Raw genomic sequence first — 55402 nt, forward strand, 5'->3', positions numbered from 1 at the left:
CGGCCACATAGTTGGCGACGTCGTAACCGCCGTCCTGCAAGGGCGATTTGAAGAAGGGCGGGAGCCAGAGGCAGTCGACCCCCAGCCACTGGAGGTAGTCCAGCTTCGCCGTGATGCCCTTGAGGTCGCCGACGCCGTCGCCGTTGCTGTCGTAGAACGAGCGGACGAGCACTTCGTAGAAGACGGCGCGCTTGAACCAGTCCGGGTCCCGCCGGATGGCGGGAGCGGACGGGGTCGGCGCCGGATCATGGACGGTCATGGGAATCTCCCTCCGTTGCCGCGTCCTGGCAGGTCTCGGCAGGTCTCGGCAGGTCTCAGCAGGTTCTGGCAGGAGCCTCGCGAGTTTCGAGAGTGAAGATGTGTGCCGGTGACTCGCCCGGCACCAGGCGGACGTAGTTGGTGGCGCCCCAGGTGTAGGTCGCGCCGGTCAGTTCGTCGCGCACAAGGAACGGGGCATCGGGCTCCGCGCCCAGGTGCGCGCAGTCGAGCCGTACCGTCGCCTCCTGGGCGTGGTGCGGATCGAGGTTCACCACCACCAGGACCGTGTTCGCCCCGGCGCGCTTCGAGTACACGATCACCTCGTCCTTGTCGGCGTGGTGGAAGTGCACGTCGCGCAGCCGGCGCAGGGCCGGGTTGCGCCGCCGGACGTCGTTGAGCGTCGACAGCAGGGGCGCGATGCTGCGCCCCTCGTGCTCGGCCGACTCCCAGTCGCGTGGCCGCAGTTCGTACTTCTCGGAGTGCAGATACTCTTCGCTGCCGGGGCGCAGGGGCGTGTTCTCGCAGAGCTCGTAGCCGCTGTAGACGCCCCAGGCCGGTGACAGCGTCGCCGCGAGCACCGCCCGCAGCTCGAAAGCCGCACGGCCACCGTCCTGGAGGAACCCGGGGAGGATGTCCGGGGTGTTCACGAAGAAGTTCGGCCGCAGCACCGCCGCCGTCTCCCGCGCCAACTCCTCGACATAGTCGGTGAGTTCCTGCTTCGTGTTCCGCCAGGTGAAGTACGTGTACGACTGCTGGAAGCCCACCCCGGCCAGGGTCCGCATCATCGCGGGGCGGGTGAACGCCTCGGCGAGGAAGACGACGTCGGGGTCGGTGCCGTTGATGTCGGTGATGACCCGCTCCCAGAACACGACCGGCTTCGTGTGCGGGTTGTCGACGCGGAAGATCCGCACGCCGTGCGCCATCCAGTGCCGCAGGATCCGGCACGTCTCCGCGATCAGGCCCGGCAGGTCCTGGTCGAAGGCGATCGGATAGATGTCCTGGTACTTCTTCGGCGGGTTCTCCGCGTACGCGATGGTGCCGTCCGGCCGGTGCCGGAACCACTCCGGATGTTTGTCCACCCAGGGGTGGTCGGGCGAGCACTGGAGCGCGAAGTCGAGCGCCACCTCAAGGTTCAACTCCCGTGCCCGCGCGACGAACTGATCGAAGTCGTCGAGCGTGCCGAGGTCAGGATGGATCGCGTCGTGCCCGCCGTCGCGGGAGCCGATCGCCCACGGCACGCCCACGTCGTGCGGGCCCGCCGAGAGCGCGTTGTCGGGACCCTTGCGGTGCGTCGTGCCGATCGGATGGATCGGCGGCAGGTAGACGACGTCGAAACCCATGGCGGCGATCGCCGGAAGCCGCTCGGCCGCCGTCGCGAACGTCCCGCTCACCGGCGGCTCGCCCGGCTCCACCACGGCTCCCTCGGAGCGCGGGAAGAACTCGTACCAGGACCCGTACAGCGCCCGCTCCCGCTCCACCAGCAGCGGCAGCGGTTCGCTCTCGGTCAGCCGCTCCCGCAAGGGATGGTCGTCGAGGACGGCGCGGACCTCCGGCGCGGTCGCAGCCGCCAGCCGGTCGCGGGCGGCGCGGCGGCCGTCGCAGAGCCCGGCGACGGCGGTGCGCAGCACGGCTCCGGCCGGCGAGTCGGCGGGCAGCTCCGCGAGAACCCGCTCAAGGAGCAGAGCGCCCTCTTCGAGGGTGAGATCGGTGTCCACACCGGCCTCCACCTTGAGGGCGGCGTCGCGCTGCCAGGTGGCCACCGGGTCGCACCAGGCGCGGACGCGGCAGGTCCACGTGCCGGTCGACGTCGGGGTGACCTCCGCGCTCCAGCGGTCGGTGCCCGGCGCCGACTCGTGCATCGCGCGGGACTCGGCCGCCACCCCGTCGGGACCGCTCAGCACGGCCAGGGCCCGGACGACGGCGGTCCCCTCGACGAACACGGTGGCCGTCACCGGGACGGACTCGCCGACCACGGCTTTCGCCGTGCCCAGGCCCTCCGTGACCCGAGGTCCGGTCCGTTCGATCGAGACGGGCACATGCTGCGACACCGTCGTCATCGGTCTCATCTCCTGTGCTGAGCAGGGAAGTTGAGGTCAAGCTGCCGTCGTCGTCGCCGTCAGGTCGCGCGGACGTCCGGCCGTCAGTCGTCGTTCCGCCGTCGCCGCCGCCTCCCGGCCGCACCGCTCACCGGTCGCCGTGCACAGCGCCCTGACGGCCCGCTCGAACCCGGCGCGGACCCGCGGGTCGGCGGGAGCGGCGAGAAAGCGCCGCTGCCACCTGCGATAGCCCCGCAGGCGCCGGTCGATCTCCTCGGTGGTGCGTGATGCGGCCATGGCATCCGTCGACCTCCTGGGCCCCGTACCGCCGGGCCCGGGCGGGCCCATCGTCCGTGTACGGAGGGGGAGCGGCCGGTCACACGCGGCAGCTCCCCCACCATCGTGCGCGGCGATCCCGCATCCGTCCTGTTGAGCCGAGCGTCACGGGCCGATCACTCTCGTGTTGCACGAATGGAGTAGCGGGGTCAGGCTGACTGTTGACTCTCGAGCAAGCAGTGCTCACGCTCCGTGCGCACGGCCCCCGTCGTGTCGACGGGCGCGAGCTCCGCGGTGAGGAGCAGAAATCATGAACCGGACAGTGCCCCGCTACTACCACGTCGAGGTGGACCCCGAGCCGGAACGCGTCGGCCAGGTCCAGCGCATCGTCGCCGCGCACCTGCGGTACTGGGGTCTTGAGAAGCTGGCGACGCCCGCGACCCGGGGAGTCGGGCTGCTGATGGAGGCCGCCGCGGGCGGCGGCCCCGTGACGATCGAGACGTGGTGGACCGGTCAGCACCTGATCACCGCCGTCTCGCACCAGGACGCGACCGAGGCGGGGCAGGGGTCCGCGCCGCTGGCCTGTCTGCGGCGCATCGCGGCGCTGAGCGACGGCTGGGGCAGCTGCACCGCGCACGCCCGGCACATCGTCTGGTTCTCGCTGCGCAGCCGGAACAACGTCCGCGAGCCGCTCGCCCCGAAGCGCCCCGTGCCGTCCACGGGCGCCGCACGGCAGATCCCGCGGACCGTGCCCGCGCCGTCCGACAGGGACGTGCCGCTGATGGCCGGGGCGGTTTCGTGACCGCAGCGACCGCCGTCGTACGCACAGGCCGCCCCTACCCGCTGGGGGCGGCCTACGACGGTCACGGCACGAACTTCGCCCTGTTCAGCGCGGTCGCCGAGCAGGTCGACCTGATCCTCGTGGCGGCCGACGGCTCCGAACGGTCGGCGACCCTTCCCGAGGTCGACGGCTTCGTCTGGCACGGCTACCTGCCGGACGTCGGCCCGGGACAGCGCTACGGCTACCGGGTGCACGGCCCCTGGGAGCCGGCCTCCGGACACCGCTGCGACGCCACGGCCTTCCTCCTGGACCCCTACGCGCGGGCGGTCCACCAACAGGCCCCGCCCGGCGGGGGATTCGCCCAGGGCCTGTGCGGCGTCGTCGTCGACCCGGCCTTCGACTGGGCGCAGGACGAGTCCCCCCGGCACCCCTACACCGACTCCGTGATCTACGAAGCCCACGTGCGAGGACTGACCCGCACGCACCCGGGAGTGCCCGAGAACCTGCGCGGCACGTACGCGGGCCTGGCCAGCGAGGCCGTGCTCGACCACCTGACGTCCCTGAAGGTGACGGCCGTCGAGCTGATGCCGATCCACCAGTTCGTCCAGGACGGCTTCCTGCGGGACCGGGGCCTGTCCAACTACTGGGGCTACAACACCATCGGCTTCTTCGCGCCCCACCACTCCTACGCCGCCACCGGCACCCTCGGCCAGCAGGTCGACGAGTTCAAGACCATGGTCAAGGCCTTCCACGCGGCGGGCCTCGAAGTGATCCTCGACGTCGTCTACAACCACACGGCCGAAGGCAACGAGAAGGGGCCCACGCTCTCCTTCCGCGGCATCGACAACGCCTCGTACTACCGGCTGTCCGACGAGGACTTCAGCCGCTACTACGACACCACGGGCACCGGCAACAGCCTGCTGATGCGGCACCCGAACGTCCTGCAGCTGATCATGGACTCGCTGCGCTACTGGGTCACCGAGTGCCACGTCGACGGGTTCCGCTTCGACCTCGCCGCCACCCTGGCGCGGCAGTTCCACGAGGTCGACCGGCTCTCCGCCTTCTTCGACCTCATCCAGCAGGATCCCGTCATCAACCGCGTGAAGCTGATCGCCGAGCCCTGGGACCTGGGCGCAGGCGGCTACCAGGTGGGGAACTTCCCGCCGCTGTGGTCCGAGTGGAACGGCAAGTACCGCGACAGCGTCCGCGACCTGTGGTGCGCCCGCGAGCACGCGCTCCCGGAGTTCGCCTCGCGTCTCACCGGCTCCGCCGACCTGTACCAGCGCGACCGCCGCAGACCCCGCGCGAGCGTCAACTTCATCACCGCGCACGACGGATTCACGCTGCGCGACCTGGTCTCGTACGACGACAAGCACAACGAGGCGAACGGCGAGGGCAACCGGGACGGCGAGAGCCACAACCGGTCCTGGAACTGTGGCGTCGAGGGGCCGAGCGACGACCCCGGCGTGCGTGCCCTGCGCGCCCGGCAGCAGCGGAACTTCCTGGCGACCCTGATGCTGTCGCAGGGCATCCCGATGCTCAGCCACGGCGACGAACTGGGCCGCACCCAGCACGGCAACAACAACGCCTACTGCCAGGACAACGAACTGAGCTGGGTCGACTGGGACCTGGACGACGAGGAGTCCGCCCTGCTGGACTTCACCCGTCGGCTCGGCGAGCTCCGCACGGCGCATCCGGTGCTGCGCCGGCGCCGCTTCTTCCGGGGCGAGAGCGCCCCGCGCGCGGGACAGCGGCTGCCCGACCTGGTGTGGCTGCGCCCCGACGGAGCCGTGATGACCCCCAGGGACTGGCGGTGGCCGGACGCCCACGCGCTGACCGTCTTCCTGAACGGCGACGCGATCACCGAGCACGACCTCCTCGGGAACCCGGTCGTGGACGACTCCTTCCTGATGTTCTTCAACGGCTACTGGGAACCGATGGAGTTCCGGCTGCCCGACGCGGCGTACGGGGAGTCCTGGACGACGCTGATCGACACGGCGGAGCCGGGCGGCGAGTCCGACGAGCCCGACGAGAAGGAGCACAAGGCCGAGGCGCCGCTCCGGGTCGAGTCCCGGAGCCTGGTCGTGCTCACCCGGCCGCCGGCGCCCTGAACTCCTTTGACGCTCATGACAGTTCTGTGACACGGGCGAGGGCAACGGCAGGCGGGCGTCACGGGTCGTACCGGGCGAGGGGGACAGGGAGCAGGAGTGCGTTGACCGCGCGGCTCTGTCGTACCCGCCGATCTATCGACTTACCGACATGGGGGAACACCGAGATGATGAATGCACGCGTGGGCCGAGGAACGACGGCCGGGGCCTTCGTGGCCGCCCTGGCGGCGGTCGCCGCCGTGTCCGGGCCGGCGTCGGCCGCCGACGGGCCCCGCTTCCTCGCGCCGTCCGAGCTCCCGCCCCACCCCTCCTCCGACTGGTACGCGGGACCGGTCACGGCCGGGCAGCCCGACCCGCTGCCGCTGTGCGTGGGTGACGCGCTGCCGTCCACCTCGGTGCACCGCGCCTACCGCACCGACCTCGACACCGGCGCCCTCCAGGTGACCGTCGTCGAGCGCGACGCCCAGCACGCCAAGACCCTCGCCGCACTGTTCCGCAAGCACCTGGACAGCTGCGCCCGGGACGTGACGGCGGCGGACCCGGAGGTCAGTGCGGAGCAGAAGTACTACGGCAAGCTGAACGTCGAGGAGGGTGCCCATGTGTACGGGGTGCACACCGAGGCGACGTGGGGCGCCAACGACATCAACCTGTTCTCGGTCGGCCGGGACGGCAACGTCGTCACCGTCGTGCAGTGGGGGCAGATGGGCGGCTTCGCCGATGCGCCCGTGGCCGGCTTCAAGAAGACGACGGTGACCGCCGTCAACAAGCTGGGCTGACCTGTCGCTCGTGCGAGTGCAGTGACCCAGCCCACACCATAGATGCGTGTGTGGCTGGGTAGGCGGCAGCGTGCTCGCCTGGACCTGTCCAGGGAGAAACACAAGAAACACCGACCCTGGGAGGTAGCTTCATGTCCTCGAAGCGACGTCGCAAGAAGAAGGCACGCCGCAAGAACGGTGCCAACCACGGCAGCCGTCCCCAGTCCTGAGGACCGACGGCGCGACGACGGGGCGGCACCTTCGGGTGCCGCCCCGTCGGCCGGTCAGGCGGGCTGCCACAGTTCGATCCGGTTGCCTTCCGGATCGTGGACCCAGCCGAACCGGCCGACCCCCTTCATGTCCTGCGTCTCCGGCACCACGTCGGCTCCCGCCGCACGCAGTTGCGCGAGCATCGCGTCCAGGTCGCCGACCCGGAAGTTCAGCATGGACTGCTGCGTAGCCGACCCGAAGTAGTCGGTCCCGGACTCGAAGGCCGCGAACACCGTCGGCCCGTCGCCCTGCCGCCACAGGCCGTTCTCGTCGGCGTCCAGGCCCAGCCGGTCGCGGTACCAGGCGCCCAGGGCCACCGGGTCCGCGGCCCGCAGGAAGTACCCGCCGATTCCCAGCACACGTTCCATGCCGTCATCCTGCCAGGGCGACGAACGGGTGGCTGCTCACCCGACCTCGTGCCATGGCGCGGCGTTCCCGGCGCGTGCGTGACAGGCTGGCTGGATGCCGTGCCTGCGGCATGTCATGGAGGAGGGTCGCATGGACCGGATGGACTGGCGCGAGTTCGCCGTGCAGTTGGCATCCACCGCGCGGGAGCTGCTCGCGCAGGATTCGGTGGACGGCACCCTGCGCAAGGTGACGGAGTCCGCGACGCGTCTGATCGACGGCTGCGAGGCGGCCGGCATCCTCCTGCTGAGCAAGGGCCGGGCCGAGACCCTGGCGCCCACGGAGGAGCTCGTCAACCTCAGCGACCAGTTGCAGGCCCGGGTCGGCGAGGGGCCGTGCTACGACGCGGCGCGCACGGGACACCCGGTGTTCCGCATCCGGGACATGACCGACGAAGGCGCCCGCTGGCCCGCGTACGCGCCCGGGGCGCACGCCCTCGGCATCGGCAGCATGATGGGCTTCCTGCTGTACACCGAGGACGAGGACCTGGGCGCCCTCAACCTCTACTCCCGCGAGGCAGGCACCTTCACCGAGGCCAGCGAGACGGCGGGCTGGACCCTCGCGTCGCACGCCGCCGTCGCGTTCTCCAGCGCCCGTGAGCACGCGCAGATGGAACGCGCGGTGGCCACCCGGCACGTCATCGGCGAGGCCATGGGCATCCTCATGGCCAACCACGACCTGTCGGAGAAGGAGGCCTTCGACGTGCTGCGCCGCTATTCGCAGGAGGAGAACGTCAAACTCCGCGACGTCGCGCGGCGCGTCTGCGAGCAGGGCGGCCTGCCGGCGCAGTGACGGCTCTCCTGGCTGGTTGCACAACCAGGAGAGCCTCGACATGTCAGTTCCCCGGGGACGACGGACACGTCGTGCGCGCCGGGTCCCCGCCTTTGCGTGTGGTATTCAGGCAATGTTCGTCAGGCGTGCGGTCCCACCGAGACCGGCCCCACGGTCAGCTCCGTCCGGCCCTCCGCGATGTCGCCCAGGCGCTCCGTCTCCCGCTCCAGCTCCTTGACCTGTGCTGCCGTGAGCGCCTCCAGCGGTTCGACGGTGACCGTGATCCGCTTTCCGGAGCGGCGCTGGTGCCAGACGCCGGCCACGGTCCCGGCCACGAGCAGCAGCGGATAGTTCCCGGCCTGGCCGCCCGCCAGCGCCCGCTCGGCGGCCCGTCCCGGAAAGAGCCGTTCGCGTGGCTGCGAGGCGATGCCGAAGGCGTCGAAGTAGGGGAGCAGCCGCACCCCGCCGGCCGCCTCCGCGGGCTGCGGGAATTCGGCGTCGCCGGCCGCCACCCAGGCCGCCCCGACGCCCTCGAGGTCGACCTCCTCGATCACCGCGCTGCGGGCGAGGCCGGCGAAGTGGTCAGTGGCCCAGCGCACCGGGGCGGCCAGCCACTTGGCGAAGTGCTGCGGAGTGGCCGGACCGTAGGCGGACAGATAGCGGCGGACGAGCTCGGCGACGGCCGCGTCCTGGGGCATCGGTGTCACGCCGGGATTCGTGTACGTCACCTGGCGGCCGCGGTTCGGTCCGAACGCGAGCACCCCGCGGTGCGCGGCGGTGTGCATCGCCTGCCGCCAGCGGGGCCACATGCCCTGGAACGCGGGCATGACCAGGTCACCGGCCCAGCTGCCGGTCCCCGCCACGACGGCCTCCGTCAGCTCGTCGGCGGTCAGCTCCCGGCCCGACAGCGCGTCGGCGACGGCCGCGACGACGGCATCGGTCTGGGCCTCGGTCATTCGGACGTCCTTGGCCTGCTGTCCGCCGCCGCCCGGGACGGCGGACAGCGCCCCGGTCCACAGGGACGCGTCGGCGGTGGCCAGCAGGTGCACGGTGCCGCGCGGCCCGAACGTCTTGACCAGCGACCGGTCCTGCCACAGCGCGGCCCGCACGTCGGCGCGCGTCGCGCCGTCGAGGCGCAGCCCCAGCGACAGCTCGGCCGCCGACAGGACCTGGGCGTGTGCGCCCAGCATGATTCCGGCGAGTGCGGGCACGGCGGTGGGCGACGCGGGGAGCGGCTCGGTCAGTCCCTGGCGCTGCATGCGGCGGGCGTTCGCCGCGAGCCAGCTCACCTTGCGTGTCGTCGTAGGCATGTTCCGACGTTAACGGCGAACTAGGTCAGGGACTGTCCTCGATCGCGTCCGCGGGGTGCGCTCGGCCTCGACCCAGCAGCGCGTGCAGGAGCGCGCGGTGGTCCGCGGCCGCGGGCAGATCGCTGACCTGGCCGTCGCCGACCTCCACGACCCGCCACGTGCCGTCGGAGCGCAGCGCCAGATCGGTGGTGACGAAACGGCAGCCGAGGGCGCGCACCAGGGGTGCGAGCCGGTCGAGCTCGGGGCGGGGGAGCGACGGCTCGGCCGTGGGGGGCGCGTCGGGATGGGCGGTGGTGAGGAATGGGTCGCCGTCGGTCCACCACACGCGGACCTCGTCGCCGGTGAAGTCCTCGAAGGCGCGCAGGACGATGCCGCCGCAGAAGGAGTCCTCCTGGAGCTCCATGAAGCGCCCGACGACGGCGGCCAGCCGTTCCGTGTCGGACGCGTCGGGCACGAAGCACGCCTCGTGCCACTCGTGTTTGCGGGACTTGACGTAGTCCTTGACGACGAGCGGGCCCGGGCCGAATGGTGCGGCCAGCGCGGCGAGCCGTGTCGGTGGGGGAGTGCGGCCCGGCTCGGCGGGAAGCCAGACGCTCGCCGGCGTCACGGCCGCGAACTGTTCGTACCAGCCCGGCAGTTCGTGCGCGCGGCCGTACTGGCGGGCGTCGGTCAGCAGGGTGGCGCCACGCTCGGCGAGTGCGGCGGCCAGTGCGGCGTAGCGGTCACTGGTCAGCATCCAGCCGCGGTACCAGAGCGGGCCGAGTCCGATGGGGACGGCGGCGACCGACTCCGCGGGGCGTCCGCGCTCCAGGGCCTCGTGGTCGAGGAGCGCGACGGCGGCGTCCATCTCCCGTGCGGCCGTGGCCGCGGCGGCGAAGTGGGGATCGGGACGGCGGGGCCGCAGCGGGTCGAGGCACGTCAGCAGGGCAGCCGTCATGTGCGCAGCATAGGTCGCACGGTGGTTTCACGCCCTACAGTTTTGAATGTAACGCCTGCTACATTCGCCGGTGTGTCGAACAAGGAGTCCGGGAGCCGCTGGCTCGTCCTGGTCATCAAGCTGCCCGCCGCACCGTCCAGGCACCGCGTCGCGGTCTGGCGGGAGTTGCGGAAGATCGGTGCGCTGTCGCTGGGTCAGGGCGTGTGGGCCGTGCCGGACGTGCCGGTCTTCGCCGACGGCGTCGCCCGCGCCGTCACGCTGGCCGAACAGGCCGAGGGGCAGGCCGTCACGCTGACGGCCGCCGGACGCTCCGCCGAGGACGCCGCCCGCTTCCAGGCACTGTTCACCGCCGCCCGTTCCGCGGACTGGACCGAATTCCTCGCCGACTGCGACAAGTTCGACGAGGAGATCGCCAAGGAGATCCGCATCGCCAAGTTCACCCTGGCCGAACTCGAGGAGGAGGAGCAGTCGTTGGAGCGGCTGCGCCGGTGGCACCGGGACCTGACCGCCCGCGACGTCTTCGGCGCCCCGGAGGCGCCCGCCGCCGCACGACGGCTCAAGGAGTGCACCGCCGTGTGCGAGGACTACGCCGAGCGCGTCTTCGCCGCTCTGCACGACGTGACGGAGGACCCGACGGAGGACCCGACACCATGACGCGGACGCAGCAGCACGAAGCGCCTCCTGCGCGGCAGATGTGGCCGCTGTACGCGGCCGGATTCACCACCGCCTTCGGCGCGCACGGCATCGCCGCCACCCTCGGCGGCGGCGCCGACGACGCCGTCACCTCCCTGCTCGTCCTCGGGGGGCTGCTCGCCCTCTACGACGGCGCCGAGGTCCTGCTCAAACCGCTCTTCGGCACCCTGGCCGACCGGGTCGGCGCGCGCCCGGTGCTGCTCGGCGGGCTGGTCGCGTTCGCCGTCGCCTCCGCCGTGTACGCGCTGGCGGACAGTCCCGGCTGGCTGTGGGCGGCCCGGCTCGGCCAGGGCGCCGCCGCCTCCGCGTTCTCGCCCTCCGCCTCGGCACTGGTGGCCCGCCTCAATCCGGCCGCGAAGCACGGTCGCGCCTTCGGCTCCTACGGCTTCTACAAGTCCATCGGGTACACGCTGGGCCCGCTGCTCGGCGGCGTCCTCGTCTGGGCCGGGGGCCTGCGGCTGCTGTTCACCGTCCTCGCGGTGCTCGGCGCCGCCGTCGCCCTGTGGGCCGCGCTCACCGTGCCCGTCGTGCCGCCGCTGCCCAAGGCCCGGCAGACGGTGGTGGACCTGGCCCGGCGCCTGGCCGACCCGGTGTTCCTCACCCCGACCGCCGCGCTCGCCGCCGCGACCGCCGCCCTGTCCGTCGGCGTCGGGTTCCTGCCGGTCGCGGGCCGCGTCGCCGGTCTCGGCACGGTCGCCACCGGCGCCGCGGTGTCGCTGCTCGCGGCCTGCGCCGCGCTCGTCCAGCCACGGGCGGGCCGGGCCCTGGACGAGGGGCGCCTCGACACCCGTACGGGCCTTGCCGCAGGGTTGGCGGCCACCGCCGCGGGCCTGGCCTGCGCGATGCTGCCCGGCCTGACCGGCATCCTCCTCGCCGCCGCCCTCATCGGCGTCGGCACCGGTCTGATCACCCCGCTCGGCTTCGCCGCGCTGGCCTCGCAGACCCCGCGGGAGCGCCTGGGGCAGACCATGGGCGCCGCCGAGCTCGGCCGTGAACTCGGGGACGCCGGCGGCCCGTTGCTCGTCGCCGGGGTCGCGTCGCTCGCCACGCTCACCTATGGCTTCGGGGCCCTCGCGCTGCTCACGGCGGCGGGCGGCGTCGTCGTGCTGGCCCGGCACCGGGCGGCGGTGCCCGCGGAGCAGGGCTGAGGGCGGTCAACGGGCCGGGGCAGGGGCGGGGTGGGGGCGGTACCACGGATGCATGGATCCGAAGGCTTTACGTTGACGCCCCGTGCCGTGCCCCGCGTACGCCGGTTGGACTGTGCATGCATGACGAGACGAACCGTTTCTCGCACCGCGACTACGCCCGGCTCACCGACGCGTACTGGATAAACGCGCCGCACTGTCCCGACGGTCTGTGCGCCTGCCCCCTCGACCACGACGAGCCGCGCGACCTCGAAGGTCTCGCGCGCCTGGTCATGCTCGGCCTCGCCGTCGGCACCATCGCGGCCGGCGTCGTGTACGTGACGACATGACGCCGGGCCGCCCCCGAGCCGCACCGAAGGCCGGCCCCGTGCATCTGAAAACGCGATCGCCCTAAACGGAAACATCTGTTCGACAGGATTTCACCCGCCCCTCAGGATGACGTCAGCGGTAGCACGGTCGACGCGACACGAGACGACCTACCGCCCGAGGGGAGGCTCACATGCCGATCGAAGAGACCGAAGTGGTCGTCGTCGGAGCAGGCCAGGCAGGCGTCGCGATGAGCGAACACCTGGGCGCGCACGGCGTACCGCACATCGTCCTGGAGCGGGACCGGATAGCCGAGCGGTGGCGCTCGGAACGGTGGGACTCGCTGGTCGCGAACGGGCCGGCCTGGCACGACCGCTTCCCGGGAATGGAGTTCGCCGACGTCGCCCCCGACGCCTTCGCGTCGAAGGAACAGGTCGCCGACTACTTCGCCGCGTACGCCGAGAAGATCGGCGCCCCGGTCCGCTGCGGCGTCGAGGTGACCTCGGTGCGCCGGCACACCGGCCGGCCCGGCTTCCGGGTCGAGACGTCCCGGGGGCCCGTCGACGCGCGCTTCGTCGTCGCCGCGACCGGACCGTTCCAGCGCCCCGTGATCCCGCCGGTGGTCCCAGACGGCGCGGTCCCCGTACAGATCCACTCCAGCGGCTACCGCAACCCCGGACAGCTGCCCGAGGGCGCCGTGCTGGTGGTCGGAGCGGGCTCGTCGGGCGTCCAGATCGCCGACGAGCTGCGCCGCTCGGGGCGCCGGGTCCTGCTGTCGGTCGGGCCGCACGACCGGCCGCCGCGCCAGTACCGCGGCCGGGACTTCTGCTGGTGGCTCGGCGTGCTCGGGCTCTGGGACGCGCACACGCCCCCGCAGGGAGCCGCACACGTCACCATCGCCGTCAGCGGCGCCCGCGGCGGCCACACCGTGGACTTCCGGGCCCTGGCCGCCACCGGCGTCGAACTCGTCGGCATGACCGCCTCGTACGACGACGGGGTGCTGCGCTTCGCCCCCGACCTGGCCGGCAACATCGCGCTGGGCGACGAGAAGTACCTCGGACTGCTGCGGGCGGCCGACGCGTACGTCGAGCGCAACGGCCTCGACCTGCCCGAGGAGCCGGCGGCCCACGTCCTCGGCCCCGACCCGGACTGCGTGACCGACCCCCGCCTCGAACTCGACCTGGCCGGGGCCGGGATCACCTCGATCGTCTGGGCGACGGGCTTCGCCGCCGACTACGGGTGGCTCCAGGTCGACGCGTTCGACGCGGACGGCCGGCCCGACCAGCGCCGCGGGGTGTCCGCCGAGCCCGGCGTCTACTTCCTCGGCCTGCCGTGGCTGTCCCGCCGCGGGTCGAGCTTCATCTGGGGGGTCTGGCACGACGCCCGGTACGTCGCCGACCACATCACGACCCGGCGCGGCTATCTCGCGTACGGCACGACCGACGGCGCCACGGACAGCGCCACCGACGGCACCACCCACAGGACCGCCGCCACGACGGCGGCCCGGACGAGCTGAGGAGCAGTCATGACCTCCCCGAAGGCCCCCGTCGTCGCCGGCGGGCACACCCGGATCCGGCCGTTCAACACGCGTGACACCTATCCCGAGCAGAGCCTCGACAACGACCTGTGCCAGGCCGTCGTCGCGGGCGACACCGTGTACGTCCGCGGACAGATCGGCCAGGACCTCGACACCAGCGAGTCCGTGGGCGTCGGCGACGCCGAGGCACAGGCCGAGCGGGCCATGGCGAACATCAAGATGCTGCTCGAGGAGTCGGGCAGCCGGATGGAACACCTGGTCAAGCTGACGATCTATCTGATCGACCCGCGCTACCGCGAGCCCGTGTACCGCACGGTGGGCCGCTGGACCAAGGGCGTCCACCCCATCTCCACCGGCCTGGTGGTGTCGGCCCTCGCCCGCCCGGAGTGGCTCTGCGAGATCGACGCCGTCGCCGTGATCCCGAAGGAGGAGCGCGCATGACGTTCTCCCTCGTGGTCCGCGACGGCGAACGGTTCGGCATCGCCGCCAGTTCGTCGAGTCCCGCGGTCGCCGCCCGGGTCGTCCACCTGCGTCCCGGCATCGGCGCGGCGACGTCGCAGAACATCACCGACCCCATGCTCGGCACCGGCCTGCTCGACGCGCTCGCGGACCACGGCGACCCCCGGCGCGCCCTGGCCGACGTCACCGGCGCGGCCCGTCACGAAAAGACCATCGCCTACCGGCAGTTGACCGTGCTCGGCCGCTCGGGGCCCGGATGCGCCTTCAGCGGCCCGCAGACCCTGGGCACGCACGCCACGGCCACCGCCGACGGAGCGGTCGCGGCGGGGAACATGCTGTCCGGCCCGCACATCCCCGGCGTCCTCGTCGACGCGTTCGCCGCCGCCACCGGGGAGCTGGAGGAGCGGCTGCTCGCCGCGATGCGGGCCGCCCTCGCGGCCGGCGGCGAGGAGGGACCCGTGCACTCGGCGGGCATGGCGGTCGTCGCGGACGTGGGCTGGCGGGTCACCGACCTGCGCGTGGACTGGGCCGACGACCCGATCGACCGGCTCGGCGACCTCCTCGACGTGTGGCTGCCGCAGCGCGACGACTACGTGACGCGCGGCCTCGACCCCGCCACCTCGCCTTCGTACGGCGTGCCGGGGGACGAGCGATGAGCGCGCTGAAGGACGCCGCCCGGCAGGCGGTGGACCGGCACGCCGAAGAACTGATCGGGCTCTCCGAGCGGCTGCACGCCGACCCGGAGACCGCCTGGGAGGAGCACCGGGCGGCCGCCGCCGTCCCGGAACTCCTCGACCGCGCCGGATTCGCCGTCACCTCCGCCTACTTGGGCCTGGACACGGCGTTCCACGCCCGGTTCGGCAGCGGGCCCGTGCGGATCGCGCTGTGCGCCGAGTACGACGCGCTGCCCGGCCTCGGGCACGCCTGCGGCCACAACCTCATCGCGGCGAGCGCGGTCGGTGCCGCGCTCGGTCTGGCCGCCGTCGCCGACGACGCCGGGCTCACGGTCGAGGTCTACGGCACCCCGGCCGAGGAGGGCGGCGGCGGCAAGATCGAGATGCTCGACCGCGGCGCGTTCGCCGGGGTCGACCTCGCGATGATGGTGCACCCGGCACCGGTCGACGTCGCCGAGGCCCGCCCGTTCGCGGTCAGTCACTCCAAGGTCGCCTACACCGGCAGGTCGGCGCACGCCGCCGCCTACCCCGAAGCCGGGGTCAACGCGGCCGACGCCTTCACCGTCGCCCAGGTCGCCATCGGGCTGCTGCGCCAGCAACTGCCGCCGTCCGCGCGGGTGCACGGCATCGTCACGCACGCGGGGGACGCCCCGAACGCCATCCCCGAGCGGTCGACCGGCCGCTGGTACGTCCGGGCCGAGACCCTCGCCGAACTCGCCGGGCTCGAACCGCGCGTCATGCGTGCCTTCGAGGCGGGAGCCCTCGCCACCGGCTGCGACCTGACCGTCGAACCGGAGAGCAAGCCGTACGCGGAGTTCCGCGCGGACGACACGGCGCTCGGCCACTACCGCGCCAACGCCCTGGCCCTGGGACGGGAGTTCGCGCCGCCCGGCCAGGCCGCGCGGATGAACCGCGCCTCCACCGACATGGGCAACGTCTCCCAGGTGGTGCCGGCCATCCACCCCTACATCGGCATCGGCTCCCTGCCGGCCACCAACCACCAGCACGAGTTCGCCGCGTACTGCGTGGGCGGGGCGGCGCAGCGGGCCCTGCTCGACGGCGCGACGGCCCTGGCCTGGACCGGCGTCGACCGGAGCGGAGGGACGCATGACCACCCCTGAGGAATCCCCGCGGGACCCGGCCCCGGCCACCGACGTGGTCGCCCTGCGCAGGAGCGTCGCCGCGGGCGCCGTCGGCGTGTTCGTCCACTGGTTCGACTGGGCCGCGTACGCCTATCTCGCCGGCACCGTCGCGACCGTGTTCTTCCCCGCCGAGGACAGCACGACCGGACTGCTCGCCGTGTTCGGCGTGTTCGCCGTCTCCTTCGGCATCCGGCCCGTCGGCGCCCTGGTGTTCGGCCCGCTCGGCGACCGCATCGGCCGCAAGCGCACCCTGTCCCTCGTCATCTTCATGATGTCCGGCGCGACGCTCACGATCGGACTGCTCCCCGGGTACGACACGATCGGGATCGCCGCCCCGATCCTCCTCGTGGTGCTGCGGCTGGTCCAGGGCTTCGCCGCGGGCGGCGAGTTCGGCAGCGCGGCCAGCTTCCTCGCCGAGAGCGCACCGCGCCGCCGGCGGGGCTTCGGGGTGAGCTGGCTGGAGGTCGGCTCTCTGCTGGGCTTCCTCGCCGGCTCGTTCGTCTTCCTGCTGCTGTCCACCGGGCTCGACGACACCCAGCTCACCGCCTGGGGCTGGCGCATCCCCTTCCTCGTCGCCGCACCGCTCGGCATCATCGGCTTCGTCATCCGCAACAAGATCGAGGACACCCCCGAGTACCGGGCGCTGGAGGCGGGCGGCGCCGTGCCGAGCAGCCCCGCGCGCGAACTGTTCCGCTCCCACAGGCGCGAACTGCTGCAGGCGGCGGGCCTGATGGCGGCCATGCACGTGCCCTTCTACGCGGTCCTGACCTATCTCGTCACCTACGAGACCGACCACCTGGGCCACTCGGCCGACAGCGCGGCCCTGCTGTCCACCGTCATCTCCCTGCTGGGGCTCGTCCTGGTGCCGCTGTTCGGCGCGCTCTCCGACCGGGTCGGGCGCAAACCCGTGTTCGTCGGGGCGACGGTGGCCCTGCTGGTGCTGTCCACGCCGGCGTTCTGGCTGATGCGGACCGGGCTCGCCGGAACGTGGGCCGCGGGTCTGCTGCTCGGCGTGATCCTGGCGGCGATCCTCGGCACGTACGCGGTGTGGTCGGCGGAGGTCTTCCCCACCCGCACCCGGCAGAGCGGGCTGTCCGTGGCGTACAACATCACCGCCGCCCTGTTCGCGGGCACCGTGCCGTACCTGATGACCGTGCTGATCTCCGCGACGGGCAGCACGCTGGTGCCCGGCCCGTACCTGATGGTGTTCGCCGTGGGCGGGCTGGTGGCCGCGCTGTCCCTGAAGGAGACCGCGGGGTCCGCTCTGCTGCGCCCCGAGGACGTGGCGGAGGAGGTGACGGCAGACCTCGCCGAGCCGACCACCGAGCCGAGCGCGGAGCGCGTCTAGGCGCCGCATAGGGTCGGGCGGACACGGTTCACCGGTTCACTGGGCACAAGGGTCTCGCATGACGTCACCGCTGGGTTTCACCCTCGTTCAGCTGCGCTACTTCCTGGTCGCCGCCGAGCGCGGATCGATGACGGAGGCCTCCGCGGAGCTGCACATCGCGCAGTCCGCCGTGTCCGCGGCCGTCCACAACCTGGAGCGCGAGCTCCAGGTGCAGCTGTTCATCCGGCGGCGGGGCCGGGGCCTGACCCTGACCCCCGCCGGAGAGCGGCTCCAGCAGCAGGCGCGGGAGCTGCTGGCCCGGGCCCGCGAGGTCGAGCGCGAGGCCAGGGGGGACGGCGAGACCCTCACCGGGCCGGTGTCCGTGGGCTGCTTCGTGACGCTGGCGCCCTCCTACCTGCCGCTGCTGTTCAGCGAGTGCACCCGCCGCCACCCGGGCATCGAGATCGACGTGCTGGAGGCGGAGACGGACCAGCTGGTGCAGGCGCTGGCGGCGGGCCGCATCGACTTCGCCCTCACCTACGGCCTCGGTCTGTCGTCCGAGCCGGACCTGCACACCGAGACGATCGCCGACGCCCCCGCCTACGTCATCGTCGCGGCCGGCCACCCCCTCGCCGGGCAGGGCAGCGTGGAGCTCGCCGAACTGGCCGGGGACCCGCTCGTCCTGCTCGACCTGCCGCACAGCCGCGACTACTTCCACTCCCTGGTGGCCGCCACCGGCACCGCACCCGACGTCCGCTACCGCACCCAGAGCTACGAGACCGTGCGCTCCCTGGTCTCCCGCGGCCTCGGCTACTCCGTGCTCAACCAGCGTCCCGCGACCAGCCAGACGTACGGCGGCGGCGAGGTCGCCGAGCTCGCCCTCCGCGACGGCGGCCCTCCACTGGAGGTCAAGATCGCCTCGGTGGGCGGCATGACCCAGACCGCGCGCGCCCGCGCCGTCATGGACGTGCTGCGCGACGTCACGCGCGTACGTTCCGGGCTATAGCTCGGAACAGCCCGTCACGACCCGTGCGTGGGCGCGGATCAGACGCTGCGCCTCGGCCCGCGTCAGCCCCGCGTTGCGGCTGACGATGTGCAGGCCGTACCCGTCCTCCAGGGCGACCAGATTCCTCGCCAGGTCGCTCACGGCTGCCGTCAGCGTGAACACGCCGGTGGCGGCGCCCACTTCGAGGACGGTGGTGTACAGACCCACCTCGCTGGCGAACAGCGAGGCCATCAGCTCGGCGTGCCCGGCGCTGCGGTCGGCCCTGCCGTGCAGCTCGTACAGCAGTCCGTGCGTCGCGTCGTCGGCGTCGGACGGCAGCCCCGAGGCGATCAGCGCCCGCAGCCGCGCCACCGGGTCGGCCACCTCGTCGGTGACCGCGTGCCGCGCCGTCAGGAACCGCTCGACCGCGCCCCGGTGCACCTCCAGGACCAGCTCGTCCAGCTCCGGGTAGTAGTACAGGACCGACCCGGCGGACATGCCGGCCTCCGCCGCGATGTCCTTGATGCGCAGGCCCTCCAGGCCCCGCTCCGTGATGGCCCGTCCCGCCGCGTCCACGAGCGCCTCGCGTCGCGCCGTCTGGTTCTTCGGTCTCCCCGGTTTTCCCATGCGGTTAATTCTCTGTTACGTCGTTCAAATAAAGCAAGCTGATCCTGCGGAACCCATTGACGGGTTCTTGGCGCATTGTTTGAATCCTGACTCAAAGAACTCGCCCTACCGGGGCGGCTCACGCCCGGTGGTACGGCCGCCCCCTCTTCCGCGCCGCGCAGCCGGTTCGTCGAGGGCTCCCTCTTTCGCCCACCGCATCACGGAGACGCCATGGACGATCAGCGCATCGAGCGCCGCACCATCGACGTGGTCCCCACGGACGAACGCCACGGCCGCACCCGCGACCTGTTCACCATCTGGTTCAGCGCCAACCTGGGCCCGCTCACCGTCGTCACCGGCGCCCTGGCCCCCACCGCGTTCGGTCTCTCCTTCTACTGGAGCCTGGCCGCCCTGCTGGTGGGACACCTCGGCGGTGGCTTCCTGATGGCGCTGCACTCGGCGCAGGGCCCGCAGCTGGGCGTGCCGCAGATGATCCAGAGCCGCGGCCAGTTCGGCAGTGTCGGCGCCCTCGCGGTGGTCCTCGTCGTCATCGTCATGTACCAGGGCTTCTTCGCGTCGAACCTGGTCGTGGGCGCCCAGTCGCTCGGGGAGGTCACCCCGATCGGCGAGGACACCGGCGTGCTGCTGTGCGCGCTGGTCAGCCTCGCGGTCGCCGTCGTCGGCTACCGGCTGATGCACCGCATCGGCGCCCTGACCACCTGGGCGTTCGGCGCGATCCAGGTCGTCGGCGCCGTCTACCTGTTCGCGGGCGGACTGCCGTCGGACTTCCTGACCTCCGGCGGCTTCGGCGTCGCCGGGTTCATCGGGATGGTGTCCGTCGGCGCCCTCTGGCAGATCGCGTACGCGCCCTACGTCTCCGACTACTCCCGTTACATGCCCGCCGACCGGGCCGGCGTCCGCTCCACCCTGTGGTGCACGTACGCGGGCTGCGTCCTCGGCAGCGTCATCCCCATGGTGGTCGGCGCGGCGATCGGCATCGCGGGCGCCGGCGACCCGATCGCGGCGCTGCACCACCTGCTGGGCTCGACGCTCGGTCAACTCACGCTCTGGAGCTTCGCGTTGGTCACCATGCTGACCAACTCCATGAACCTGTACGGGGCCGTGCTCTGCGCCGTCACCGCCGTGCAGACCTTCGCGCACCGCTGGCTGCCCCGCGCCACCGGCCGGGCGGTCATCGGCGCGGCCCTGACGGCCCTCTCGGTCGCCCTCGCCCTGGCGCTCGCCGACAGCTTCATGACGAACTACCTGAACCTGATCTACGTCCTCCAGTACGTCCTGATCCCCTGGACGGCGATCAACCTGGTCGACTTCTACCTGATCCGCCACGGCGACTACGACGTGCCGTCCTTCTTCGCCCGGGACGGCGGCAGCTACGGCCGCTGGAACGTCACGGCCCTGACCGTCTACGCGATGGGCATCCTCGCCGAGATCCCGTTCATGGCGCAGTCCCTCTACACCGGCCCCGTGGCCCACGCCCTCGGCGACACCGACCTCGGCTGGATCGCCGGCCTGGTCGTCACCGTCCCCCTCTACTGGCTGCTCGCGGCCCGTGGCACGAGCCGCCGCAGCCCCGCACCCGCACCCGCACCGACCACAGGAGTGCCCGCAGCATGACGTACACGCACCAGGACTGGGCCGCCCTCGCCGGTCAACTCGCCCCGCGTACACAGGCGTTCATCGACGGCGACCGGCGCGACGCGGCATCCGGCGCCACCTTCGCCACTGTCGACCCGGCCACCGGCCGCACCACCGCCGAAGTCGCCTCCTGCGACACCCCGGACGTCGACGCCGCGGTGCGGGCCGCGCGCCGCAGCTTCGAGGCGGGCGACTGGTCCCGCGCCGACGCCGCCACCCGCAAGCGCGTGCTGCTGCGGCTCGCCGAACTCATCGAGGAGAACGGCCGCGAGCTGGCCCTCCTCGACACCCTCGACATGGGCAAGCCGATCGCCGAGTCCTACGGCACCGACGTGCCCGGCGCGGCCGGCGTCTTCGCCTGGTACGCCGAGGCGGCCGACAAGCTGTACGACGAGGTGGCCCCGGCGCCGCCCGGCAACCTGGCCCTGGTGCGCCGCGTGCCCCTCGGCGTGGTCGGCGCGGTCGTGCCGTGGAACTTCCCCCTGGACATGGCGAGTTGGAAGCTCGCACCGGCCCTCGCGGCGGGCAACAGCGTCGTCCTCAAGCCCGCCGAGCAGTCCCCGCTGTCGGCCCTGCGGCTGGCCGAACTGGCCGCGGAGGCCGGACTCCCGGCCGGTGTCCTCAACGTCGTGCCCGGCCTCGGCGAGCGCGCGGGCCAGGCGCTCGGCCGCCACCCCGACGTGGACGCCCTCGCCTTCACCGGCTCCACCGCGACGGCCCGCCGCTTCCTCGCCTACGCCGCCGAGTCCAACCTCAAGCAGGTGTGGCCGGAGGCCGGTGGAAAGTCCCCGAACCTCGTCTTCGCCGACGCCGACCTGGACGCGGCGGCCGCACGCGCCGCCGCGGGTTTCGCCTACAACACCGGCCAGGTCTGCTCCGCCAACACCCGCCTGCTGGTGGAGCGTTCGGTGGCCGAGGAGTTCACGGCACGCGTCGCCGAACACGCCGCGGCGTTCGCCCCCGGCGATCCGCTCGACCCCGCCACCACGCTCGGCCCGCTCGTCGACGAGGCCCAGGCCGTCCGGGTCACCAAGGCCGTCGCCGAGTCCGGCGGAACCGTGGTGTGCGGCGGCACCCGCCCCGACCGCCCCGGCGCCTACGTCCACCCGACGATCGTCACCGGCCTCGCCCCCGACGCCCCGCTGGCCCGCGAGGAGCTCTTCGGCCCGGTGCTCACCGTGCACCCCTTCGACTCCGAGGCGGAAGCGGTGCGCCTGGCCAACGACTCCCCGTACGGACTCGCGGCCTCCGTCTGGACCCGCGACCTGGGCCGCGCGCACCGCACCGCCGAAGCCCTCCACGCGGGCACCGTCTCGGTCAACACGGTCGACGCCCTGTCCCCGGCGACGCCCTTCGGCGGGTTCAAGCAGTCCGGGTACGGCCGCGACCTCTCCCTGCACTCCTTCGACAAGTACACGGGGCTGAAGACGACATGGGTGACGTACTGATGAGCGCGCCGGACACGGAGAGGCTGCTGGCCGCACTCGACCGGCGCCGCGACGACCTGGTGGCGCTCACCGCGGACCTCGTCGCCTTCGACACCACCGTGCGGGGCTCCGCCGACGAGCGGCACCGCGCCGAGCACGACCTCCAGGACCACCTCGCCGACCGGCTGCGCGCGGCGGGTGCCACCGTCGACGTGTTCACCCCGACCCCGGCCGACCTGCCGCGCTCCCCGCAGACCCCGGAGGGCCTCGGCTTCGACGGCCGGCCGCAGCTGATCGCCCGGTTCGCCGGTACGGGCGGGGGCCGCTCGCTGCTCTTCAACGGCCACATCGACGTCGTCTCGGCGGAGCCCAAGTCGGCCTGGAGCAGCGACCCGTTCCGCGCGGACGTCCGCGACGGGCGCGTCTACGGGCGCGGCACCTGCGACATGAAGGGCGGCATCGCCGCCATGGTGATCGCCGCCGAGACCCTCGCGGGCCTCGGCATCCGGCTCCCCGGCGACCTGCTGCTCAACACCGTCACCGACGAGGAGTGGAACGGTGCGGGCACCCTCGCCTCCCTCGCGTACGGGGTCAGGGCCGACGCGGCGATCGTCCCCGAGCCCACCGACCTGGACGTCGTCACCGCCCAACGCGGCATCCTGGGCGGCACGCTGACCGTCGACGGACGCCCCGGGCACGCCGAGTACCCGCCGGGCGACTGGCGCACCGGCGGCGCGGTCAACGCCATCGAGAAGACCCTCCCGGCGCTCACCGCGCTCCAGGCCCTGCGGGAGCGCTGGGCCGACGACCCGGCCCACACCCACCCGCTGCTGCCACCGCCGTCGATCGTGCCCACCACGATCAAGGGTGGCGAGTGGTGGGTGACCTACCCCGCCTCGTGCGAGGTCTGCCTGGACGTCACCTATCTCCCGGTGCAGGCCGACGGCGACGGCTGGGCGAGCAAGGTGCGCGCCGAGATCGAGGCCGCCGTGCGCGACGCCTGCGCCGCCGACGGCTGGCTCCGCGCCCACCCGCCCCGCCTCACCTGGGACACCGAACTGCCGCCCGCCGAGGTCGACCGGACGCACCCCGTGGTCACCGCCCTGGAGCACGCGGCCGTGTCGCTCGGCCGTACGCCCCGCATCCTCGGCGAACCGTCCTGGACCGACGCGGCCACCCTGACCCGCCTCGCCGACACCCCCGCCGTCTGCCTCGGCCCGACCGCGACCCGGCCCGACGGCTCCCCGACCCTCCACACCATCGACGAGTACATCGAGGTCGACGACCTGCTGGCCACCGCCAAGGCCCTGGCCCTCGCCGCCGTCACCCTCACCGCACCCGCAGCCTGACCCGTACGGAAGGACATCCCCGATGAAGCAGCAGGACCACCAGGACCTCCTCGCGGCCGACCGCGCCCACCTCATCCACCCCTACCTGCCCGGCACCGCCGAGGAACGGGTGATCATGTCGTCCGGCGCCGGCTGCCGCCTGACCGACACGGAGGGCCGCGACTACCTCGACGCCACCGGCGGCCTCTGGCTCGCCCAAGTGGGGCACGGCCGGACCGAGTTGGCCGACATCGCGCACGAGCAGATGAAGAAGCTGGAGTACTTCACCAGCTTCTGGGAGTTCTCCAACGACCGGGCGATCGCCCTCGCCGCCCGCCTCGCCGAATTGGCCCCCGACCCGCTGAACCACGTGTACTTCACCTCCGGCGGCTCGGAGGGCAACGAGGCCGCGATCAAGATGGCCCGCTACTACCACCACCGGCGCGGCGAGAGCAGCCGGACGTGGATCCTGGCGCGCAGCAAGGCCTACCACGGCATCGGCTACGGAGGCGGCTCGGCGACCGGCTTCCCGCTGTACCACGAGGGCTTCGCCCCGATGATGCCGCACGTCTCGCACCTCACGCCGCCGTGGCCCTACCGCACCGAGCTCTACGGCGGCGAGGACCCCAGTGACTTCCTCATCAGGGAGCTGGAGGAGCGCATCGCCGAGATCGGCCCGGAGAACATCGCCGCGATGATCGGCGAACCCATCATGGGTGTCGGCGGCATGCTCGTCCCGCCCGCCGACTACTGGCCCCGGGTGCGCGAGGTCCTCGACCGGCACGGCATCCTGCTGGTCTTCGACGAGGTCGTCACCGCGTACGGGCGGGTGGGGGAGTGGTTCGCCGCCCAGTACTTCGGCGTCACGCCCGACATCATCGTCACCGCCAAGGGCATCACCTCCGGCTACGTGCCGCTCGGCGCGCTCCTGGTCGGCGACCACGTCGCCGAGGTCCTGCTGCGCGACCACGGCTTCCCGATGGGCTACACCTACAACGGCCACCCGGTCGCCACCGCCGTCGCCCTGGCCAACCTCGACATCATCGAGAAGGAAGGGCTGCTCGCCCGCGCCACGAGCCTGGGCGCCTTCCTGCACGCCGAACTCCAGGCGCAGCTGGGCGACTTGCCGATCGTCGGCGAGATCCGCTCGGTCGGCATGATGCTCGCCGTCGAACTCGTCGCGGACCGCGCCACCCGCACCCCGCTGCCGCTGAACCCGGACCGGATGCCGCACGACGTCATCCGCCGCGAGACCGGCGTCATCGTGCGCGACTCCGCCCACAGCCTGGTCCTGTCCCCGCCGCTGATCATGACGGAGACCGAGGCCAAGGAGGCGGCGTCCGCCCTGCGCGGCGTCCTGGAACGCACCACGCCCACCGGCGAGATCCGCCCCGCCTGACACCCCGCCGGAGGCCCGGTCCAGCACCGGGCCGGGCCTCCCCGGACCGCCGCACCCGACACGGCCCCACCCCGTCACCGCGCCCGCACGCGCCTCCTCGCAGTCCCCGCCTCCCCGTCCTAGGAACTGCCCGTGTCCTCCAACCTGACCTCCTCCGCGCCCCTCGCCCCGGACACCGCCCCCGGTCTGCAACGCAGCCTCAAGCGGTTCGACATCACCGCCATGGCGATCGCCGCCGTGATCTCCTTCGACACCGTCGGCCAGATCGCCACCGGCGGCGGCGAGGCCGCCACCTGGACCGCGGTCATCGCCCTGTTCTTCCTCGTCCCCTACGCCCTGCTGTTCGCGGAGACCGGCGCCGCGTTCCCGCAGGAGGGCGGCCCGTACGTGTGGGTCAAGCTCGCCCTCGGCCGGCCGGCGGCCGCGCTCACCACGCTCTTCTACTGGGTCACCAACCCGATCTGGCTGGGCGGTTCGCTGGTCTTCCTCGCCGCCGAGACCTGGGACGGCTTCGTTTTCCACCTCGGCTCCGGCACGTTCGCCGACTACGCGTTCAAGCTGCTGTTCGTCTGGGCGGCCATCCTCACGGCCGTCGTCTCGCTGCGGCGCGGCAAGTGGATCACCACGGCCGGTGCGCTGGTGAAGGTCGTCTGCCTCGTGCTGTTCACCCTGACGGCCGTGCTGTACGGCATCGAGCACGGCTTCCAGGGCCTGACCGACACCCGGTTCAGCCCGACCACGGCCGGCTTCCTCGCGCTCGTCCCGATCCTGCTCTTCGCCTACGTCGGCTTCGAGGCGCCCAACGCCGCCGGTGAGGAGATGCACGACCCGCAGCGCGACGTACCGGCTGCGCTCGGCCGTTCCGCGGCCGTCGCCGCCTGCTGCTACCTGCTGCCCGTCCTCGCGCTCCTGACCGTGGTCCCGGCCCAGAAGGTGACCGGCATCGGCGGCTTCATGGAAGGTGCCCGCCTGGTCTTCGGCGTCTACGGCGGCGCGGCCGGACCGCTGCTCACCCTCACCGCGGTCATGTTCGTCTTCGCGCTCCTCACCCAGGGCAGCGCCTGGATGATCGTCAGCGACCGGATGCAGGCCATGGCCGCCGCCGACGGCGGGTTCTTCTCCCGCTCGCTGGGCGCCTTCCACCCCGGCCTCGGCACACCCGTGCGGACCAATCTGCTCTCCGGCGCGGTCGCCACCGTGTTCATGCTGGCGGCGATGCGGCTCGCCGACGGCGACGCGGCCGCCGTCTTCGCGGTCGTCCTCACGATGGCCGTCACCACGCTGCTCCTGTCGTACCTGGTGGTCGTCCCGGCCCTGGTGCTGCTCCGGCTGCGCCGTCCCGAGGTCCCCCGGCCGTTCCGGGTGCCCTTCGGGACGCGCGGGTTCCTGGTCTGCGCGGCGGCGGTCTACGCCTGGATCGTGATCGGCTCCTGGTCCGCGCTGTTCCCCGGCGTGCTGGAGGGCCTGGTGGGCATCGGCTACGACTTCCACGACGTGTGGGGCGTGTCCCGCGGCGCCTTCGAGGCCTTCACGCTTGGCACCGTCGCCGTGCTGCTGCTCGTCGGCGCCGCCGGGCTGGCCGTCGCCCGCCGGGAGCGGCTGCGGTTGCCGGAGGCGCACCGAGGCTGAACGCTGGTGCCGAGAAGGAGCGTGATCGCCGTGGCCCGCAACCGCAGACTGATCCTGAGCCCGCCCGACGAGGTGTGGCGGCTGCTGTGCGACGGCCACCGGTACCGGGAGTGGGTCACCGGCAACCAGGAGGTGCTCGCCGTGGACCCGGACTGGCCCGCGGTGGGCACCACCCTGCGGTTCCGGGTCGGGTTCGGCCCGCTGTCGGCGGAGGACACCAGCGTCGTGCGGATCTGCGAGCCGCGGCACCGGCTGGAGCTGGAGGCGAAGGCGGAGCCGTTCGGCGCGGCCCGCGTCGCCATGAACCTGGTGCCGTGGGGCGAGCACACGCTCTTCGTCCTCGACTGGCATCCGCTGCGCGGTCCCGGCACGCGGATGCACGGGCTGCCCGTGGACTATCTGGTCAAGGTCCGCAACGGCATGATGCTCACGAAACTTGCCCGGATCGCGGTGGCCGAGCGCGAGCGCGTGCCCGTGTGAGACCCGCGCGAGGCCGGTGGCACAATCGCCGGGTGCTGATCGAGGGATACGACGGCGGTCCGCTGGCCGCCGGTGAGCCGCTGCTGGCCCGACCGGGATTCTGGTCGAACCACCTGGCGGAGGTCTGTGCCGGGACAGCGAGCGGCGAGCCGTTCCGTCCGGAGTGGTTCGGCGAGGACGGCGCCGACGTCGATGCCATGACGGAGGCCCTCCTCGATCCCGAACGGTGGCCGGTGTTCCGGGTGTTGACCGCGGACGGCTCCGGCGTCGCGGTCGTCTTCCGCAACCGGCCGGGCGACTACGGCACGGACTTCCTGCGCGTCCCGCCGGGCGGCCACGGCCCCGCGCGCCGGATCGCCGGCAGCGGACTGACGTGGCCGGAGCTGATCGCCCTCGCCGACGCTCCCGGGCCCGGAGCGGCGGGGACCGAGGCACCGGCCGTCCGGCTCCTGCTGCTGACCCCCGTGCTCGACGACCTGGAGGTGGAGCAGGAAGCAGCCGCCCGGGTCGGCGCCGCGCTGACCGCGGTGGGGGTGCCCGACGACATCGCACCGAGCACGACGCTGCGCCTGCTCAGCGGAGTGACCGGGAAGCCCTGGCACGATCCCGCGTGGGGCTCACCGCTCAGCAACTAGCGCTCCGCGTAACGGAGTCCGATCACCGGCCGGACCGCGGCCCGCCGGGTCCGAGCACCAGCACCTGGATGGCGAGCACGGCCGCGCCGCGCGCCCAGTCGTGGAAGTCGGACACCTTCGTCTCCAGGTCGACCGGGTCGGCCCGTGGATGGCGGTTCGCGCGGACGGCGTCCTCGATCGCGGGGCCCGCCACGTCGACGAGGCCGACACCCTCGCCCGCGAGCAGGATCTTCTGCGGCGCGGCGAAGTTGGCGATCTGCGCGACGAGCGTGCCCAGCGCCCTGGCCGCCTCGCCGATGACCCGGGCCGGCAGCGGATCGCCCTCGGCCGCACGGGCGAGGATCTGCTCGTAGGTGGCGTCCTCGCCGGTGGCGGCCCGCACCTGGTAGCGGATGCTCGGGATGGTGAGGAGCGAGATGGCGCTGCCGCGCGCGCCGTCGGGGGTCAGCGGACCGTGCGGGTCGACGATCCAGAACCGGCCGACGCCCAGCCCGTCCTCGGCGGTCTCCACCCGCCTGCCGCCGCTGACCAGCCCGTATCCGAGGCCGGCGCCGATCGTGAGCACGGCGAACCGGTCCAGGTCCCGGCCCGCCCCGAACCAGCTCTCCGCCTCCACGAGGGCGCTCACGTCGTTGTCGACGACGGTGGGCAGCCCGGTGCGTCGCCGTACGAGCCGCCCGAGCGGCACGTCGCGCCAGCCGAGGAACGCCGACTCGTCGACGACACAGCGGTCCTGGGCCCGCCCGCCCAGCCCGATGCCGAGGCCGCAGAGCGAGGGGAAGTCGCGCGCGAAGCCGTCCGTCAACGCGCCGACGGCGGCGACGACCTGCTCCGGATCGCGGCCGGGGAGCGGCACGTCGCGGCAGGCGACGACGTCGCTCCTGAGGGTGGTGACGACACCGTAGACGGTGTCCTCGGTGATCTTGAATCCGGCGAAGGCGCGGGACTCGGCGACGACGTCGAGGGGCTGGGAAGGTCTGCCCTGCCGGGCCTCCGTGCGCGCGGTCGACCCGGTCGGGGCCTCGACGAGCAGTCCCGACTCGATCAGCGGCTTGGTCAGCCGGGTGAGACTGCCCGCCGAGAGGCCGCGCCGGCGCGCGAGTTCGCTGCGGGACAGCGGCCCGCGGGTGAGCACCTCCAGTGCCACGGCGCGCTCCGCCGGACTGAGCGGCAACCAGGTGTCGGCCTGCGCGGTCATCGCCAACCCCTCGTGATTTCTTCTGGTCCAAAACTAATGTGATCACCCTATGTCGCTGAAGGGTCTTCAGAAACAGCTCTGCACGCCCCTTGACGGTCAGAAACTTCTGACACAAAAGTAAATGCTCCCGAGGACGAGCCGTAGACGAGGGAGTCTCCGATGACTGTCGCCTCCAGCAGCCCACCGACACAACTGCCGCTCGACGGTGGTGCGAAGGAGGCGGAACGCAGGTCGAGGCGGCCCCTCGGCGACGGGGCGCTCGCCGCGCTCTTCATCGCCCCCGCCACGATCGGCTTCGCCGTCTTCCTGCTCTGGCCGACCCTGCGCGGCATCTGGCTGAGCTTCACCCGCTTCAACCTGCTCACCCCGCCGGAGTGGATCGGCCTGGCCAACTACGAGCGGATGATCAACGACCCCATCTTCTGGGGCTCGTTGAAGGTCACCGTCGAGTACGTCTTCATCAACATCGGAGTGCAGACGGTCGCCGCGCTCGCCATCGCCGTCCTGCTCCAGAGGCTCACCCAGTCCTCGCTGCTGCGCGCCGTCGTCCTCACGCCGTACCTGATGTCCAACGTCGTCGCGGGCATCGTCTGGCTCTGGATGCTCGACACCCAGCTCGGCATCGGCAACGAGATCATCGCGGCGGTCGGCATCGACCGGATCCCGTTCCTCGCGGACGAGACCTGGGCGATCCCCACCATCGCGATGATCAACGTCTGGCGGCACGTCGGCTACACCGCGCTGCTCCTGTTCGCCGGACTCCAGGCGATACCGAACGACATGTACGAGGCGGCCCGCGTCGACGGCGCGAGCGAGTGGCGGATGTTCACCCGCATCACGATGCCGCTGCTCCGGCCGGTCCTCGCCGTGGTCCTCATCATGACCGTCATCGGTTCGTTCCAGGTCTTCGACACCGTCGCCGTGACCACGGCCGGAGGACCGGCCAACGCCACCAACGTGCTGCAGTACTACATCTACGGCTCGGCGTTCGGCCGCTTCCAGTTCGGCTACGCCTCCGCGATGTCCGTGGCCCTCCTGGTCGTGCTCAGCGTGATCACCATCGTCCAGTACCGGATCACCCGCGCCGGCCAGACCGACCTCGGCTGAGGAGGAGACACCGACATGGCCACCACCACCGCACCGACGGGCGCCCTGCGGCCCACCGCACGCCGCTTCTCCTTCGGCCGGGCCGTCGCCTGGACCGCGATGGGCGCGATCGTGCTCATCACCGTGCTGCCCTTCTACTGGGTGCTGCGCACCGCGCTGTCCTCCAATCCGGGCGTCGCCGCCGACCCGACGAACGTGCTGCCCGTCGACCTGACGACCGGCGGCTTCGAGCGGGCCCTCGGGCTGCAGTCGACGAAGGAGGCCGTCGCCCAGGGCGGCGCCGGCGGCGGGCTCGACTTCTGGCGGTACCTGCTCAACTCGATCATCGTCTCGACGCTGATCACCACCTGCCAGATCCTGTTCTCCGCGATGGCCGCCTACGCGTTCGCGCGGCTGCGCTGGCGCGGCCGGAACACCGTCTTCGCGCTGTTCCTCGGCGGACTGATGGTGCCGACGATCTTCACGCTGCTGCCGAACTTCGTGCTCGTGAAGGAACTCGGCCTGATCGACTCCCTGTTGGGGATCGCGCTGCCGACGATGTTCATGACGCCGTTCGCCGTCTTCTTCCTCCGCCAGTTCTTCATGAACATCCCGCGCGAGGTGGAGGAGGCGGCGCTCCTGGACGGCGCCGGCCGGGTCCGGATCTTCTTCCGCGTCATGCTGCCGATGGCGTCCACGCCCATCGTCACCCTCGCCGTCCTCACGTACATCACGTCCTGGAACGACTACTTCTGGCCGCTGATGGTGTCGTACAGCGACAGCTCCCGGGTGCTCACCGTCGCCCTCGCGATGTTCCGGGCGCAGACCCCGCAGTCCGGCTTCGACTGGTCCGGGCTCATGGCGGCGACCCTCATCGCGGCCCTCCCGATGCTGGTGCTCTTCGGGGTGTTCGCGCGCCGGATCGTCAGCTCCATCAGCTTCACCGGAATCAAGTAGGAGGCACCGGATGCGATTCCGTACGCTCGCCGCGCTGGCCGGGGCGCTGACGCTGACCCTGACCGGCTGCGCCGGCGGCGACCCGGGCGGGGCGTCGTCGAGAACCGTGACGTACTGGCTGTGGGACGCCAACCAACTGCCCGCGTACGAGGCCTGCGCGAAGGACTTCGAGAAGCAGAACCCGGACCTGGACGTCCAGTTCACCCAGCTGGGCTGGGAGGACTACTGGACCAAGCTCACCGCGGGCTTCATCTCCGGCACCCAGCCCGACGTCTTCACCAACCACATCCAGAAGTTCGGCCAGTTCGCCGAGCTGAAGGTGCTCGAACCGCTCGACGACCTCGGCATCCAGGACACGGACTACCAGCCGGGGCTCGCCTCGAACTGGGTCGCGCAGGACGGGCACCGCTACGGCGCCCCGAAGGACTGGGACACCGTCTCCCTCTTCTACAACAAGAAGATGGTCGACGACGCGGGCCTGTCCGCCGACGACCTCGGCGACCTGGACTGGAACCCCCGGGACGGCGGCTCCTTCGAGAAGGCCATCGCCCACCTCACCGTCGACAAGAACGGCCGGCGCGGCGACGAGAAGGGCTTCGACAAGAAGAACGTCAAGGTCTACGGACTGGCCACCAACGGAGCCGGGGACGGCGACGGCCAGACCCAGTGGAGTCCCTTCACCGGCTCGGCCGGCTGGTCCTACACGGACAAGAAGCGCTGGGGCAAGGAGTACCGGTACGACGACAAGACCTTCCAGTCCGTCATCGCGTGGTACTTCGGACTCGCCGAGAAGGGCTACCTCGCCCCCTTCACCGACTGGAACTCCGGACTGAACCAGGCCAACGCCCAGTTCGCCGCGGGCCGCGCCGCCACCGCGTTCGACGGCGCCTGGATGATCTCGACCTACGCGGGCTTCAAGGGCATCGACTTCGGCACCGCCCGCAACCCCGTCGGACCCACCGGCAAGCGCGCGACCATGATGAACGGACTCGCCGACTCCGTCACCAAGGGCGCCCGCAACAAGGCGGGTGCCAAGAAGTGGGTCGCCTACCTGGCCTCCGACGCGTGCCAGGAGACCGTCGGCAAGTACGGGATCGTCTTCCCCGCGACACCGTCGGGCACCGACGCGGCCGTCGCCGCGTACAAGAAGAAGGGCATCGACGTGTCGTCCTTCACCACCCCGGTGGACGACCGCACGGCATACCGCACCTTCTCCTTCCCGATCACCGACTACGCCGCCGACGTCTACGCCCTCATGCACCCCGCCATGCAGGACGTCTTCGGCAACGGAGCCTCGCCGAGCCGGCTCGACGAGACCAACGACCAGATCAACCTCCTGCTCGACCAGTAGTCACCGCACCCAGCGAAAGGCATCCGCACATGACGTTCACCCTCGGGATCGTCGGCGCCGGACAGTTCTCCGGAAGCTTCGCCAAGTTGTTCCTCGCCCACCCCGGAGTCGACGCCGTCCACGTCACCGACCTGCTGCCCGAGCGTGCCGAGCAACTGGCCGCGAAGGAAGGACTCGCGGGAACGTTCCCCTCGTACGAGGCGATGCTGGAGTCCCCCGACATCGACGCCGTCGCGATCTTCACGCAGCGCTGGACGCACGGCCCGCTGGTCCTGCAGGGTCTCGACGCGGGCAAGCACGTGTACTCGGCGGTGCCGATGGCCGTCACCCGGGACGAGATCGCGGCGATCATCGACGCGGTCCGCAGGACCGGTCTGACGTACATGATGGGCGAGACCAGCGAGTACAACCCGGCGACCGTGCACGCCCGCAACCAGATCGCCGACGGCGCCTTCGGGCGGCTGTTCTACGCCGAGGGCGACTACGTCCACGACATGGACCTCGGGTTCTACGAGGCGTACCAGTACAGCGGCGGGGAGCGGTGGAAGGAGACCGCCAGCTATCCGCCGCTGCTCTACCCGACGCACGCGGTCGGCGGGGTGCTCGGCGCGTGGCGGACGCACGCGGTGAGCGTGTCCGCGATCGGGGTGAAGGACGAGCGCGGGGACGGCGTCTTCGACACCGAGGTCAGCCAGTTCGGCAACGACATCTCCAACGCCACCGCCCTGTTCGAGGTGGCCGGCGGCGGGTCGTTCCGGACGAACGAGTTCCGGCGGGTCGGCTATCCCTCGCACATCAGGGAGTCCAGGTTCCGGTTCTTCGGCACGGACGCCAGCATGGAGCAGCTCGCCACGGTCAGCTTCTGGCAGGACAAGAAGGGCGTGCAGGACATCACCGAACTGCTGGAGCCGAAGCCGTCCCTGAGCCCCGACGATCCCTCGCTGGAGAAGATCGCGCCGGCGCTGCGGGCCGCGTTCACCTCGGGTTCGGCGCCGGTGCACGACCGGGCGCGGCTGCCGCGGGTCTTCGACCACATGCCGAACGGGCACGAGGGCAGCCACCACTTCCTGGTGGACGACTTCGTCACCGCGGTGAACACCCGCACCCTGCCGTCCGTGAACGCCTGGGTGGCCGCGCGCTACACGCTGCCGGGCATCGTCGCCCACGACTCCGCCCGGCAGGGCGGCGCGCGCCTGGAGATCCCGGACTTCGGGGACGCGCCGGAGGCCTGACCCACCGGACGCCGTCGCCCCGCCCGGCACGGGCGGGGCGACGGCGTCCGGGCCCCTGGTGAACCGGAGGAAGGCGCGAGCACCGATACTTCAGGGGGTGCGGTACGCGAGCGAGTGGCCGCCGCGCCATGACAGCCTCCTGCGGCAGCACCTCCTGGAAGGGCACGACACGGTGACGACGACGGTCACGTATCAGGGCGAACCCGGCTCCAACTCGGCGACCGTGGCGCACGCCCTGTTTCCCGGCTGTGCCGAACTGCCCTGCACCGGCTTCGAGCAGGCCCTGGACGCCGTGACGCTCGGCGCGGCCGACGTCGCGGTGATCCCCGTGGACAACTCCGCGGCCGGACGGGTCGCGGACGTGCACCACCTGCTGCCCGAGTCGGGACTCTTCATCGTCGACGAGTACTTCCACGCCATCCGCTTCGACCTGATGGGCGTGCCCGGCGCGACCCTGGACCAGGTGGAGTGCGTCCGCAGTCACGTGCACGCCCTCGGCCAGTGCCGCAAGGTGCTGCGGGAGCACGGCTGGCGCAGCCTCGTCAGCGACGACACCGCCGGGGCGGCCCGCGAGGTGGCCGAGCTGGGCGACCCGCGGCACGCGGCGTTCGCCCCGCCCGCCGCGGCCGCCCTGCACGGTCTCGAGGTGCTGCGGGCCGGTGTCGAGGACGACCCGGACAACACCACGCGGTTCGTCGTCCTGTCCCGTACCGCGGGCCCGGCCCCGGACCCGGGGGAGCCGACGATGACGAGCGTGTTCTTCTGCGTCCGCAACATCCCGAGCGCGCTGTACAAGGCGCTCGGCGGCTTCGCCAGCGGCGGTGTGAACCTCACCAAGATCGAGAGCTACCAGATCGGCGCCGGCCTCTACGCCAGCCGCTTCTACGTCGAGTTCGAGGGACACCCCGAGGAGGAGCGCGTCGCGCTCGCCCTGGACGAGCTGCGGTTCTTCTCCACCGAGGTGCGCATCCTCGGGGTGTTCCCCGCGCACGCGCACCGGTCGAACACCGTCTGACCCCCGGCGGGCCCGGGGTGGGGTGTCAGGCCGCCCCGATGCCGTGCAGCAGCGTGTCCACGACGACGTCCGCGGCCTGACCGGCACTGAGGTCGGGCAGCTGCTCGGACACCAGACGCATGACCTGCGGCAGGAGCGCGCTCGCCCATCCCTGCGGCAGACCGGGACGCAGCAGTCCCTCCTCGGTGGCGCGGTCGAGGAACGCGTCGACCTCGCGGATCGACGCGTCCCGGCGTGCGTGGACGCTCTCGTCGGCGAGCATGCGCCCGAGGTCGACGGGCCAGGTGCGGTTCACCACGATGATGTTCTCGACGTAGCGGTGCAGGGCCACCGCCACGGGTGCCTCGCGCAGCCGCGCGTCCGCGACGGCCTGCTCGATGGCGGTCAGCCGGGCTTCGTAGATGGCGGCGAGGAGTTCCTCGCGCGAGGCGAAGCGCCGGTAGACGGTGCGCCGGTCCACTCCCGCCTCGGCCGCGATGTTCGCGACGCTCGCGCCGGGATCGGCGGCGAGCATACGGGCCCCGGTGCTCAGGACGGCTTCCAGATTGCGTGCTGCGTCGGCTCTCACCCCATCGAGTCTAGCGAGCGGGTGAGGAGGATGAGACGCCTACCGCCACTGTGATGGGGAACTCAGGCATTCAATCGCCACATCACGGGGGCGTTGGTGCCTCCCTCTCGTCCGTGCTCAGCGATCACCATCATGCGCCACGGGTGCGCGTCCATGTGAAGTTATCTCTTTCAAGTGCTACAGTGACGTGACAGTTAATTGAGGCAGCGGTACCACGACGCAGGAAGAGAGAAAGCGCATGATCACCTATGACCGGCTTTTCATCGGCGGATCCTGGGTCCGGCCGAGCGCCCCGGAGCTGCTCGACATCACCTCGCCGCACGACCGTTCCGTGATCGGCCGCGCCGCGCAGGCGCAGCCCGCGGACGTCGACCGCGCGGTGGCCGCGGCCCGCGCGTCCTTCGAAGCGGGGGAGTGGCGCCTGACCGAGCCCGCCGAGCGCATCGCCGTCCTGCGCCGGTTCAACGAACTGCGCGAGGCCAACGCCGAGACGATCGCCGACCTCATCTCGCTGGAGAACGGCTCGGCCGGCTGGTTCACCCGCGCCGGCCAGCCCGGCCTGACCCGGCAGGCGAACGCCTACCTCAAGGCGGCCGAGGAATTCGGCTGGGAGGAGACCCTCGCGCCGTCCGACCCCGCGTCCCCGACCCGCAGCGTGGTGCGCCGCGAGGCCGTCGGCGTCGTGGCCGCCGTGATTCCCTGGAACTCGCCGTTCTCCTCGGCCACGTCGAAGATCATCCCGGCGCTGCTCGCCGGAAACTCCGTGGTCCTCAAGGTGTCCCCGGAGAACTCGCTGAGCATGGGTTTCCTGGCCGGACTCCTCGAACAGGCCGGCCTGCCCGCGGGCGTGATCAGCGTGCTGCCGGCCGACCGGGAGACCAGTGAGCACCTGGTGTCGCACCCGGACGTCGACAAGGTCGCCTTCACCGGCTCGACGCGCGCCGGACGCCGCATCGCCTCGATCGCCGGCGAGCAGCTCAAGCGGGTCAGCCTGGAGCTGGGCGGCAAGTCGGCGACCGTCATCCTGCCCGACGCCGACCTGGCCAAGGCCGTCGCGGGCGTGAAGTTCGGCTCGCTGCTCAACAACGGCGAGTCCTGCATCGCCCAGACCCGCATCCTCGCCCCGCGCGAGCGGTACGAGGAGGTCGTCGCCGCACTGAAGGAGCTGGTCGAGTCGCTGAAGGTGGGTGCCCCCGACGACCCCGACACCTTCATCGGCCCGATGATCCGCCCCGACCAGCAGCAGCGCGTACGCGACTACATCGCGCTCGGCATCGAGGAGGGGGCGCGCCTGGTCACCGGCGGCCCGCAGATCCCCGAGGGACTGGAGAAGGGCAACTACGTGACGCCGACGGTCTTCGCCGACGTGGACAACTCCATGAGGATCGCCCAGGAGGAGATCTTCGGCCCGGTCCTGGTCGTCATCGCCTACGAGGACGAGGACGACGCCGTCCGCATCGCCAACGACAGCGAGTACGGCCTGTCCGGCGGCGTCTGGTCCCGCGACGAGGCGCACGCGCTGGCCGTCGCCCGCCGCATCCGCACCGGCACCGTCACGGTCAACGGGGCGTCCGTCGCCTTCGACGGCCCGTTCGGCGGCTTCAAGGCCAGCGGCATCGGCCGCGAGTACGGCGCGGTCGGGCTCGGCACCTACACCGAGTACAAGACCATCACCGTCTGACCGCCGGCATGACGTAGATCACGAAGACGAGCCGCCGGATCCGGAATGCGGGGAAGGGCGCGGCGGCTGCACCCCTTGTGGGCTTGCCCTGTTCGGGGGGTGCGTGGGGCAATGGCGCTCGGCGTGAGGCCGCGGGGGTGAAGACGTTCCCGGGCCCGGTCTTCCGCGTTCGCCCGTCCCGGGACCGCTGTCTTCGAAAGGTTTCCCCGCACCATGCCGCTGGCCCTGCTGGCCCTGGCCGTTGTCGCGTTCGGCATCGGCACCACCGAGTTCGCCACGATGGGGCTGCTGCCCCAGATCGCTGACGGCGTCGGCGTGTCCGTGCCCCACGCGGGCAACCTCGTCTCCGCGTACGCCCTCGGCGTCGTCGTCGGCGCCCCCGTGCTCACCGGCATCTGCGCGCGCGTGCCGCACAAGCGACTGCTGCTGCTCCTGACCGCACTGTTCGTCGTGGGCAACTCCGCGTCCGCGCTCGCCCCCGACTTCGGCACCCTCTTCGCCGCCCGCTTCGTCGCCGGCCTGCCCCACGGCGCCCTGTTCGGCGTCGGCGCCGTCGTCGCCTCCCGGCTGGTCGCCCCCGACCGGGCCGCCCGCGCCGTGTCGAAGATGTTCCTCGGACTCACCGTCGCCAACATCGTCGGCGTGCCGGCCGGGACGGCCCTCGGCCAGCAGCTCGGCTGGCGCTCCGCCTACTGGGCGGTCGCGGTCATCGGGCTCCTCGCCCTCGCCGCGCTGGCCCTGTTCGTGCCCCACCAGCCGCGCGGCGCCCAGTCGGGCATCCGGCACGAGCTGCGGGCGATGGGCAACAAGCAGGTCGTCCTCGGCCTGGCCACCGCCGTCGTCGGATTCGGCGGCTTCTTCGCCGTCTACAGCTACCTCGTGCCGATGCTGACCCACCTCACGGGGTTCTCGGACTCGTCGACCACCCTGGTCCTCGCGCTGTACGGCGTCGGCATGACGCTCGGCACGCTGATCGCGGGCCCGCTCACCGACCGCGCCCTGCGGCCCACCCTCTACTGGGGGCTCGCGCTGCTCGCCGCGGCGCTCGTGACGTTCTACTACACCGTCCACAGCACGGTGCCCGCGCTGCTGACCATCACCTTCATCGGCGCGATGGGTTCACTCATCACCACGCCCGTGCAGATGCTGCTCATGGCCAAGGCGAAGAACGCCCCCACGATGGCCGCGGCGTCGAACCACTCGGCGTTCAACCTGGCCAACGCGGGCGGTGCCTGGATCGGCGGTCTGGTCATCTCGGCGGGCTGGGGCTGGGCCTCGCCCAACCTGGCGGGCGCCGTCCTCGCCCTGGCCGGTCTCGGCCTCGCCGTCGTGAGCGGCCTCCTCGACCGCGGCGGGGACCGCTCGGAGGTGTCCGCGTCCCACGCGCCGGCGGCGACCGAGGCCGCACCGAGCGACGCGGCGCACTGAGATCGTCAAGTCGCCCTGACGCGGGCCCTATTGACGCGCGTAGCGGAGCCGGGCAGATTCGTTCTCGCCCGGCTCCGTTCCGCATCTTCCGCCTCGGGAGGCACTGTGCTCAGACGGCCCCTTCGCGCCTTGCTCTCACTTGTCATGCTCGCTTCATTCGTGGTGTTGGGGAGCGCGGTCACCGCGGGTACCGCCCACGCCGACGACTGCTACACCTGGAACAGGGCGCTCAGCCAGGGCGCCAGCGGTGAGGACGTCCGCCAGCTGCAGATCCGGGTCGCCGGCTACCCCGGCTACGGAGGCGTCCTCGCGGTGGACGGGGAGTTCGGCCCCGCCACCAAGGCCGCGGTCACCCGCTTCCAGCAGGCCTACGGCCTGTCCGCGGACGGCGTCGCCGGTACCCAGACCTTCACCAAGCTCTACGCCCTCCAGGACAGCGACTGCACCCCGGCCCACTTCACCTACGCCGAGATGAACCGCTGCAACTCCGACTGGTCGGGCGGCGCGGTCTCCGCGGCCGCCGCGAAGGCGAACGCGCTGCAGCAGATGTGGAAGCTGGAGGCCCTGCGGCACGCCCTCGGCGACCGCGCGCTGACCACCAGCAGCGGCTTCCGCTCCACGGCCTGCAACAACGCGGTCGGCGGCGCGGCGAACAGCAACCACCTCTACGGCCGCGGCATCGACCTCGTCGGCTCACCGTCGTTCTGCGAGATCGTCAAGCAGGCCAGGAACCACGGGTTCAACGAGATCCTGGGCCCCGGCTATCCCGGCCACAGCGACCACGCCCACCTCGGCAGCCAGAGCTCGCGCTACTGGTCGGCGTCCTCCTGCGGCATCTGACGGAGCGCGTCAGCCTGCGGCGGCGAAACAGCCCGCCAGTGCGGCGTACAGGACGGTCACCGTCAGGAACCCGATGACGTCGCGCCGGCCGAACCCCGGGGACCCGACACGGTCGGCGAGCACCGCGACCGTGAGGTCCTCGGGGTCGTACACGATCCGCACCCGGTCGCCGACCCGAGGGATGTGCTCACCGGTCTCGACGATCACCTCGCACTCCCCGCGCTCGACGGACGGCGGCCGGAACGCGCACCGGATCCGCAGCGGGCTGTCCTCGTCCACGGCGTTGAGGTACCCACGGCACTCCGCGGTGGCACGGTGCCCGCGGCGCCGCAGCCGGCGCTCGCGCCGGGACTGCGGCACCAGGGTCAGCACCAGACCGACGCCGCACGCGAAATACCAGACGCACAGGACGATCAGGGCCATGCCGCCTCCGGTCCGCCCGGACTCCACGTGGGATGCGGCCCGCCCGACTGCGGACGGGTCGCCCCCATCGTGACGCCGATGCCGTCGGCTGTCAGCCCTTGACGGGGCGCGGACCGCTCACGGCCGCTCCCGGGAGCGGCGGCGCCCGGCCGGCAGGGGAACCGGGTCCGCGCCGGCGACCACGGTGTTGGAGAGCGTGCCGATCCCCTCGACGGTCAGCGCGAGGCGCAGGAATCCGTCGGCGTCCCGGTGGGGCTCCAGCTCGTCGGCCGTGACGAGATACGGGCCGAGCGTGCCGGCGGTGTCCTTGCCCTTGCACGGGCCGAGGCCCACCGTCATCTCGGCGGACTGGAGATCGCGCGCGGACCGGTCGTTGAAGACGGTGTAGCCGACGATGTGGTCGCGGGCCTGCTCGGGCGTGAGGTCGCGCCCCTCGCGGCCGGTGGCGGCGGCCACCTCCAGTTCGTAGTCGAGGACGGCGGACCGGGGCGGCATCGGGGCGTCGTCGTCGGGGCCGTGGACGGCGTGCGGATTGGTGAAGTAGAAGGTCGGCGCCGCGTACCACTGCTCGGGCCCGCACGTCGGTCAGCGGGCCGATCCGCTCGCCGATCATGGGGCCGTTCACCTGGAGCGCGGCGGGGCCGTTGTGCCGGGCGTCGAGCGCGCGTGCCTCGGCATGGCCGGGCAGCCCCTCGACGAGGGCGTCGACCTCGGGCAGCAGGACGTGCGCATGCACGTCGACCGTGGGTGGTGACGTCGTCACGGCAGCTCCCGCAGCAGGGCCATCGTGCGGCCCATCAGGCCCGGGACGTCGGCGTCGCGCACCCCGTCGAGCTGCCACTGCCCGATCTGCACCGACGCCTCGACGACGGGCCGGACGCGGGCGATCCGGCGCTCGTAGTACGTCCGGAACAGGGCGTCGTCCCAGGTGTCGGTGGCGGTCAGCAGCTGGGCGAGCACCCAGGCGTCCTCCAGGGACAGCGCTGCTCCCTGGGCGAGGGTGGGCGGGCAGCAGTGCACGGCGTCACCGACGAGCACGACCCGGCCGCGGTGCCAGGATCCCTCCACCAACAGGCGGTCGAACCACGTGTAGTTGACCTTCTGCGGGTCCGTGATGTGTGCGGTGATCTCGGGCCAGAACCCTCCGTAGTGCCGCGCCAGGCCGCGCATCTCGTCGGCGTACGAGGCGGGCGGTATGGACGCCCGGTCGCGATTGGCTTCGACGACGTAGGCGTAGAGGGTGTCCTCGCCGGTGGGGCAGTAGCCGGCGATGTAGGCCGGGCCGCCGTAGGCGAGGTCGGTGCGGGTGACACCGGCCGGGCGGGGCGCGGCGATGCGCCAGATGGCCATGCCGGTCGGCTCGGGCCGGTCCGTGATGCCGATCGACGCGCGGGTGGCCGAGGCGAGTCCGTCGGCGCCGATCACCAGGTCGTAGCGGCGCTCGCCGCCGTCGCTGAAGCGGACGGTGACCCCGGGCCCGTCGGCGGACTGGTCCAGGGAGGTGGCGCGGACGCCCAGGCGGACGGCCGCGCCGCTGGCCCGAACGGCGTCGATGAGGATGCGCTGGAGCGCGGGGCGCTGCATGCCGACGGTGGCCGGCAGGTCGTCGCCACCGGTGCGCAGGTCGTCGGCGAAGTGCAGGACGGTGCCGTCGGGGGTGGTGATGCCGACCGAGCCGAAGCCGAACCCGGACTTCTCCACCTGGTCCCAGACGCCGAGTTCGCGCAGGACGCGCAGGGCGTTGCCCTGGAGCGTGATGCCGGAGCCGGCGGTCGTGTTCCAGTCGTCCTTCGCCTCGATCAGGTCGACCGTGATCCCGGCGCGGCGCAGCAGGATCGTCGCCGCGCTGCCGGCCGCGCCGCCACCGATGACGAGGACCGATCGGGATGTGCTCATGAGGGGAACTCCCTTGCTCCGCGGAATGGTTGCGGACTATTTGACCGCGACGGGGCTGACGGGCGAACCTACGGCCCCGGTGATGGGCAGTGGGGCGGCGGTGAGCCAGCACTCGTACGTGCCGTCGTCCGCGCAGTCGTCGGCCAGCGCGTCCAGGTCCCACATCTCGCCGATGAGCAGACCGATGTGGGGGATGGCGACCTGGTGCAGCGGCTGGAAGGCGTGCTCGAACTCGTTCGGCCGGACCTCGAACCCCCCGCGGACGAATGAACCCTGGTCAGCGTCGAACGGCAGGGAAAGCCCGTGAATCTGGCCCGTCTGGACCTCAACCTCGTCGTCGCCCTGCACGCCCTCCTCTTCCTCGTCGCCGACGACCACCCCGGCGTCGCGGAGCGGCTCACCCGCGAAGACCTCGCCCGCCTGCCCTGGGTCACCTACCAGCGCACCTACGACGCCCCGGCCGTCCGCCAGCTCGGCATGCTCGGCATGCTCGGCATCGAACCGCACGTCGAGGTCTCCGTCGACAGCTTCCAGCTGCTGCCGCTCCTGGTGGCCGGCACCCGGCGCATCGCCCTGATCCAGGCGCGGCTCGCCCGACTGCTGACACCGGTCGCCGCCGTCCGCGTCCTGGAACCGCCCTACGAGGCGGTGACCTTGCAGGAGGCCCTGTGGTCGCACCCCGTGCACACGCACGACGCCGCCCACATCTGGCTGCGCGAGACGGCGGCCCGCGTCGGCGGGCAGGTGGCCGGGACCCGTGAGGGCGAGACCGAGGGGTGACGGGCCGAGGAACGCGTCCGCCTCAGGGACCGGCCGCGGACGGGCTGCGGCGCCCGGCCAGCGCGTGCCTGACATGAACCGTCGTGGTCACGACCGTCGCGATCAGGGAGCCCGCGACGACGACCGCCAGCACGGCGAGGGTGGGGTTCACCCAGGCCGGCACGAGGTCGTAGTCGGCGTTGCACCTGTTGTGCAGGGGAAAGGCCTGCGAGGTCTCGCGCCAGTGCTCGGACCGGTAGTCCTGGTCGTACTCCTGGCCTGCCTGGAGCGCGCAGGTCTCCGCCACGTCCAGACCGCCGGAGAAGGCACCCCAGAACCAGGTCGGGGCCAGAAGGAGACCCGCCAGGATCGTCGAGCCGAACCAGAAGCCCGGGTTCCACCACAGCCGCGTCCGGCCACCGGCCCCGCTCGTCGCCCTCACCGCTGCGCCCGGATCCGACCGAGCCACTCCGTGCCCAGCCGCAGCCCATCGGGGAACTCGTCGTCCCGGTCCCAGCGCCACGCGGTGATCATCGCCAGCATGAGGGTCCGGCACGCGCGCAGCACGTCGTGGTCGACCCCCGGGTAGTGGTCGGCGACGTCCGCGGGGGCGTGGGCGAGGTCGAACTCGACGGGCCCGCGGCAGCACGTCTCCAGGTCGACGAAGAGCAGTCCCCGCGGCGTGGCGAGGAGGTTGCCCGGATGCGGTTCGCCGTGCAACAGCTGCTCGGAGCCGCCGTGTTCGCCGAGTTCCGCACGGAGATCGCGCAGCGTCCCGCCGAGCAGTTCCCGGTCGTCGTCGGCGAGCGCGGGAGTGAGGTCGTGGTGCGCCACGAGGTGCTGCGCCTCGGCGACGCGGTCGGTGAAGTGCGGGCTGGGGATGTCGAGGTCGCGCATCGCGGCGTGCAGCCGGGCGAGCGCGTGTGCATAGTCGGCCGGAGGGATCCGCTCACTGGGGATGGACTCGTAGTAGGTCCAGAACGTCACCGTGAAGCCGTCGCGCTCGTGGACCCGCGGCTCGACACGGGGGTCGAGCGCGGCCACCGGGCCCCCGGCGGCGGCGAGTTGCCGACCGAGATCGACCTCGAACCGTGCGACCTGGTGCTCTTTCGGCGCGACCCTGGCCAGGACGTCGCAGGGCAGCAGGCGCAGGGTGAGCTTGTTCGAGTTGTGGAGGACGATCGCGTCGTCGGCCACCAGACCGAGCGAAGCGGCGATGGACCTGGCCGCGTGCACCGCACGCGAGACCTCTGGCGCCTGCATCGTCCCCGGCCCCTCTCCCTGGACGCCACCGCACGGTCCGAGCGGTGCAACCGGCGGACCATACCAAGGCGTCGGTACCGGGCACGCTTCATTTACGGGCGGTGCGAGACTGGACGCATGCTCGTTCAGCTCCTCGCCGCGACCGGTGTGCTCGCGGTACTGACCATGGTCCCCGGCCCCGACATGGCCGTGGTGACGAAGCGCGCCCTCGCGTCCGGCTGGCGCGACGGCCTGCGCACGGTCGGCGGCATCACGACGGGGCTGCTCGTCTGGGGCGTACTGACCGTGGTCGGCCTCGCAGCCGTCCTCGCCGCGTCGGCCACGGCGTACACGATCGTCAAGCTCGCCGGCGCCCTCTACCTCGCGTACCTGGGAGTCCAGGCCCTGCTCCAGAGCCGCCGCGGTGCCCCGTCGCACCCCGCCCCGGACGCCCCGTCGCCGTCCGGCAACCCATGGCGCACCGGCATGGTCAGCAACGTCTTCAACCCGAAGATCGCCGTCTTCTACACCGGCCTCCTGCCCACGCTCGCGCCGTCCGGCGTCTCCCCGCACCTGGGCATGAGCCTGCTGGTCCTCGTCCACGCGACGCTGACGCTCAGCTGGCTCGGCGCCTACGTCCTGGTGCTGGCCAAGGCCCGCACCGTCTTCGAGAAGCCGGCCGTGCGCCGCGCGATGGACCGCGCCACGGGAGTCGTCCTGATCGGCTTCGGCGTCAAGGTCGCCACGTCCCAGCCCTGATCACACGGCCGGCCGGACGGCGGGTCGGTTGGCGGCCGCGTAGATGTCGGCGATGGTCACGTCCGCGGCGCAGCGGGGGCAGGCCACCTCGTAGCAGCGGTCGCACGAGCTGCCCGGACCGACGACCGTAGGATCGCGCCATGTCAGTGCGACCCGTGATGGTGAACATCAAGGCCCTCGACCATGCGGCGGTCGGCCGGTTCTGGGCGCAGGCGCTCGGCTGGAGCGCCTACAGCCCGGGGGCGACGACCTATGTCGGGCCCCCTGGCGGTCTCGTCTGGCCCGATCCGGTCGTCGTGGGGATCGACGTCGTCCCCGTGTCGGAGCCCCGGGCTCCGGTGAAGAACCGCGTGCACCTCGATCTCGCCTCCACCTCCGCCGCCCACCAGGCGGAGCTCGTCGCGCGGCTGCGGGCGCTCGGGGCGACGCCCGTCGACGTGGGGCAGGGCGACGTGCCGTGGACGGTCCTCGCCGATCCCGAGGGCAACGAGTTCTGTGTGCTGGAGCCCCGGGAGGTCTACCGGGACACGGGGGCCGTCGCCGCCGTGGTGGTGGACTGCGCCGATCCGCGGGCCATGGCCCGGTTCTGGGGCGACGCGTTGGACTGGACCCTGCGCGAAGTGACCGACGACGGTGCGGTGTTCCGCTCCGCCAAGGACGTCGGCCCGTACCTGGAATTCATCCGCACCGGCGACGCGAAGACCGTGCCGGACCGGGTCCATCTCGATCTGCTTCCGGGGCCCGGTGACGACCTGCCGGCCGAGGTCGCCCGGCTGCGGGCGCTCGGCGCCACCGACCTCGACGTCGGCCAGGGCGACGTCCCGTGGACGTGCCTGACCGACCCGGAGGGGCACGAGTTCTGCGTCCTCGCCCCACCCTCCTGACCGGCGACAGGGGAGACTCTCGGACCGTCGCGCAGGGCGGTCCGAGGGCCTCGTCCCACCGGGGTCGCTCACGGGCGGTGGTTCACGCGAAGCGCTGTGCGGACGAGCCGTTGCACGCCTGGAGCGCCACGGCCTTGTTCGCGACCGGCTGCGTCAGGCACAGGCCGTTCGCGGTGGCCGGGCGGATCGTGCCGTCCGAGGGCATCGTCCACTTCTGGTTGGCGCCGCCGTGGCAGTTCCACAGGATGGCGGCGGTCGGGGCGGCGATGTCACGCGAGTCCAGGCACCGGTCGTGGGACAGGCCGACGTGGAGGGACTGGTACGTGGGGTCGTACCACCAGGTCTGGTTGCGGCCCCCGTGGCAGGTCCAGCCCACCACGGCCGTGTAGTTGCGGGACGAGCCGCCGTCCGCGTCCAGGCACTGGCCGGTGGCCTCGTTCTTGAGCGGCTCGAACTTGTCGTCCCATGCCCCCGCGTAGAGCGCGGGGGTGTTCGTGGAGGCGGGGTCGGCGCACGACGCCTCGCGCAGACCGGAGTCGTAGAACTGCTTGAAGCACGCGGCGAACGCGCCGTGGCCCGCGGCGTTGGGGTGGTAGGACTGCCGGACCGAGTTCTCGTCCGGCGGGAACGAGCCGTCGTAGAAGAAGCCGCGGGCCCAGGTGGAGTCCGTGCACACCTCGTGCCCGTGGAACAGGCGGGAGGCGTCGAGGTAGTCGGCGCCGGACAGTCGGGCGGCCTTGCGGATGCCGCGCTCGAAGGTGGGCACGGCCACGTTGCGGCCCCAGGCCGCGTCCGAGTCGTAGCCGAGACAGCCGCCGGGGAGCTTTCCGGGGAAGTTCGGGTTGTCCTGCATGTCGGGGCTGATCGGGGACGGGTAGCTCATCAGGACGAGCTTGTAGCCGTCGTCCGCGTACCCCGCGTCGCGCATGACCTTCTTGAGGTCGGTGACGGTGGCCGACACCTTCGGCACGATGCCGTCCACCCGCGCCTGCCAGCCCGGCGCGTACGTCGGCTCGCACGTGCCCTGGGAGAGCACCCAGCGCTTCACGCAGTCGGTCATCACCGGACCGAACTGGACGTCGTCATTGGCACCGACGACCACGACCACCATCTTGACCCGGGTGTTGCGGGCCTTGACGGCGAGGTTGTCGCTCTGCACGAGCTGATCGGCGTACTGCTTGGAACCGCCGATCTTGACGTGGTACGTGGCCGCGCCGGAGCACGAGACGTTCGTGGGCACGTCGGCCGGGATGCCGGTGCGGTAGATCGCGGCGTCCTTGGAGCGGTGGCACCAGTTCGCCGGGCCGTCGGTGCCCGGCCAGTACGAACCGGCGCCCTCGCCGGAGATCTCCGAGTCGCCGATGGACACGAGCGAGGTCTTGCGCTCGGCCATCGGCCGCTCCGCCGGGCTGCCGTACAGCGTGGTGGCCTCGGCGGCGCGGATCTGCTCGAGCTCGGCGGGCAGGGGAGTGGAGGTCGCGGCGCCGCTGGTGGCGGCCGTGCGCGGGGCGCTCACGGAGGGTGCGCCGAGCGCGCCGAAGGACAGGGCTGCTGCGGCGACCGCGACGGTACAGGTCCTCAACCATGGTCTGGGGTGGGGCATGAAACCTCCCGGAGTCGGTGTTACCTCCGGTAATTACAGGGGTCGCCTCTCGCTGCATAGATGCGAACATGACAATTGTTCAACTTCCCGGTTTCGGCGAGCGGATGCGCCTCCCGCTGCCCCTCCCGTCGCGTCTCGCGCAATAAGCAATTGTCCTACTATGCTCGCAATTGCCCGTTTGGTATGTCAGGGAAGGTGGCCCGCTCGTGCCCAGTGGCCTGAATGTCGACACCCTCGGACCGGTCGACGTCGCCGTCGTCGCCTTCGAAGGCAGCCGCTTCAACGGCGACGTCGCGCCCGCGCTGCGCGACCTGCAGAAGGACGGCACCGTACGCATCCTCGACCTGAGCTTCATGCACAAGGCGGAGGACGGTTCCGTCGACATCGTCGAACTGGTCGACGAGGAAGTGGCGGAGACGTTCGGGCAGGTCGCCGACGTGCAGTTCGACCTGCTCAGCGACGAGGACCTGCGCGCCGTCGCGGAGAACCTCCCGCCGGCGTCCTCGGCGCTCGTCGTGGCCTGGGAGAACACCTGGGCGGCGCGCCTGGCGACCGCGGTGCGGGAGTCCAGCGGTGAGCTGCTGCTCCTGGAGCGCGTCCCGCGGGACGCCGTCGTCGAGGCCGTCACCGCGCTCGACGCCGAGTGACGGCGAGTCAACGAGAGGGAGGATCGGAATGCCCCAGCGATTCGGACGGCCCGGCCTTTTGGGCACCATCGCGCGCACCGCGGTGATCTCCGGTACCGCATCGGCCGTCTCCAACCGCGTCAACCGCGGCATGGCCGAGCGCGACATGCGCCGGCAGAGCGACGCACAGGCCCAGCAACAGGCGTGGATGGACCAGGGCGCGGCGCAGGCGCAGGCGGCCCCGCCGCCGCCCGCGGCAGCTCCCGCACCGGCCACGGACCGGGTCGGCCAGCTGACCGCCCTGGCCGACCTCAAGGCCCAAGGACTGCTGACGGACGAGGAGTTCACGGCGGAGAAGGCGCGGATCCTCGGCTCCTGAGCGTCGTCGTCGTGTGAAGCGAGGCGGCCAGGCGAGACGGAGCGGGGCCGGTGCCCGCCGCGCGCGAACGCGGCGGGCACCGGCCCCGCTCATGTCGTGTGCCCGTGCTCTTTCGGGGGTGGGTACGGCGAGTCTGCGGGGCTCGGCCGGGTTGGTGCGGAAACGTTTATGCGGCAAGGGAGCTGCCGCCGGGGGCCCGCTGGGCTCGGGTCCCCGGTGACAGGTGTGTCCGGCGCGCCGGGCGTGACCGGGCGCGAGGGCAGGTTCCGGACAACGTTCCGGCTTCGGCGGTTCGCGGCCGGATCCGGAATCGATACTCGCCTGTACGAGCCGACGCGTTGGTGGTCGGCCGGCCAACGGGGATGAACATGAACACGAGTGAGGAGCAGCGGCCGCAGCCGCTGCTCGCCTACCGCAGGTATCTGGACCATGTGATGGGCTGTGACGTGTGCACGGGGCCCGAGCGGCTCTGCCCGCTGGGCAGAGCGCTGCACCGGGCCTACCGGGAGAACCTGGACGACTGAGCGTCAGGCTGCCGGGGCCCAGTTCGGGTCCCGTCCGGTGAAGGCCAGCAGCCGTTCGGCCGCGCCTGCCGTGGTGGCCGTGGGCACGGCGGGGGCGTACTTGCCGAACGAGTCGCGGACGAAGTCCACGAGGTTGCCCGCGATCTCCTCCAGGGCCTCGGCCAGTTCGTCCGTGAGCGGCAGGTCCTGGCCGGTGGCCCTGGCGATGTCCCACGCGTGCAGGGCCGCGTCGAGCGCTGCGGCCGCGGCACCGAGGTGGGCGGGCATCGGTCCCATCGGCGTGGGCACGCTGTCGGCGTCCTGCCCGGACGTCCAGGCGGCCGACGCGTCGCGCAGCACGAGCTCCAACTCGCCCACCGGGTCGGCGGACACCGCGTCCGCCGGTTCGAACGGGTCCTGTGCCGGTTGGACACCGGTGATCTGCATGACGAGACCCTGCTGGTCCAGACGTGCGTGGTTGAGGACCTGCCGCACCGTCCACTCGCTGCACGGCGTCGCGTTGCCCCACCCGTCCTGCGGGATTCCGCGGACAGTCGAGAGCAGGTAGTCGTGAGCCTGTTTGAGCGCTGCGAATCCGTCGGCCGCCATCTGAGCCCCCGTCTCTTCCGGTCCGTTGAAAAGCCATCGCCATGCTAGATCCGATCATGGGTCGTGGGCGGATCTTCCGTGAAGCGGCGGGAGGTCCAACTGTGCATCTGGGCACCGGAGATGACGATCCGGACGCGGATCGGGCGGCGGCTCGGAGGGTCGATCGGACGTCGGGGCTGGCGATGCGACTGATGGCGGAGTCGACGACGGACCCGCTCAGGCGACGGCGTAGTCGGCGAGGGTGGCGTCGAGCATGTCGAAGGCGGTGGCCGCCTCGGCGGTGACGGTCCGGCTGATCTCGCTGTTGGGGTGCTCGGCCAGGGTGAGGTCCTGGATGCGCTGGAACAGGATGCGGTGGACGGCGGCGAGCAGTCCGGCGGCGGTCCGCACGGTGATGTCGTCCGCCGGTGCGCCGGTGGCCGTGGCGAGCGCCTGTGCCAAGGCGATCTCGCGCTGGTCGTGCAGGCCGCGCAGGCAGGCCGTGAGGGTCGGGCTGTCGGCGACCATGCGGGCGAACGCGGGGCCGGAGAACCCGGAGACCGGATCCGCTTGCGCGGCGGAGGCGAGGAAGGCGCGACGGAGCGCCGTGAGCGCGGACTCGCCGGGCTCCCGGGCGGCCACGATCCGAGCCAGAGAAGCGATGAACGCGTCCTGGTGGTCCAGGGCCAGGTCTTCCTTGCGGGGGAAGTAGTTGGTCACCGTCTTCTTGGCGACGCGTGCGGCGGTGGCGATCTCGGCGATGGTCGTCCGGTCGAAGCCCTGGGCGATGAACAGCCGGGTGGCGTGGTCGGAGATGAGTTGCCGGGTCTCCTGCTTCTTGGATTCCCGCAGGCCGGCGGGTGGCGCGGGTCGCACGGGTGGCGTGGGCGATGTGGTGTCGGTAGCCATGAGGCAATCTTACCCCCGTAGTAAATTTACGTTGACACTCCTGACTTGTTCGGGCTAACTTTACGTCCGTCGTAAAAATACGATGACGGTACGAGGGGATCCGGTTCGGCCCTCCGCCGCCGGCCGTGTTCCACGAAGGGAACCCACGTGCAGATCACCGCTTCCACCGTCTCGCTCACCGTCACCGACGTCGCCGCGTCCCAGCGGTTCTTCACCACCCACTTCGGCTACAGGGAGCAGGCCGCCGCCGACGGATTCGCCTCGCTGTCGCGCGACGACGCGGCCGTGGACATCGTGCTGCTCGCTCGCGGTACTGAAGTGCTGCCGGCCGACCAGCGCGACCAGCACGCCTCCGGACTGATCCTCGCCTTCACCGGCAGCGGCATCGAGGGCGAAGAGCAGCGGCTGCGCGCCGAGGGAGTCGAGATCACCATGCCGCTGCGCGAAGAACCCTGGGGCGAGCGGCTCTTCCAGGTCACCGACCCCAACGGTGTGATCGTCCAGTTCGTCGAGTGGGCCGCTCCGGCCGCCGGCGCCGAGCACGCCTGACCCATCGTCCACGGAAAGGACCCCACTCTTGTCGCCCGACCCGAACACGCTCCACCCGCTGCCCGCCCACGACCGCGTCGTGTTCCTCAAGCCGCTGGTCACTTCGCCGCAGATCGAGGTGGGCGAGTACACGTACTACGACGACCCGGACGGTGCCACGGACTTCGAGCGCCGCAACGTCCTGTACGCCTATGGACCTGAACGCCTGGTCATCGGCAAGTACTGCGCGATCGCCTCGGGGAGCAGCTTCCTGATGGCCGGCGCCGAGCATCCGTCGATGGGCGTCTCGACCTACCCGTTCACCATGTTCGGCGGCCGCTGGGCCGAGCGGACCCTGGACATCGTCACCGGCATGCCCAGCCGCGGCGACACCGTCGTCGGCAACGACGTCTGGTTCGGATACCGGGCGACCGTCATGCCCGGCGTACGGATCGGCGACGGCGCCGTCATCGCGGCCGGTGCCGTGGTCACCGCGGACGTCCCGCCCTACACGATCGTGGGCGGCAACCCGGCCCGGCCGATCCGGCAGCGGTTCGCCGACGACGACATCGAGCGGCTCCAGCGCGCCGCGTGGTGGGACTGGCCCGCCGAACTGGTCACCGAACACGCCCGCACGATCATGGCCGGAACACCTGCCGACATCGAACGCGTCGCCGCCGGGCAGCGCTGAGTTCGGCCCTCGCCGCGGGGAGCCGCTCCGGCTTGCCGCTCGGGGTGGTGAGGGGATCATGGATGGATGCTGACCGTGCTCGTTGTGGCGTCGCTCGTCAGGGTGCCGGCCCTGATCGCCCGGATCGAGGAGCTCCCCGACGTCAGCGTGCTGTCGCACACCCATGACAGCCGGCTCGCCCTGGCCCGGGCGCGGCTGCTGATGCCCGATGTGCTGGTCGTCGATCTCAGTGCCATGTTCACGCCCGACGCGCCCACGGTTCTCGACCAGGCCCGCAGGCTGCAACCCTCCTGCACGGTCGTCGTGCACGCGGACGGGGCCGTGATCGGCGTCATCGGCCCGGCGGGCGACATCGTCCCTGCCGCGTCCGGCCGGGCGAGCGGTCTCGGCGAGGTCCTCGCCGGGCTCGCGCACCCTTGATCCGAACGGTGCCCTTTGCGGCGGGAACGTACAGGGGGTCTGGCCCGGTCAGCCGTCGTATGGCACCGCATGCGCGCCGGGGCCGCGGGTCAGGCGCCGGGGGCCGGACGGCTCACTGACGCTTCCAAATCCGGGTGTGCTCACGCCTGAGCTCGCAGTTCTCGTCGAGGAGTATCTGGTTCTCCTCGATCAATGTACGAGCGGTCCGCTGCAGTTCGAGGGCGAGGTCGCGAGAGGCCGTCCATCGGTCCCGGAACTCGCTGCGTCGCGCGTTCACTGCCATACCGCGCGGGTTCCCGAAGAAGGAGCTTCCATGTGCGGGGCGAGCGGCGCCGTGCGGTCGGTCGAGCTTCTTCCGGCGCTGCGCCGCGGAGTGCGGGAGGGCGCGCAGACGGTCGCGTACCGCGGTGAGGCTGGCCACCGCGGTGTTACGCCTCATCGGCCCGGCGGGCTTCCGCCGCCCGGGGCCTGTGCCCTCGCGAGTGACGGTCTACGATCAACGCTGCCGCGCGACGCCGCCCGGCCAAATCCGCTGGAAGTCGGGGGACTTGGGACTGTGGACGACCTGGATGTGACACTCGCCGACCGCTACCGCCTGGTCCGCCCGCTGGGGCAGGGCGGGATGGGGGAGGTGTGGGAGGCGCAGGACGCGAGCCTGCTGCGGCCCGTCGCGGTCAAGGTGATCTCGGTCCTGGCAGGCGGCGGCAGCCGGGCCGACGAGGCCCGCGCCCGGTTCCTGCGCGAGGCGCGGATCACCGCCGCCCTTCAGCACCCCAACATCGTCACCGTGCACGACCTCGGCGAGGCCGCCACCGAGGAGGGCACGACGCCGTTCCTGGTGATGGAACTGCTCCGGGGCGAGGGCCTGGACGCCGTGGTGCGGCGCGGCCCCGTCGGCGAGGCGCAGGCGGCACGGTGGGGCGCGCAGGTGTGCGACGCCCTGGGCGAGGCGCACGCCGCCGGCATCCTGCACCGCGACATCAAGCCCGCGAACCTGTTCGTCACGGCTTCGGGCAGCCTCAAGGTCCTCGACTTCGGGATCGCCCGCGCCGCCGACCCGTCGGCGACCGGTGACCGCCTCACCCACACCGGATTCATGGTGGGCACGGCCGCGTACATGGCCCCCGAGCAGGCACGCGGACACCCCGAGCAGCGCAGCGACCTGTACGCCCTGGGCTGCGTGCTGTTCGAACTGCTCACCGGGCGGCCGCCGTTCACCGCCCCGGACACCCTCGGCTACCTCACGGCGCACCTGAACGACCCGCCGCCGGCGCCGAGCAGCGTCGCGCCCGGCGTCTCCGAGCCGTGGGACCACCTGGTCCGCCGGCTGCTCGCCAAGGACCCGGCCGAGCGCTACGACTCGGCTGCCGCGCTCGGCGACGAACTGCGCCACCTGTGCGCGATCGGCCGGTCCGTGCCCCCTGCCCGCGGCTACACCCCGACCGTCGCCGAACCGGAGGCGCGCGGCACGGTCCCGCCGCCCGCCGCTGTCCCGCCGCCCGACGGTCTCGCGGCGCACCCGACGGTCCGGGCACCGGCCGATCCGGTCGGCGGCACGAGCCTGAGCCGCCGGGACCTGCTCGTGCGCGGCGCGGGCGTCACCGCGGTCGCCGTCGCCGGAGGGGCCGCGGCGGTCTATCTGACCGGTGGGCCCGGACGGGACCCGGTCGCCTGGTCGCAGAAGATCGCGGACGTCGACGTGATCAACTCCGACAGCGCCGGCGTCGTCCTGGCCGACGGCAGGTGCCATGTGGCGGCAGGTCACTACTACAAGCCCACCGCCGCCCTCCACACCTTCGACCTCGCCACCGGAAAGCCGCTGTGGAAGGTGTCCCTCGGAGCCGCCTGGGCCCGGGCGACGCGCTTCGCGGTCGTCGGCGGCACGCTCGTCGCCTTCACGCAGGACGGCGACGGCGACCGCGGCCGGCTGCGGGCCTTCGACGCCGCCACGGGCAAGCGCCGGTGGCAGCGTTCGGTCCCCAACGACCGCGACGCCCTCACCGTGCACCGGCCCGGCGGTCTCCTGATCGGTGACGAGGACGGGCGGGTGAGCGCCACCGATCCGCGTACGGGCGACGAGCGCTGGGCGTTCGACGTGTCGTCCCCCTACAGCACGTCATGGATCCTGGGTGGCGACCTGTTGCTGTGCTCCGGAGGGATTGCGGTGGCCGGCAGCACGGGGAAGAAGCGGTGGACCCGCCCCGACTTCTCTCCGTACGGCGATCAGGCACTGCCCATGGGAGACGGCCTGCTCTGTTACGAGAAGGGCAGGACGGTCCCCGTCGACCTCGTTCTGCGCGACGCGGGCACCGGCAAGGTGAGGTGGCGAACCCCGTTCCAGCGGACCAGACCGGACGAGCACGTCGTCGGGAACATCCAGCCGCTCGAGGAGCTGGTGTCGGACACCACGGTGTTCCTGCCGCTGCCGGCCGGGTCCCGGCGGAAGCCGACCGCCCTGGACGGACTCACCGGCAAGCCGCTGTGGACGTACGACCGCACGTACGAGGAACTCGCCCTGAGGGAGCGGGCGACGACGGCCGTGGCGGGCGGGTTCGTCCTGCCGACGAAGGACGGGCCGGTGTGCCTGGCCGCCGCCGACGGAAAGGAACGGTGGCGCGCGGGCACGGAGGACGCCCAGCGGATCAGTCCCGTCGGCAAGTACGTCGTGCTCTCCGGGAGCAAGCAGGCGCGGCTGTTCCAGCGCTGGTCCGGCGTGCGGATCGTCGGAGCGGAGCGTGGCCGCACGCTCTGGGCGGGCGATTTCGACGGCTCGGCCATCGGCGATCCCGCGGCGAGCGGTACCACGGTCGTCATCGTCGACTCCGGCGGGACGGTGCGGGCGCTGCGGATCTGAGCCGCTGGGTCCACTGCTGCCCACTGCCCACCACCGCCTCTTGCTGCTCACTGCCGCTGCCCTGATCCGGCCTGGGTACCCCCGGGGGGCGCAGCTTGCCGACGGTGAGGCGCGATCGGACCCCCACGGTTGGCCACGGCGCACCCGCACTGGGCAGGCTGAGGAACGCACCCGGCTGTCGGCCCGTCGGCGATGAGTTCTCCGCCCACGGCAGGTCCACAGGTCCACACGTGTACAGGACCACACGTGCACAGGTCCACACGTGCACAGGTCCACAGATGCAGACAGTCACGGCACACGGACAGGAGCGGCATGAGCAACAGCGGATCCGGCAACGAAGTCGATGGCGCGGAGCCGGAACTCACCCAGCTGGAACCGGCGACGACGGCGGTGGTGCGCGGCGTCGTCCCCCTGGCCGAGCTGCGGAACTTCTTCGACGCGTCGTTCGGCGCCCTGGGCCGGACCATCGGGGCACAGCGGATCACCCCGCTGAGCCCGGCCTTCGGTCTGTACCGCGGGTCGCCGGGGGACGTGCTGGACCTGGAGGTCGGGTTCGTCACGGACCGGGAGGTGCGGCCGGAGGCGGGGGTGGTGGCCGGGACGCTGCCCGGGGGCCGCGTCGCGCGACTGACGCACCACGGGTCCTTCGACGGTCTCGGGGCGTCATGGGAACGGCTCCACGCCTGGATGCGGGCCCAGGGGCTGCCCACCGGAGACGCCCGGTGGGAAACGTACGTCACGCAGCCCACCCCGGACATGGACCCGGACGAACTGCGCACGGTCCTCAACTGGCCCGTGGCGGACTGACGCACCCTTCTCGCGGCGTGTGACGGCGCGGGGTACACCGACTCGTCCCGGTTGGTCCGGGTCGGTGATCCCCGCGTGAAATTTCAGGCAGAGATCCGCCCCTGAAATACCCCCGGGGGGTATATGGTTACGATCGTCGTCCTGAAGGGGCAACGCCCCAACACCCGTCACACGCCTGGAGATGTCATGACGAACCACCCCGGCCACGACCACGGCAACCACGGCGCGCACAGCGCCCACGGCACGCACGATGCTCACGCCGGTCACGGTGGCCACGCCGGTCACGGAGCCGCCCGGCCCGGTGGGCTGTCGGTCTCGGAGAGCGGCTACACCCTCGAACTCGACGCGACGATCCACACCGCCGGCGTCCAGCCGGTCAGCTTCCGCATCGTCGGCCCCGACGGACAGCCGGTGACCGAGTACGTGCCCGAGCACGAGAAGGAACTGCACTTCATCGCCGTCCGGCGCGACACGGCCGGCTTCCAGCACGTCCACCCGGTTCGGGACGAGAAGGGCACCTGGAGCACCGAACTCGCCCTGGAACCGGGCGACTGGAGGTTCTTCGCCGACATACACCCGGCCGGCCACGACGGCACCCTGACGCTGGGGATCGACGCCGCGGTCGCCGGAGCGTACGACCCGCGACCGCTGCCCGAGAGCACCGGGGTCGCGGAGATCGGCGAGTACGCCGTCACCCTCGACGGCGAACTCCACCCCGGCGTGACCAGCGAACTGACCCTCACCGTCAGCAGGAACGGCGCCCCCGTCACGGACCTGGAGCCCTACCTGGCCGCCTACGGACACCTGGTGGCGCTGCGGGTGGGCGACCTGGGCTACCTC

The 55402-nt window shown here is 71.9% G+C and carries 56 protein-coding genes and 4 pseudogenes (1 of these 60 cut by a window edge); 41 read left to right on the top strand and 19 right to left on the bottom strand.

Annotated elements, in window-relative coordinates:
* The 3 genes from RBJ77_RS31910 to RBJ77_RS31920 form a co-directional block, all read right to left on the bottom strand.
* Positions 1 to 259: alpha-amylase family glycosyl hydrolase (locus RBJ77_RS31910; RefSeq protein ID WP_372348151.1), on the bottom strand; the 259-nt coding region annotated here is incomplete at its 3' end.
* Positions 260 to 314: 55 nt separating this feature from the next.
* Complete coding sequence (locus RBJ77_RS31915) at positions 315 to 2315, bottom strand: maltotransferase domain-containing protein (RefSeq protein WP_372348152.1); 2001 nt, start codon at positions 2313 to 2315, stop codon at positions 315 to 317.
* A gap of 36 nt (positions 2316 to 2351) precedes the next feature.
* The gene (locus tag RBJ77_RS31920; protein WP_372348153.1) at positions 2352 to 2591 is read right to left on the bottom strand and encodes a DUF5133 domain-containing protein; all 240 of its coding nucleotides are present in this window, start codon (positions 2589 to 2591) and stop codon (positions 2352 to 2354) included.
* A 289-nt stretch (positions 2592 to 2880) separates the two neighbouring features.
* On the opposite strand from RBJ77_RS31920, the gene RBJ77_RS31925 reads away from it, so the two are divergent.
* The 4 genes from RBJ77_RS31925 to RBJ77_RS31940 all read left to right on the top strand — a co-directional run bounded on the left by RBJ77_RS31925 (position 2881) and on the right by RBJ77_RS31940 (position 6444).
* Entirely contained in the window at positions 2881 to 3372 is a 492-nt protein-coding gene (locus RBJ77_RS31925; protein ID WP_372348154.1) for a pep a2, read from the top strand.
* On the top strand, positions 3369 to 5462 hold the full coding sequence (gene glgX, locus RBJ77_RS31930) for a glycogen debranching protein GlgX (protein WP_372348155.1): 2094 nt from the start codon (positions 3369 to 3371) through the stop codon (positions 5460 to 5462). Before RBJ77_RS31925 ends, glgX begins: the two co-directional genes overlap by 4 nt.
* A gap of 164 nt (positions 5463 to 5626) precedes the next feature.
* Positions 5627 to 6235: a hypothetical protein gene (locus tag RBJ77_RS31935; protein WP_372348156.1), complete on the top strand. Its 609-nt coding sequence runs from the start codon at positions 5627 to 5629 to the stop codon at positions 6233 to 6235.
* Between the two features lie 131 nt (positions 6236 to 6366).
* Entirely contained in the window at positions 6367 to 6444 is a 78-nt protein-coding gene (locus tag RBJ77_RS31940; protein ID WP_370443954.1) for a 50S ribosomal protein bL37, read from the top strand.
* Positions 6445 to 6498: 54 nt separating this feature from the next.
* On the opposite strand, the gene RBJ77_RS31945 is transcribed toward RBJ77_RS31940, so the two are convergent.
* Complete coding sequence (locus RBJ77_RS31945) at positions 6499 to 6852, bottom strand: VOC family protein (RefSeq protein ID WP_372348157.1); 354 nt, start codon at positions 6850 to 6852, stop codon at positions 6499 to 6501.
* 139 nt (positions 6853 to 6991) lie between these two features.
* On the opposite strand from RBJ77_RS31945, the gene RBJ77_RS31950 reads away from it, so the two are divergent.
* Entirely contained in the window at positions 6992 to 7681 is a 690-nt protein-coding gene (locus tag RBJ77_RS31950) for a GAF and ANTAR domain-containing protein (protein WP_372348596.1), read from the top strand.
* A 119-nt stretch (positions 7682 to 7800) separates the two neighbouring features.
* Here the strand turns inward: RBJ77_RS31950 and RBJ77_RS31955 are convergent, their stop codons facing one another.
* The gene (locus tag RBJ77_RS31955) at positions 7801 to 8970 is read right to left on the bottom strand and encodes a winged helix DNA-binding domain-containing protein (RefSeq protein ID WP_372348158.1); all 1170 of its coding nucleotides are present in this window, start codon (positions 8968 to 8970) and stop codon (positions 7801 to 7803) included.
* A gap of 25 nt (positions 8971 to 8995) precedes the next feature.
* Entirely contained in the window at positions 8996 to 9907 is a 912-nt protein-coding gene (locus RBJ77_RS31960; protein ID WP_372348159.1) for an ATP-grasp domain-containing protein, read from the bottom strand.
* A 72-nt stretch (positions 9908 to 9979) separates the two neighbouring features.
* Between RBJ77_RS31960 and RBJ77_RS31965 the strand changes: the two genes are divergently transcribed.
* The 9 genes from RBJ77_RS31965 to RBJ77_RS32005 all read left to right on the top strand — a co-directional run bounded on the left by RBJ77_RS31965 (position 9980) and on the right by RBJ77_RS32005 (position 18196).
* Positions 9980 to 10561 carry a Chromate resistance protein ChrB gene (locus RBJ77_RS31965; RefSeq protein ID WP_372348160.1) on the top strand — a complete coding sequence of 194 codons (582 nt, stop codon included), beginning with the start codon at positions 9980 to 9982 and terminating at the stop codon, positions 10559 to 10561.
* A gap of 38 nt (positions 10562 to 10599) precedes the next feature.
* Entirely contained in the window at positions 10600 to 11748 is a 1149-nt protein-coding gene (locus RBJ77_RS31970) for an MFS transporter (protein ID WP_372348597.1), read from the top strand.
* A gap of 116 nt (positions 11749 to 11864) precedes the next feature.
* Complete coding sequence (locus RBJ77_RS31975) at positions 11865 to 12074, top strand: hypothetical protein (protein WP_372348161.1); 210 nt, start codon at positions 11865 to 11867, stop codon at positions 12072 to 12074.
* 170 nt (positions 12075 to 12244) lie between these two features.
* On the top strand, positions 12245 to 13567 hold the full coding sequence (locus tag RBJ77_RS31980) for a flavin-containing monooxygenase (RefSeq protein WP_372348162.1): 1323 nt from the start codon (positions 12245 to 12247) through the stop codon (positions 13565 to 13567).
* Between the two features lie 9 nt (positions 13568 to 13576).
* Positions 13577 to 14029 carry a RidA family protein gene (locus tag RBJ77_RS31985; protein ID WP_372348163.1) on the top strand — a complete coding sequence of 151 codons (453 nt, stop codon included), beginning with the start codon at positions 13577 to 13579 and terminating at the stop codon, positions 14027 to 14029.
* Complete coding sequence (locus RBJ77_RS31990; protein ID WP_372348164.1) at positions 14026 to 14703, top strand: DUF1028 domain-containing protein; 678 nt, start codon at positions 14026 to 14028, stop codon at positions 14701 to 14703. The genes RBJ77_RS31985 and RBJ77_RS31990 overlap by 4 nt, the downstream gene beginning before the upstream one ends.
* The gene (locus RBJ77_RS31995) at positions 14700 to 15842 is read left to right on the top strand and encodes a M20 family metallopeptidase (protein ID WP_372348165.1); all 1143 of its coding nucleotides are present in this window, start codon (positions 14700 to 14702) and stop codon (positions 15840 to 15842) included. Before RBJ77_RS31990 ends, RBJ77_RS31995 begins: the two co-directional genes overlap by 4 nt.
* Complete coding sequence (locus RBJ77_RS32000) at positions 15829 to 17211, top strand: MFS transporter (RefSeq protein ID WP_372348166.1); 1383 nt, start codon at positions 15829 to 15831, stop codon at positions 17209 to 17211. The genes RBJ77_RS31995 and RBJ77_RS32000 overlap by 14 nt, the downstream gene beginning before the upstream one ends.
* Before the next feature lie 58 nt (positions 17212 to 17269).
* Entirely contained in the window at positions 17270 to 18196 is a 927-nt protein-coding gene (locus tag RBJ77_RS32005; protein WP_372348167.1) for a LysR family transcriptional regulator, read from the top strand.
* Here RBJ77_RS32005 and RBJ77_RS32010 read toward each other — a convergent pair.
* Positions 18191 to 18802: a TetR/AcrR family transcriptional regulator gene (locus RBJ77_RS32010; RefSeq protein ID WP_372348168.1), complete on the bottom strand. Its 612-nt coding sequence runs from the start codon at positions 18800 to 18802 to the stop codon at positions 18191 to 18193. The genes RBJ77_RS32005 and RBJ77_RS32010 overlap by 6 nt on opposite strands.
* A gap of 210 nt (positions 18803 to 19012) precedes the next feature.
* Here RBJ77_RS32010 and RBJ77_RS32015 point away from each other — a divergent pair, with 210 nt between their 5' ends.
* The 7 genes from RBJ77_RS32015 to RBJ77_RS32045 all read left to right on the top strand — a co-directional run bounded on the left by RBJ77_RS32015 (position 19013) and on the right by RBJ77_RS32045 (position 27335).
* Positions 19013 to 20416, top strand: coding sequence for a cytosine permease (locus RBJ77_RS32015; RefSeq protein WP_372348169.1), 1404 nt, complete (start codon positions 19013 to 19015; stop codon positions 20414 to 20416).
* Complete coding sequence (locus tag RBJ77_RS32020) at positions 20413 to 21885, top strand: aldehyde dehydrogenase (protein WP_372348170.1); 1473 nt, start codon at positions 20413 to 20415, stop codon at positions 21883 to 21885. The genes RBJ77_RS32015 and RBJ77_RS32020 overlap by 4 nt, the downstream gene beginning before the upstream one ends.
* Positions 21870 to 23213 carry an ArgE/DapE family deacylase gene (locus tag RBJ77_RS32025; protein WP_372348171.1) on the top strand — a complete coding sequence of 448 codons (1344 nt, stop codon included), beginning with the start codon at positions 21870 to 21872 and terminating at the stop codon, positions 23211 to 23213. The genes RBJ77_RS32020 and RBJ77_RS32025 overlap by 16 nt, the downstream gene beginning before the upstream one ends.
* Before the next feature lie 22 nt (positions 23214 to 23235).
* Positions 23236 to 24591, top strand: coding sequence for an aspartate aminotransferase family protein (locus RBJ77_RS32030; RefSeq protein WP_372348172.1), 1356 nt, complete (start codon positions 23236 to 23238; stop codon positions 24589 to 24591).
* A gap of 132 nt (positions 24592 to 24723) precedes the next feature.
* Complete coding sequence (locus tag RBJ77_RS32035) at positions 24724 to 26220, top strand: APC family permease (RefSeq protein WP_372348173.1); 1497 nt, start codon at positions 24724 to 24726, stop codon at positions 26218 to 26220.
* Positions 26221 to 26250: 30 nt separating this feature from the next.
* Positions 26251 to 26700 (top strand): SRPBCC family protein, encoded by a 450-nt coding sequence (locus RBJ77_RS32040; RefSeq protein ID WP_372348174.1) that lies wholly within the window; start codon positions 26251 to 26253, stop codon positions 26698 to 26700.
* Between the two features lie 32 nt (positions 26701 to 26732).
* Entirely contained in the window at positions 26733 to 27335 is a 603-nt protein-coding gene (locus tag RBJ77_RS32045) for a hypothetical protein (protein ID WP_372348175.1), read from the top strand.
* Between the two features lie 22 nt (positions 27336 to 27357).
* On the opposite strand, the gene RBJ77_RS32050 is transcribed toward RBJ77_RS32045, so the two are convergent.
* Entirely contained in the window at positions 27358 to 28533 is a 1176-nt protein-coding gene (locus RBJ77_RS32050; RefSeq protein WP_372348176.1) for an ROK family protein, read from the bottom strand.
* Positions 28534 to 28692: 159 nt separating this feature from the next.
* Between RBJ77_RS32050 and RBJ77_RS32055 the strand changes: the two genes are divergently transcribed.
* The 5 genes from RBJ77_RS32055 (at position 28693) to RBJ77_RS32075 (ending at position 34174) form a co-directional block, all read left to right on the top strand.
* A complete protein-coding gene (locus RBJ77_RS32055) occupies positions 28693 to 29640 on the top strand; it encodes a carbohydrate ABC transporter permease (protein WP_372348177.1) in 948 nt (315 codons plus the stop codon).
* A 15-nt stretch (positions 29641 to 29655) separates the two neighbouring features.
* Positions 29656 to 30576 (top strand): carbohydrate ABC transporter permease, encoded by a 921-nt coding sequence (locus RBJ77_RS32060; RefSeq protein WP_372348178.1) that lies wholly within the window; start codon positions 29656 to 29658, stop codon positions 30574 to 30576.
* A gap of 10 nt (positions 30577 to 30586) precedes the next feature.
* On the top strand, positions 30587 to 31927 hold the full coding sequence (locus RBJ77_RS32065; RefSeq protein WP_372348179.1) for a sugar ABC transporter substrate-binding protein: 1341 nt from the start codon (positions 30587 to 30589) through the stop codon (positions 31925 to 31927).
* A 29-nt stretch (positions 31928 to 31956) separates the two neighbouring features.
* Positions 31957 to 33159: a Gfo/Idh/MocA family protein gene (locus RBJ77_RS32070; protein ID WP_255977026.1), complete on the top strand. Its 1203-nt coding sequence runs from the start codon at positions 31957 to 31959 to the stop codon at positions 33157 to 33159.
* Positions 33160 to 33331: 172 nt separating this feature from the next.
* A complete protein-coding gene (locus RBJ77_RS32075) occupies positions 33332 to 34174 on the top strand; it encodes a prephenate dehydratase (RefSeq protein ID WP_372348598.1) in 843 nt (280 codons plus the stop codon).
* A 25-nt stretch (positions 34175 to 34199) separates the two neighbouring features.
* Here RBJ77_RS32075 and RBJ77_RS32080 read toward each other — a convergent pair whose 3' ends face one another.
* Complete coding sequence (locus RBJ77_RS32080; RefSeq protein WP_372348599.1) at positions 34200 to 34688, bottom strand: TetR/AcrR family transcriptional regulator; 489 nt, start codon at positions 34686 to 34688, stop codon at positions 34200 to 34202.
* A 292-nt stretch (positions 34689 to 34980) separates the two neighbouring features.
* On the opposite strand from RBJ77_RS32080, the gene RBJ77_RS32085 reads away from it, so the two are divergent.
* From RBJ77_RS32085 to RBJ77_RS32095, 3 genes are all read left to right on the top strand, one after another.
* On the top strand, positions 34981 to 36423 hold the full coding sequence (locus RBJ77_RS32085; RefSeq protein WP_372348180.1) for an aldehyde dehydrogenase: 1443 nt from the start codon (positions 34981 to 34983) through the stop codon (positions 36421 to 36423).
* A gap of 213 nt (positions 36424 to 36636) precedes the next feature.
* On the top strand, positions 36637 to 37851 hold the full coding sequence (locus RBJ77_RS32090) for an MFS transporter (RefSeq protein ID WP_372348181.1): 1215 nt from the start codon (positions 36637 to 36639) through the stop codon (positions 37849 to 37851).
* A gap of 105 nt (positions 37852 to 37956) precedes the next feature.
* Complete coding sequence (locus RBJ77_RS32095) at positions 37957 to 38691, top strand: D-Ala-D-Ala carboxypeptidase family metallohydrolase (protein WP_372348182.1); 735 nt, start codon at positions 37957 to 37959, stop codon at positions 38689 to 38691.
* A gap of 9 nt (positions 38692 to 38700) precedes the next feature.
* On the opposite strand, the gene RBJ77_RS32100 is transcribed toward RBJ77_RS32095, so the two are convergent.
* From RBJ77_RS32100 to RBJ77_RS32120, 5 genes and pseudogenes are all read right to left on the bottom strand, one after another.
* On the bottom strand, positions 38701 to 39114 hold the full coding sequence (locus RBJ77_RS32100) for a DUF3592 domain-containing protein (protein ID WP_372348183.1): 414 nt from the start codon (positions 39112 to 39114) through the stop codon (positions 38701 to 38703).
* A gap of 117 nt (positions 39115 to 39231) precedes the next feature.
* A pseudogene (locus tag RBJ77_RS32105) lies at positions 39232 to 39687 on the bottom strand (fumarylacetoacetate hydrolase family protein); the annotation flags it as partial.
* Positions 39665 to 39877 (bottom strand): annotated as a pseudogene (locus RBJ77_RS32110) (amidohydrolase); the annotation flags it as partial. The pseudogenes RBJ77_RS32110 and RBJ77_RS32105, both read right to left, overlap by 23 nt.
* Complete coding sequence (locus RBJ77_RS32115; RefSeq protein ID WP_372348184.1) at positions 39874 to 41010, bottom strand: FAD-dependent oxidoreductase; 1137 nt, start codon at positions 41008 to 41010, stop codon at positions 39874 to 39876. The gene RBJ77_RS32115 and the pseudogene RBJ77_RS32110, both read right to left, overlap by 4 nt.
* A gap of 36 nt (positions 41011 to 41046) precedes the next feature.
* Positions 41047 to 41265: pseudogene (locus tag RBJ77_RS32120) on the bottom strand (cyclase family protein); the annotation flags it as partial.
* A 99-nt stretch (positions 41266 to 41364) separates the two neighbouring features.
* Here RBJ77_RS32120 and RBJ77_RS32125 point away from each other — a divergent pair.
* A pseudogene (locus RBJ77_RS32125) lies at positions 41365 to 41790 on the top strand (LysR family transcriptional regulator); the annotation flags it as partial.
* 22 nt (positions 41791 to 41812) lie between these two features.
* Here RBJ77_RS32125 and RBJ77_RS32130 read toward each other — a convergent pair.
* Positions 41813 to 42211 (bottom strand): hypothetical protein, encoded by a 399-nt coding sequence (locus RBJ77_RS32130; protein WP_372348185.1) that lies wholly within the window; start codon positions 42209 to 42211, stop codon positions 41813 to 41815.
* Complete coding sequence (locus RBJ77_RS32135; protein WP_372348186.1) at positions 42208 to 43032, bottom strand: phosphotransferase family protein; 825 nt, start codon at positions 43030 to 43032, stop codon at positions 42208 to 42210. The genes RBJ77_RS32130 and RBJ77_RS32135 overlap by 4 nt, the downstream gene beginning before the upstream one ends.
* 117 nt (positions 43033 to 43149) lie before the next feature.
* Between RBJ77_RS32135 and RBJ77_RS32140 the strand changes: the two genes are divergently transcribed.
* Entirely contained in the window at positions 43150 to 43770 is a 621-nt protein-coding gene (locus tag RBJ77_RS32140) for a LysE family translocator (protein ID WP_372348187.1), read from the top strand.
* Between the two features lie 140 nt (positions 43771 to 43910).
* Positions 43911 to 44654 (top strand): VOC family protein, encoded by a 744-nt coding sequence (locus RBJ77_RS32145; protein ID WP_372348188.1) that lies wholly within the window; start codon positions 43911 to 43913, stop codon positions 44652 to 44654.
* A gap of 82 nt (positions 44655 to 44736) precedes the next feature.
* Here the strand turns inward: RBJ77_RS32145 and RBJ77_RS32150 are convergent, their stop codons facing one another.
* A complete protein-coding gene (locus RBJ77_RS32150) occupies positions 44737 to 46257 on the bottom strand; it encodes a ricin-type beta-trefoil lectin domain protein (protein WP_372348189.1) in 1521 nt (506 codons plus the stop codon).
* Between the two features lie 206 nt (positions 46258 to 46463).
* On the opposite strand from RBJ77_RS32150, the gene RBJ77_RS32155 reads away from it, so the two are divergent.
* The 3 genes from RBJ77_RS32155 (at position 46464) to RBJ77_RS32165 (ending at position 47786) form a co-directional block, all read left to right on the top strand.
* Positions 46464 to 46904: a DUF6325 family protein gene (locus tag RBJ77_RS32155; protein ID WP_372348190.1), complete on the top strand. Its 441-nt coding sequence runs from the start codon at positions 46464 to 46466 to the stop codon at positions 46902 to 46904.
* Positions 46905 to 46932: 28 nt separating this feature from the next.
* Positions 46933 to 47262, top strand: coding sequence for an SHOCT domain-containing protein (locus RBJ77_RS32160; protein WP_255976998.1), 330 nt, complete (start codon positions 46933 to 46935; stop codon positions 47260 to 47262).
* Between the two features lie 368 nt (positions 47263 to 47630).
* Complete coding sequence (locus RBJ77_RS32165) at positions 47631 to 47786, top strand: hypothetical protein (RefSeq protein WP_255976997.1); 156 nt, start codon at positions 47631 to 47633, stop codon at positions 47784 to 47786.
* A gap of 3 nt (positions 47787 to 47789) precedes the next feature.
* On the opposite strand, the gene RBJ77_RS32170 is transcribed toward RBJ77_RS32165, so the two are convergent.
* Together RBJ77_RS32170 and RBJ77_RS32175 are read right to left on the bottom strand one after the other, a co-directional pair.
* Positions 47790 to 48374, bottom strand: coding sequence for a TIGR03086 family metal-binding protein (locus RBJ77_RS32170; RefSeq protein WP_372348191.1), 585 nt, complete (start codon positions 48372 to 48374; stop codon positions 47790 to 47792).
* A gap of 216 nt (positions 48375 to 48590) precedes the next feature.
* Positions 48591 to 49262 (bottom strand): TetR/AcrR family transcriptional regulator, encoded by a 672-nt coding sequence (locus RBJ77_RS32175; protein WP_372348192.1) that lies wholly within the window; start codon positions 49260 to 49262, stop codon positions 48591 to 48593.
* 147 nt (positions 49263 to 49409) lie between these two features.
* On the opposite strand from RBJ77_RS32175, the gene RBJ77_RS32180 reads away from it, so the two are divergent.
* The 6 genes from RBJ77_RS32180 to RBJ77_RS32205 all read left to right on the top strand — a co-directional run.
* Complete coding sequence (locus RBJ77_RS32180; RefSeq protein WP_372348193.1) at positions 49410 to 49811, top strand: VOC family protein; 402 nt, start codon at positions 49410 to 49412, stop codon at positions 49809 to 49811.
* A gap of 28 nt (positions 49812 to 49839) precedes the next feature.
* On the top strand, positions 49840 to 50481 hold the full coding sequence (locus RBJ77_RS32185) for a CatB-related O-acetyltransferase (RefSeq protein WP_372348194.1): 642 nt from the start codon (positions 49840 to 49842) through the stop codon (positions 50479 to 50481).
* A gap of 66 nt (positions 50482 to 50547) precedes the next feature.
* Positions 50548 to 50901 carry a hypothetical protein gene (locus tag RBJ77_RS32190; RefSeq protein ID WP_372348195.1) on the top strand — a complete coding sequence of 118 codons (354 nt, stop codon included), beginning with the start codon at positions 50548 to 50550 and terminating at the stop codon, positions 50899 to 50901.
* A gap of 571 nt (positions 50902 to 51472) precedes the next feature.
* Positions 51473 to 53755, top strand: coding sequence for a PQQ-binding-like beta-propeller repeat protein (locus RBJ77_RS32195; protein ID WP_372348196.1), 2283 nt, complete (start codon positions 51473 to 51475; stop codon positions 53753 to 53755).
* A 312-nt stretch (positions 53756 to 54067) separates the two neighbouring features.
* The gene (locus RBJ77_RS32200; protein WP_372348197.1) at positions 54068 to 54562 is read left to right on the top strand and encodes a GyrI-like domain-containing protein; all 495 of its coding nucleotides are present in this window, start codon (positions 54068 to 54070) and stop codon (positions 54560 to 54562) included.
* A gap of 186 nt (positions 54563 to 54748) precedes the next feature.
* On the top strand, positions 54749 to 55402 hold the 5' portion of the coding sequence (locus RBJ77_RS32205) for a hypothetical protein (protein WP_372348198.1). The gene runs 258 nt beyond the window's last position; the window shows 654 of its 912 coding nt (coding positions 1–654); it begins with the start codon at positions 54749 to 54751; its stop codon lies beyond the right edge, outside the window.

This window comes from Streptomyces sp. KL116D (assembly GCF_030766975.1).
Taxonomy (GTDB): Bacteria; Actinomycetota; Actinomycetes; order Streptomycetales; family Streptomycetaceae; genus Streptomyces; species Streptomyces longispororuber_A.

Bases quoted from the DNA above. Each gene is read 5' to 3' on its own strand.
- RBJ77_RS31915 (WP_372348152.1), bottom strand. From the start codon at position 2,315: ATGACGACGGTGTCGCAGCATGTGCCCGTCTCGATCGAACGGACCGGA.
- RBJ77_RS31920 (WP_372348153.1), bottom strand. From the start codon at position 2,591: ATGGCCGCATCACGCACCACCGAGGAGATCGACCGGCGCCTGCGGGGC.
- RBJ77_RS31925 (WP_372348154.1), top strand. From the start codon at position 2,881: ATGAACCGGACAGTGCCCCGCTACTACCACGTCGAGGTGGACCCCGAG.
- RBJ77_RS31935 (WP_372348156.1), top strand. From the start codon at position 5,627: ATGATGAATGCACGCGTGGGCCGAGGAACGACGGCCGGGGCCTTCGTG.
- RBJ77_RS31940 (WP_370443954.1), top strand. From the start codon at position 6,367: ATGTCCTCGAAGCGACGTCGCAAGAAGAAGGCACGCCGCAAGAACGGT.
- RBJ77_RS31945 (WP_372348157.1), bottom strand. From the start codon at position 6,852: ATGGAACGTGTGCTGGGAATCGGCGGGTACTTCCTGCGGGCCGCGGAC.
- RBJ77_RS31950 (WP_372348596.1), top strand. From the start codon at position 6,992: ATGGACTGGCGCGAGTTCGCCGTGCAGTTGGCATCCACCGCGCGGGAG.
- RBJ77_RS31955 (WP_372348158.1), bottom strand. From the start codon at position 8,970: ATGCCTACGACGACACGCAAGGTGAGCTGGCTCGCGGCGAACGCCCGC.
- RBJ77_RS31960 (WP_372348159.1), bottom strand. From the start codon at position 9,907: ATGACGGCTGCCCTGCTGACGTGCCTCGACCCGCTGCGGCCCCGCCGT.
- RBJ77_RS31970 (WP_372348597.1), top strand. From the start codon at position 10,600: ATGTGGCCGCTGTACGCGGCCGGATTCACCACCGCCTTCGGCGCGCAC.
- RBJ77_RS31975 (WP_372348161.1), top strand. From the start codon at position 11,865: ATGCATGACGAGACGAACCGTTTCTCGCACCGCGACTACGCCCGGCTC.
- RBJ77_RS31980 (WP_372348162.1), top strand. From the start codon at position 12,245: ATGCCGATCGAAGAGACCGAAGTGGTCGTCGTCGGAGCAGGCCAGGCA.
- RBJ77_RS31985 (WP_372348163.1), top strand. From the start codon at position 13,577: ATGACCTCCCCGAAGGCCCCCGTCGTCGCCGGCGGGCACACCCGGATC.
- RBJ77_RS31990 (WP_372348164.1), top strand. From the start codon at position 14,026: ATGACGTTCTCCCTCGTGGTCCGCGACGGCGAACGGTTCGGCATCGCC.
- RBJ77_RS31995 (WP_372348165.1), top strand. From the start codon at position 14,700: ATGAGCGCGCTGAAGGACGCCGCCCGGCAGGCGGTGGACCGGCACGCC.
- RBJ77_RS32000 (WP_372348166.1), top strand. From the start codon at position 15,829: ATGACCACCCCTGAGGAATCCCCGCGGGACCCGGCCCCGGCCACCGAC.
- RBJ77_RS32005 (WP_372348167.1), top strand. From the start codon at position 17,270: ATGACGTCACCGCTGGGTTTCACCCTCGTTCAGCTGCGCTACTTCCTG.
- RBJ77_RS32010 (WP_372348168.1), bottom strand. From the start codon at position 18,802: ATGGGAAAACCGGGGAGACCGAAGAACCAGACGGCGCGACGCGAGGCG.
- RBJ77_RS32015 (WP_372348169.1), top strand. From the start codon at position 19,013: ATGGACGATCAGCGCATCGAGCGCCGCACCATCGACGTGGTCCCCACG.
- RBJ77_RS32020 (WP_372348170.1), top strand. From the start codon at position 20,413: ATGACGTACACGCACCAGGACTGGGCCGCCCTCGCCGGTCAACTCGCC.
- RBJ77_RS32025 (WP_372348171.1), top strand. From the start codon at position 21,870: ATGGGTGACGTACTGATGAGCGCGCCGGACACGGAGAGGCTGCTGGCC.
- RBJ77_RS32030 (WP_372348172.1), top strand. From the start codon at position 23,236: ATGAAGCAGCAGGACCACCAGGACCTCCTCGCGGCCGACCGCGCCCAC.
- RBJ77_RS32050 (WP_372348176.1), bottom strand. From the start codon at position 28,533: ATGACCGCGCAGGCCGACACCTGGTTGCCGCTCAGTCCGGCGGAGCGC.
- RBJ77_RS32055 (WP_372348177.1), top strand. From the start codon at position 28,693: ATGACTGTCGCCTCCAGCAGCCCACCGACACAACTGCCGCTCGACGGT.
- RBJ77_RS32060 (WP_372348178.1), top strand. From the start codon at position 29,656: ATGGCCACCACCACCGCACCGACGGGCGCCCTGCGGCCCACCGCACGC.
- RBJ77_RS32065 (WP_372348179.1), top strand. From the start codon at position 30,587: ATGCGATTCCGTACGCTCGCCGCGCTGGCCGGGGCGCTGACGCTGACC.
- RBJ77_RS32070 (WP_255977026.1), top strand. From the start codon at position 31,957: ATGACGTTCACCCTCGGGATCGTCGGCGCCGGACAGTTCTCCGGAAGC.
- RBJ77_RS32080 (WP_372348599.1), bottom strand. From the start codon at position 34,688: ATGCTCGCCGCCGATCCCGGCGCGAGCGTCGCGAACATCGCGGCCGAG.
- RBJ77_RS32085 (WP_372348180.1), top strand. From the start codon at position 34,981: ATGATCACCTATGACCGGCTTTTCATCGGCGGATCCTGGGTCCGGCCG.
- RBJ77_RS32090 (WP_372348181.1), top strand. From the start codon at position 36,637: ATGCCGCTGGCCCTGCTGGCCCTGGCCGTTGTCGCGTTCGGCATCGGC.
- RBJ77_RS32100 (WP_372348183.1), bottom strand. From the start codon at position 39,114: ATGGCCCTGATCGTCCTGTGCGTCTGGTATTTCGCGTGCGGCGTCGGT.
- RBJ77_RS32115 (WP_372348184.1), bottom strand. From the start codon at position 41,010: ATGAGCACATCCCGATCGGTCCTCGTCATCGGTGGCGGCGCGGCCGGC.
- RBJ77_RS32135 (WP_372348186.1), bottom strand. From the start codon at position 43,032: ATGCAGGCGCCAGAGGTCTCGCGTGCGGTGCACGCGGCCAGGTCCATC.
- RBJ77_RS32140 (WP_372348187.1), top strand. From the start codon at position 43,150: ATGCTCGTTCAGCTCCTCGCCGCGACCGGTGTGCTCGCGGTACTGACC.
- RBJ77_RS32145 (WP_372348188.1), top strand. From the start codon at position 43,911: ATGTCAGTGCGACCCGTGATGGTGAACATCAAGGCCCTCGACCATGCG.
- RBJ77_RS32150 (WP_372348189.1), bottom strand. From the start codon at position 46,257: ATGCCCCACCCCAGACCATGGTTGAGGACCTGTACCGTCGCGGTCGCC.
- RBJ77_RS32160 (WP_255976998.1), top strand. From the start codon at position 46,933: ATGCCCCAGCGATTCGGACGGCCCGGCCTTTTGGGCACCATCGCGCGC.
- RBJ77_RS32165 (WP_255976997.1), top strand. From the start codon at position 47,631: ATGAACACGAGTGAGGAGCAGCGGCCGCAGCCGCTGCTCGCCTACCGC.
- RBJ77_RS32170 (WP_372348191.1), bottom strand. From the start codon at position 48,374: ATGGCGGCCGACGGATTCGCAGCGCTCAAACAGGCTCACGACTACCTG.
- RBJ77_RS32175 (WP_372348192.1), bottom strand. From the start codon at position 49,262: ATGGCTACCGACACCACATCGCCCACGCCACCCGTGCGACCCGCGCCA.
- RBJ77_RS32190 (WP_372348195.1), top strand. From the start codon at position 50,548: ATGCTGACCGTGCTCGTTGTGGCGTCGCTCGTCAGGGTGCCGGCCCTG.
- RBJ77_RS32200 (WP_372348197.1), top strand. From the start codon at position 54,068: ATGAGCAACAGCGGATCCGGCAACGAAGTCGATGGCGCGGAGCCGGAA.